This window comes from Amycolatopsis sp. MtRt-6 (assembly GCF_017308975.1).
Taxonomy (GTDB): domain Bacteria; phylum Actinomycetota; class Actinomycetes; order Mycobacteriales; family Pseudonocardiaceae; genus Amycolatopsis.
On the sequence record NZ_JADWPD010000031.1, the window covers coordinates 82,316 to 137,496 of the forward strand.

At 71.6% G+C, this 55,181-nt stretch carries 53 protein-coding genes and 2 tRNA genes (2 of these 55 running past the window's edge); 33 read left to right on the forward strand and 22 right to left on the reverse strand.

Annotated elements, in window-relative coordinates; all coding sequences use genetic code 11:
• A protein-coding gene (gene pepN / locus I4Q55_RS38140) for an aminopeptidase N (protein WP_206795338.1) crosses the window boundary here: on the reverse strand, positions 1 to 372 show its beginning. The gene continues 2,196 nt to the left of window position 1, outside the view; only the first 372 of its 2,568 coding nucleotides appear in the window; its start codon is at positions 370 to 372; the stop codon falls past the left edge of the window.
• A 153-nt stretch (positions 373 to 525) separates the two neighbouring features.
• Here pepN and I4Q55_RS38145 point away from each other — a divergent pair, with 153 nt between their 5' ends.
• Complete coding sequence (locus I4Q55_RS38145; protein ID WP_206795220.1) at positions 526 to 1,146, forward strand: DsbA family protein; 621 nt, start codon at positions 526 to 528, stop codon at positions 1,144 to 1,146.
• Here the strand turns inward: I4Q55_RS38145 and I4Q55_RS38150 are convergent.
• Positions 1,143 to 1,952, reverse strand: a complete 810-nt coding sequence (locus I4Q55_RS38150; RefSeq protein WP_206795222.1) for an MBL fold metallo-hydrolase — start codon at positions 1,950 to 1,952, stop codon at positions 1,143 to 1,145. The genes I4Q55_RS38145 and I4Q55_RS38150 overlap by 4 nt on opposite strands.
• A complete protein-coding gene (locus I4Q55_RS38155; RefSeq protein WP_374194516.1) occupies positions 1,949 to 2,671 on the reverse strand; it encodes a 2-phosphosulfolactate phosphatase in 723 nt (240 codons plus the stop codon). Before I4Q55_RS38155 ends, I4Q55_RS38150 begins: the two co-directional genes overlap by 4 nt.
• 45 nt (positions 2,672 to 2,716) lie before the next feature.
• Between I4Q55_RS38155 and I4Q55_RS38160 the strand changes: the two genes are divergently transcribed.
• On the forward strand, positions 2,717 to 3,190 hold the full coding sequence (locus I4Q55_RS38160) for a ribose-5-phosphate isomerase (protein WP_206795225.1): 474 nt from the start codon (positions 2,717 to 2,719) through the stop codon (positions 3,188 to 3,190).
• Positions 3,190 to 3,996, forward strand: a complete 807-nt coding sequence (locus tag I4Q55_RS38165) for an Fpg/Nei family DNA glycosylase (RefSeq protein WP_206795227.1) — start codon at positions 3,190 to 3,192, stop codon at positions 3,994 to 3,996. The genes I4Q55_RS38160 and I4Q55_RS38165 overlap by 1 nt, the downstream gene beginning before the upstream one ends.
• 108 nt (positions 3,997 to 4,104) lie before the next feature.
• Here I4Q55_RS38165 and I4Q55_RS38170 read toward each other — a convergent pair whose 3' ends face one another.
• Positions 4,105 to 4,893, reverse strand: a complete 789-nt coding sequence (locus I4Q55_RS38170) for a hypothetical protein (RefSeq protein WP_206795230.1) — start codon at positions 4,891 to 4,893, stop codon at positions 4,105 to 4,107.
• A gap of 145 nt (positions 4,894 to 5,038) precedes the next feature.
• On the opposite strand from I4Q55_RS38170, the gene I4Q55_RS38175 reads away from it, so the two are divergent.
• The 3 genes from I4Q55_RS38175 to I4Q55_RS38185 all read left to right on the forward strand — a co-directional run bounded on the left by I4Q55_RS38175 (position 5,039) and on the right by I4Q55_RS38185 (position 8,052).
• On the forward strand, positions 5,039 to 5,914 hold the full coding sequence (locus I4Q55_RS38175) for a TIGR03619 family F420-dependent LLM class oxidoreductase (RefSeq protein ID WP_206795231.1): 876 nt from the start codon (positions 5,039 to 5,041) through the stop codon (positions 5,912 to 5,914).
• Positions 5,915 to 5,919: 5 nt separating this feature from the next.
• Entirely contained in the window at positions 5,920 to 6,366 is a 447-nt protein-coding gene (locus I4Q55_RS38180) for a nuclear transport factor 2 family protein (protein ID WP_206795233.1), read from the forward strand.
• A 117-nt stretch (positions 6,367 to 6,483) separates the two neighbouring features.
• On the forward strand, positions 6,484 to 8,052 hold the full coding sequence (locus I4Q55_RS38185; protein ID WP_206795235.1) for a carbohydrate-binding protein: 1,569 nt from the start codon (positions 6,484 to 6,486) through the stop codon (positions 8,050 to 8,052).
• A 2-nt stretch (positions 8,053 to 8,054) separates the two neighbouring features.
• Here the strand turns inward: I4Q55_RS38185 and I4Q55_RS38190 are convergent, their stop codons facing one another.
• Positions 8,055 to 8,420, reverse strand: coding sequence for a helix-turn-helix domain-containing protein (locus I4Q55_RS38190; protein ID WP_206795236.1), 366 nt, complete (start codon positions 8,418 to 8,420; stop codon positions 8,055 to 8,057).
• 66 nt (positions 8,421 to 8,486) lie between these two features.
• Here I4Q55_RS38190 and I4Q55_RS38195 point away from each other — a divergent pair, with 66 nt between their 5' ends.
• Positions 8,487 to 9,281 (forward strand): NAD(P)H-binding protein, encoded by a 795-nt coding sequence (locus I4Q55_RS38195; RefSeq protein ID WP_206795238.1) that lies wholly within the window; start codon positions 8,487 to 8,489, stop codon positions 9,279 to 9,281.
• Positions 9,278 to 10,045, forward strand: a complete 768-nt coding sequence (locus tag I4Q55_RS38200; protein ID WP_206795241.1) for an alpha/beta fold hydrolase — start codon at positions 9,278 to 9,280, stop codon at positions 10,043 to 10,045. The genes I4Q55_RS38195 and I4Q55_RS38200 overlap by 4 nt, the downstream gene beginning before the upstream one ends.
• Before the next feature lie 189 nt (positions 10,046 to 10,234).
• Here the strand turns inward: I4Q55_RS38200 and I4Q55_RS38205 are convergent.
• A tRNA-Pro gene (locus I4Q55_RS38205) sits at positions 10,235 to 10,308 on the reverse strand.
• Between the two features lie 80 nt (positions 10,309 to 10,388).
• Between I4Q55_RS38205 and I4Q55_RS38210 the strand changes: the two genes are divergently transcribed.
• Positions 10,389 to 10,462, forward strand: a tRNA-Gly gene (locus I4Q55_RS38210).
• Between the two features lie 4 nt (positions 10,463 to 10,466).
• Here the strand turns inward: I4Q55_RS38210 and I4Q55_RS38215 are convergent.
• Positions 10,467 to 15,107, reverse strand: coding sequence for a HAMP domain-containing protein (locus tag I4Q55_RS38215; protein WP_206795243.1), 4,641 nt, complete (start codon positions 15,105 to 15,107; stop codon positions 10,467 to 10,469).
• A 139-nt stretch (positions 15,108 to 15,246) separates the two neighbouring features.
• On the opposite strand from I4Q55_RS38215, the gene I4Q55_RS38220 reads away from it, so the two are divergent.
• From I4Q55_RS38220 to I4Q55_RS38230, 3 genes are all read left to right on the forward strand, one after another.
• Positions 15,247 to 16,800, forward strand: coding sequence for a SpoIIE family protein phosphatase (locus tag I4Q55_RS38220; protein WP_206795245.1), 1,554 nt, complete (start codon positions 15,247 to 15,249; stop codon positions 16,798 to 16,800).
• An 87-nt stretch (positions 16,801 to 16,887) separates the two neighbouring features.
• A complete protein-coding gene (locus tag I4Q55_RS38225; RefSeq protein WP_206795247.1) occupies positions 16,888 to 17,433 on the forward strand; it encodes a type 1 glutamine amidotransferase domain-containing protein in 546 nt (181 codons plus the stop codon).
• A gap of 124 nt (positions 17,434 to 17,557) precedes the next feature.
• On the forward strand, positions 17,558 to 17,722 hold the full coding sequence (locus tag I4Q55_RS38230) for a hypothetical protein (RefSeq protein WP_206795248.1): 165 nt from the start codon (positions 17,558 to 17,560) through the stop codon (positions 17,720 to 17,722).
• A gap of 60 nt (positions 17,723 to 17,782) precedes the next feature.
• Here I4Q55_RS38230 and I4Q55_RS38235 read toward each other — a convergent pair whose 3' ends face one another.
• Positions 17,783 to 18,193 carry a hypothetical protein gene (locus I4Q55_RS38235; protein ID WP_206795250.1) on the reverse strand — a complete coding sequence of 137 codons (411 nt, stop codon included), beginning with the start codon at positions 18,191 to 18,193 and terminating at the stop codon, positions 17,783 to 17,785.
• Positions 18,194 to 18,345: 152 nt separating this feature from the next.
• On the opposite strand from I4Q55_RS38235, the gene I4Q55_RS38240 reads away from it, so the two are divergent.
• The 3 genes from I4Q55_RS38240 (at position 18,346) to I4Q55_RS38250 (ending at position 21,311) form a co-directional block, all read left to right on the forward strand.
• A complete protein-coding gene (locus tag I4Q55_RS38240; RefSeq protein WP_206795252.1) occupies positions 18,346 to 18,765 on the forward strand; it encodes a helix-turn-helix domain-containing protein in 420 nt (139 codons plus the stop codon).
• A 464-nt stretch (positions 18,766 to 19,229) separates the two neighbouring features.
• Positions 19,230 to 20,330 (forward strand): hypothetical protein, encoded by a 1,101-nt coding sequence (locus I4Q55_RS38245; RefSeq protein WP_242547473.1) that lies wholly within the window; start codon positions 19,230 to 19,232, stop codon positions 20,328 to 20,330.
• Between the two features lie 141 nt (positions 20,331 to 20,471).
• Entirely contained in the window at positions 20,472 to 21,311 is an 840-nt protein-coding gene (locus I4Q55_RS38250; protein ID WP_206795254.1) for an SAM-dependent methyltransferase, read from the forward strand.
• Between the two features lie 87 nt (positions 21,312 to 21,398).
• Here the strand turns inward: I4Q55_RS38250 and I4Q55_RS38255 are convergent, their stop codons facing one another.
• Positions 21,399 to 22,232, reverse strand: coding sequence for an aldo/keto reductase (locus tag I4Q55_RS38255; RefSeq protein ID WP_206795256.1), 834 nt, complete (start codon positions 22,230 to 22,232; stop codon positions 21,399 to 21,401).
• 23 nt (positions 22,233 to 22,255) lie between these two features.
• The gene (locus I4Q55_RS38260) at positions 22,256 to 23,440 is read right to left on the reverse strand and encodes an MFS transporter (RefSeq protein WP_206795258.1); all 1,185 of its coding nucleotides are present in this window, start codon (positions 23,438 to 23,440) and stop codon (positions 22,256 to 22,258) included.
• A gap of 140 nt (positions 23,441 to 23,580) precedes the next feature.
• On the opposite strand from I4Q55_RS38260, the gene I4Q55_RS38265 reads away from it, so the two are divergent.
• The 9 genes from I4Q55_RS38265 (at position 23,581) to I4Q55_RS38305 (ending at position 31,541) form a co-directional block, all read left to right on the forward strand.
• Positions 23,581 to 24,033, forward strand: a complete 453-nt coding sequence (locus I4Q55_RS38265) for a MarR family transcriptional regulator (protein WP_206795260.1) — start codon at positions 23,581 to 23,583, stop codon at positions 24,031 to 24,033.
• A gap of 219 nt (positions 24,034 to 24,252) precedes the next feature.
• Positions 24,253 to 25,362, forward strand: a complete 1,110-nt coding sequence (locus I4Q55_RS38270) for an inositol-3-phosphate synthase (protein ID WP_206795263.1) — start codon at positions 24,253 to 24,255, stop codon at positions 25,360 to 25,362.
• The gene (locus tag I4Q55_RS38275; RefSeq protein ID WP_307793422.1) at positions 25,347 to 26,186 is read left to right on the forward strand and encodes an SCO3242 family prenyltransferase; all 840 of its coding nucleotides are present in this window, start codon (positions 25,347 to 25,349) and stop codon (positions 26,184 to 26,186) included. Before I4Q55_RS38270 ends, I4Q55_RS38275 begins: the two co-directional genes overlap by 16 nt.
• On the forward strand, positions 26,183 to 27,004 hold the full coding sequence (locus tag I4Q55_RS50770; RefSeq protein WP_206795264.1) for a sugar phosphate isomerase/epimerase: 822 nt from the start codon (positions 26,183 to 26,185) through the stop codon (positions 27,002 to 27,004). Before I4Q55_RS38275 ends, I4Q55_RS50770 begins: the two co-directional genes overlap by 4 nt.
• Positions 27,001 to 27,546, forward strand: a complete 546-nt coding sequence (locus I4Q55_RS50775; RefSeq protein ID WP_206795265.1) for an EboA domain-containing protein — start codon at positions 27,001 to 27,003, stop codon at positions 27,544 to 27,546. Before I4Q55_RS50770 ends, I4Q55_RS50775 begins: the two co-directional genes overlap by 4 nt.
• Positions 27,546 to 28,397 carry a TatD family hydrolase gene (locus I4Q55_RS38290; RefSeq protein WP_206795266.1) on the forward strand — a complete coding sequence of 284 codons (852 nt, stop codon included), beginning with the start codon at positions 27,546 to 27,548 and terminating at the stop codon, positions 28,395 to 28,397. The genes I4Q55_RS50775 and I4Q55_RS38290 overlap by 1 nt, the downstream gene beginning before the upstream one ends.
• The gene (eboE, locus tag I4Q55_RS38295; RefSeq protein WP_206795267.1) at positions 28,394 to 29,521 is read left to right on the forward strand and encodes a metabolite traffic protein EboE; all 1,128 of its coding nucleotides are present in this window, start codon (positions 28,394 to 28,396) and stop codon (positions 29,519 to 29,521) included. The genes I4Q55_RS38290 and eboE overlap by 4 nt, the downstream gene beginning before the upstream one ends.
• The gene (locus I4Q55_RS38300) at positions 29,518 to 30,888 is read left to right on the forward strand and encodes an alkaline phosphatase family protein (RefSeq protein WP_206795268.1); all 1,371 of its coding nucleotides are present in this window, start codon (positions 29,518 to 29,520) and stop codon (positions 30,886 to 30,888) included. The genes eboE and I4Q55_RS38300 overlap by 4 nt, the downstream gene beginning before the upstream one ends.
• On the forward strand, positions 30,885 to 31,541 hold the full coding sequence (locus I4Q55_RS38305; RefSeq protein ID WP_307793423.1) for a ThuA domain-containing protein: 657 nt from the start codon (positions 30,885 to 30,887) through the stop codon (positions 31,539 to 31,541). The genes I4Q55_RS38300 and I4Q55_RS38305 overlap by 4 nt, the downstream gene beginning before the upstream one ends.
• An 8-nt stretch (positions 31,542 to 31,549) precedes the next feature.
• Here I4Q55_RS38305 and xylA read toward each other — a convergent pair whose 3' ends face one another.
• Positions 31,550 to 32,698: a xylose isomerase gene (xylA, locus tag I4Q55_RS38310; RefSeq protein WP_206795269.1), complete on the reverse strand. Its 1,149-nt coding sequence runs from the start codon at positions 32,696 to 32,698 to the stop codon at positions 31,550 to 31,552.
• A gap of 96 nt (positions 32,699 to 32,794) precedes the next feature.
• On the opposite strand from xylA, the gene I4Q55_RS38315 reads away from it, so the two are divergent.
• The gene (locus I4Q55_RS38315) at positions 32,795 to 33,958 is read left to right on the forward strand and encodes an ROK family transcriptional regulator (RefSeq protein ID WP_206795270.1); all 1,164 of its coding nucleotides are present in this window, start codon (positions 32,795 to 32,797) and stop codon (positions 33,956 to 33,958) included.
• Positions 33,959 to 34,004: 46 nt separating this feature from the next.
• On the opposite strand, the gene I4Q55_RS38320 is transcribed toward I4Q55_RS38315, so the two are convergent.
• Positions 34,005 to 37,238 carry a S8 family serine peptidase gene (locus I4Q55_RS38320; protein WP_206795272.1) on the reverse strand — a complete coding sequence of 1,078 codons (3,234 nt, stop codon included), beginning with the start codon at positions 37,236 to 37,238 and terminating at the stop codon, positions 34,005 to 34,007.
• A 351-nt stretch (positions 37,239 to 37,589) separates the two neighbouring features.
• Here I4Q55_RS38320 and I4Q55_RS38325 point away from each other — a divergent pair, with 351 nt between their 5' ends.
• From I4Q55_RS38325 to I4Q55_RS38345, 5 genes are all read left to right on the forward strand, one after another.
• A complete protein-coding gene (locus I4Q55_RS38325; RefSeq protein WP_206795273.1) occupies positions 37,590 to 39,038 on the forward strand; it encodes an amidohydrolase in 1,449 nt (482 codons plus the stop codon).
• 75 nt (positions 39,039 to 39,113) lie between these two features.
• A complete protein-coding gene (locus I4Q55_RS38330) occupies positions 39,114 to 41,447 on the forward strand; it encodes a GH92 family glycosyl hydrolase (RefSeq protein ID WP_242547475.1) in 2,334 nt (777 codons plus the stop codon).
• 48 nt (positions 41,448 to 41,495) lie between these two features.
• Positions 41,496 to 41,690, forward strand: a complete 195-nt coding sequence (locus tag I4Q55_RS38335) for a zinc finger protein (RefSeq protein WP_206795275.1) — start codon at positions 41,496 to 41,498, stop codon at positions 41,688 to 41,690.
• The gene (locus tag I4Q55_RS38340) at positions 41,672 to 42,100 is read left to right on the forward strand and encodes a hypothetical protein (protein ID WP_307793424.1); all 429 of its coding nucleotides are present in this window, start codon (positions 41,672 to 41,674) and stop codon (positions 42,098 to 42,100) included. The genes I4Q55_RS38335 and I4Q55_RS38340 overlap by 19 nt, the downstream gene beginning before the upstream one ends.
• A gap of 26 nt (positions 42,101 to 42,126) precedes the next feature.
• The gene (locus I4Q55_RS38345; RefSeq protein ID WP_206795277.1) at positions 42,127 to 42,609 is read left to right on the forward strand and encodes a DUF2127 domain-containing protein; all 483 of its coding nucleotides are present in this window, start codon (positions 42,127 to 42,129) and stop codon (positions 42,607 to 42,609) included.
• Between the two features lie 55 nt (positions 42,610 to 42,664).
• On the opposite strand, the gene I4Q55_RS38350 is transcribed toward I4Q55_RS38345, so the two are convergent.
• On the reverse strand, positions 42,665 to 43,378 hold the full coding sequence (locus I4Q55_RS38350) for a PP2C family serine/threonine-protein phosphatase (RefSeq protein ID WP_206795279.1): 714 nt from the start codon (positions 43,376 to 43,378) through the stop codon (positions 42,665 to 42,667).
• Between the two features lie 90 nt (positions 43,379 to 43,468).
• Between I4Q55_RS38350 and I4Q55_RS38355 the strand changes: the two genes are divergently transcribed.
• Positions 43,469 to 44,203, forward strand: coding sequence for an AfsR/SARP family transcriptional regulator (locus I4Q55_RS38355; protein ID WP_206795281.1), 735 nt, complete (start codon positions 43,469 to 43,471; stop codon positions 44,201 to 44,203).
• Here I4Q55_RS38355 and I4Q55_RS38360 read toward each other — a convergent pair.
• The 7 genes from I4Q55_RS38360 to I4Q55_RS38390 all read right to left on the reverse strand — a co-directional run bounded on the left by I4Q55_RS38360 (position 44,191) and on the right by I4Q55_RS38390 (position 50,482).
• A complete protein-coding gene (locus I4Q55_RS38360) occupies positions 44,191 to 44,928 on the reverse strand; it encodes a twin-arginine translocation signal domain-containing protein (RefSeq protein ID WP_206795283.1) in 738 nt (245 codons plus the stop codon). The genes I4Q55_RS38355 and I4Q55_RS38360 overlap by 13 nt on opposite strands.
• 118 nt (positions 44,929 to 45,046) lie before the next feature.
• A complete protein-coding gene (locus I4Q55_RS38365; RefSeq protein WP_206795285.1) occupies positions 45,047 to 46,885 on the reverse strand; it encodes a glycosyltransferase family 39 protein in 1,839 nt (612 codons plus the stop codon).
• Positions 46,885 to 48,141, reverse strand: a complete 1,257-nt coding sequence (locus I4Q55_RS38370; RefSeq protein ID WP_206795287.1) for a bifunctional glycosyltransferase family 2/GtrA family protein — start codon at positions 48,139 to 48,141, stop codon at positions 46,885 to 46,887. The genes I4Q55_RS38365 and I4Q55_RS38370 overlap by 1 nt, the downstream gene beginning before the upstream one ends.
• A 69-nt stretch (positions 48,142 to 48,210) precedes the next feature.
• Positions 48,211 to 48,825 (reverse strand): hypothetical protein, encoded by a 615-nt coding sequence (locus I4Q55_RS38375; protein WP_206795289.1) that lies wholly within the window; start codon positions 48,823 to 48,825, stop codon positions 48,211 to 48,213.
• Entirely contained in the window at positions 48,822 to 49,094 is a 273-nt protein-coding gene (locus tag I4Q55_RS38380) for a hypothetical protein (RefSeq protein WP_206795291.1), read from the reverse strand. The genes I4Q55_RS38375 and I4Q55_RS38380 overlap by 4 nt, the downstream gene beginning before the upstream one ends.
• 84 nt (positions 49,095 to 49,178) lie before the next feature.
• The gene (locus I4Q55_RS38385; RefSeq protein ID WP_307793426.1) at positions 49,179 to 49,841 is read right to left on the reverse strand and encodes a Crp/Fnr family transcriptional regulator; all 663 of its coding nucleotides are present in this window, start codon (positions 49,839 to 49,841) and stop codon (positions 49,179 to 49,181) included.
• A 20-nt stretch (positions 49,842 to 49,861) separates the two neighbouring features.
• Positions 49,862 to 50,482: a hypothetical protein gene (locus I4Q55_RS38390; RefSeq protein WP_206795296.1), complete on the reverse strand. Its 621-nt coding sequence runs from the start codon at positions 50,480 to 50,482 to the stop codon at positions 49,862 to 49,864.
• A gap of 235 nt (positions 50,483 to 50,717) precedes the next feature.
• Between I4Q55_RS38390 and I4Q55_RS38395 the strand changes: the two genes are divergently transcribed.
• A complete protein-coding gene (locus tag I4Q55_RS38395; protein ID WP_206795298.1) occupies positions 50,718 to 51,785 on the forward strand; it encodes a helix-turn-helix domain-containing protein in 1,068 nt (355 codons plus the stop codon).
• Positions 51,782 to 52,960, forward strand: a complete 1,179-nt coding sequence (locus tag I4Q55_RS38400) for a hypothetical protein (RefSeq protein WP_206795300.1) — start codon at positions 51,782 to 51,784, stop codon at positions 52,958 to 52,960. Before I4Q55_RS38395 ends, I4Q55_RS38400 begins: the two co-directional genes overlap by 4 nt.
• On the opposite strand, the gene I4Q55_RS38405 is transcribed toward I4Q55_RS38400, so the two are convergent.
• Together I4Q55_RS38405 and I4Q55_RS38410 are read right to left on the reverse strand one after the other, a co-directional pair.
• Positions 52,905 to 53,462 carry a GNAT family N-acetyltransferase gene (locus I4Q55_RS38405; RefSeq protein ID WP_206795302.1) on the reverse strand — a complete coding sequence of 186 codons (558 nt, stop codon included), beginning with the start codon at positions 53,460 to 53,462 and terminating at the stop codon, positions 52,905 to 52,907. The genes I4Q55_RS38400 and I4Q55_RS38405 overlap by 56 nt on opposite strands.
• 108 nt (positions 53,463 to 53,570) lie before the next feature.
• Positions 53,571 to 55,181, reverse strand: the 3' portion of a protein-coding gene (locus I4Q55_RS38410; protein ID WP_206795304.1) for a glycosyltransferase family 39 protein. Its footprint extends 228 nt past the window's final position; the window shows 1,611 of its 1,839 coding nt (coding positions 229-1,839); its start codon lies off the right edge, out of view; it ends in the stop codon at positions 53,571 to 53,573.

Consider the following 55,181-nt stretch of genomic DNA (forward strand, 5'->3'; position numbering starts at 1 on the left):
GCCGTCGTCGACCGGGTCGACGAACCGGTGCAGGCCCTCGCCGGTGTTCATGTACCGGCAGTCGGCGGTCACCGTGAGCTCGTTGGACTCGGCCAGCCCGGCCAGCGCGATGCCCTTGTCCTCGACGTACGCGCTGACGTCGACGTCCGCGCCGTTCAGGGTGGCCGAGTGCACGCGGTCGGCGACGATGTCGACCCACGTCGATTCGCCGGCCCGGGCGCTGGTGAACCGCACGGTCGTCGTCGACGCGAAGGTCTTCTCCCCGGGACCGCCGTGGCCGTCGGTCAGATCGAGCTCGATGTCGTAACCAGTGACGTCGAGCAGATCCGCGCGCAGCTTGGCTTGGTCGCGGGTCAGGTTGGGGGCGGGCACAGGCACCTCTGGTCGTTGGTATCGGTTTTCAACTCCCCGCATCCAATCATGGGGACGGGGTGGCGGGCGATAAGGGAACAACCCCGCGTTTCCCGGTGTTGGCCCGTCGTGTGGGGGTCCGCCCACACCGAAACGTGACTCAGGAGTGCCCCGATGACCGCTGCCGAGCAGCCCACGAAGGTCGATTTCTACTTCGACCCGATCTGCCCGTTCGCGTGGATCACCTCCCGCTGGATCCTGGAGGTGGAGAAGCACCGCAACCTGGACCTGAACTTCCGGATCATGAGCCTGTCGGTGCTCAACGACGGCCGGGACGAGCTGCCCGAGCAGTACAAGGAGCTGCTGGCGAAGGGCTGGGGCCCGGTGCGCGTGGCCGTGGCGCTGTCGCAGCTCAAGGGCGAAGAGGTGCTGCGCCAGTACTACACCGAGTTCGGCACCCGCTACCACAACCAGGGCGTCAAGGACTACGACACGGTCATCAAGGAGGCCCTCGCCGCGATCGGCGCGCCCGCCGAGCTGGCCGAGGCCGCGCACTCGACCGAGTACGACGAGGCGCTGAAGAAGAGCCACCACGAGGGCATGGACCCGGTCGGCCAGGACGTCGGCACCCCGACCATCCACATCGACGGCGTGGCGTTCTTCGGCCCGGTGCTGACCTCGATCCCGCGTGGCGAGGACGCGCTGAAGGTGTTCGACGGCGCGGTGGCGCTGGCGAGCTACCCGGACTTCTTCGAGCTCAAGCGCACCCGCACGGGCGACCTCAACTTCGACTAAGGCGTCGCCAGCGCGGCCAGGGTGACGTCGCTGGGGTAGCGGGACGCGGCGACGGCGGCCACTTCGGTCGTTTCGCCGCGGCCCACGCCTGCCTTGAGCGTGATCAGCTCGTGGAGGCCGTCGCGGTGGTAGCGGACGAACTCCGCGTCGACCGGCTCGCCGTGGCCGGGGACCACGACGCGGGGTTCCAGCGCCAGGATCGCGTCGAACGCGTCCGGCCAGGCGGTCAGGTCGGTTTCGTCGCTGAACGAATACTCGCTGAACCCGGCTTCGGCGTGCTCGACGACGTCGCCGCCGAAGACGACCGCCGCGTCCGGGACGTGCACCACGACGTCGTGGTCGGTGTGCGCGCGGCCGGGGTGCAGCAGGACCGCCGTGCGGCCCCCGAGGTCGAGCTCGACGCGGCCGGTGAACGTGTGGTCCGGCGCGACGATGTTCGTGCGCGAAATCGCCTCGGCGATCTCCGGGTTGCCCTCCTTGCGGTATTTGGCCACCCACTTGGCGCGGACGGCGTCGACGTCCGTGTTCAGCTCGGCCGCGCAGCGCTCGTGCGCCCAGACCTCGCACGGCAAGAACGCCTCGGTGCCCCAGGCGTGGTCGAAGTGCGCGTGCGTGTAGACGACGGCCCAGGGCAGGGGCGTGAGCTCCCGGACGGCGGCGGCCAGCTCGGCGCCCTGTTCGAGGTCGCCGCGGGTGTCGACGACCAGGCAGCGCTCGGCGCCCACGACCAGCCCGACGGTCAGGTCCAGCTCCGCGTAGCGGCGCGCGTGCACGCCGTCGGCGACCTCCATCCAGCGGCCGGTCATGCCAGTACTCCTTCGCGCAGGACGGGAGCGGCGTCGCTCACGTCGAGTTGTGCGGCCAACGCGACGTCGCCGCCGTGGCCGGCTTCGGTCAGTTCGCGCCCGGACACGCAGCTCGCCAGGGCCGCGACGTCGACGGCCCGGGCGGCGAGCGCGGCTTCGGCGGACACCGAAAGACCGTATCCGGCCAGCGCGGCGGCGATCGCCCCGGCGCCCACCTGGTCCTCGACGCACGGCCGCAGCGGCCCGGACGTTTCGCCGTCACCGAAAACGTTCACCCCCCAGCGTTCCCCGGCCGAGATCAGCCCAACCGGGCCACCCAGCGAGACGGCCTTCGCGGCGACGGCCGAGGCGTTGCGCAGGCAGCCCACGAGCACGTGCGCGCCGGTTGCTGCGGCGGTGTCGCACAGGGTCGCGCCGTTGGGCGAGGGGAGTGCCAGCAGGGTCCCCGGCGGGATTTCCGTCACAGAAGACGGCCTGAGGGTGAACTCGCCCTCGCCCGCGATGACCGCCCCGGCGGCCCTCGCCCGGGCCACCCCGCGCTCGTCGCGCCACCGGACCGGCAGCACGCGCCCGCCGCGGCCGACCACGAGATCCGTGGTGGTGCTGAAGGAGAGCACGTCGACGACGATCAGGACCGCGCATTCGCGGCCGAGCGCGGCGACCCCTTCGGCGCCCCAGTCGAGCCGCACGTCGTACCCCGTTTGCTCCCAGATGCCCACCCCCGGAGCATGCCCGAAACCGGCCGTGGTGGCAGACTCCTGGCCGTGCGTGTCTACTTGGGATCCGACCATGCCGGTTTCGAGCTGAAGAACCACCTGGTGGCTCACCTGGAGAAGCAGGGCCACGAGGTCACCGACGTCGGTCCGCACGTCTACGACGCGGCCGACGACTACCCGGCGTTCTGCGTCGAGGCGGCGCTGCGCGTGGTGGCCGACGAGGGCAGCCGCGGCATCGTCGTCGGCGGCTCCGGCAACGGGGAGCAGATCGCCGCGAACAAGGTCCCCGGCGCCCGCGCCGGCCTGGCCTGGAGCGTCGAGACGGCGAAGCTGTGCCGGGAGCACAACCACGCCCAGCTGATCGGCGTCGGCGCCCGGATGCACACCGCCGAAGAGGCCACCGAGATCGTCGAGGCGTTCCTGGCGACCGAGGTCTCGCCGGAGGAGCGGCACGCCCGCCGTGTCCAGCAGCTGCTCGACTACGAGCGCACCGGGACCCCGCCGGCGTTGCCGGACGCCTGATGCCCGAGGGGCACACGCTCCACCGGCTCGCGCGGCTGCACAAGCGCCGGTACGCGGGCGCGCCGGTCGAGGTGAGCAGCCCGCAGGGCCGGTTCGCCGCCGAAGCGTCCCGTTTGGACGGTCAGGTGTTCGTCGGCGCCGAGGCGCACGGCAAGCACCTCTTCCACGACTACGGCCCGCACGGCGTCGTGCACATCCACCTGGGGCTCTACGGCACCTTCGGCGAGTCCCCGCTGCCCGCGCCCGAGCCGGTCGGGCAGGTCCGGCTGCGGCTGGCCGGCCGGACACATTGGACGGACCTGCGCGGGCCGACGAAGTGCGAGCTGCTTTCCCCGGACCAGGCCGACGCGATCAAGGCCCGGCTCGGCCCGGACCCGCTGCGCCGCGACGCGAAACCGGAGCTGGCCTGGGCGCGCATCTCGCGGTCCAAGACGTCGATCGCGGCGCTGCTGATGGACCAGGCGGTGCTCGCGGGCGTCGGCAACGTCTACCGCGCCGAGGTGCTCTTCCGGCACGGCGTCGCGCCGCTGACGCCGGGACGCGCGCTGGACCGCGCGTTGTGGGACGACATGTGGGCCGACCTGGTGACGCTGATGCGCGACGGCGTCCGCGTCGGCCGCATCGACACGGTCCGCCCGGAGCACCTGCCGGAGGCGATGGGGCGGGCGGCCCGCGTCGATCGCCACGGCGGCGAGGTCTACGTCTACCGCCGCGCCGGCGAGCCGTGCCTGATCTGCGGGACGCCGGTGGCGAACTCGGAGCTGGTCGGGCGGAACCTCTACTGGTGCCCCACCTGCCAGAAATGACCTGACCCGAGCGCCCCAATGTGGCCTTCGGTGCGTTCAACGCACCCAATGTGGCCTTCGGTGCGTTGAACGCAACCAAGGCCACATTGGGGCGCTTGAAGCCGGGGGTCAGAAGTCGAAGCCGCCCCCGTCGAAGCCTCCGCCGTCGAACCCGCCTCCGTCGAAGCCGCCGCCGTCGCCGCCCCAGTCGCCCCCGGCGTCTCCGCCCGCGTCACCACCGGCGTCGCCGGATTCGAGCGCGTCCTGCTGGCCCGCGTCGTAGCCGGACTCCCAGGCCGCGGCGCTCGCGATGCCGCTCATGCCGGAGAACATCGCGCTGAACAGGAACATCGACCCGAGGCCCCAGGCACCCGCGACGAGCGCGGGCTTCCACCACGGCTCGCTGTACCAGCCCTGCGGCACCGGACGACCCGCGACGCGGCCGCCGGGGTAGTAGTACGGCGTGTCCTGGCCGGCTTCGGGCGACGCCGCGTAGTGCTGGCCCTCGACGTCGACGTCGCGGCGCTCGGTGACCTTGCCGGCGCGCTCGCGCTCGGCCTCCTCCGGCAGTTGCGGGCCGGGGTCCATGCCCATGGCGACGCGCGCGGCGCGGACGTAGTAGAGGCCCTCGACGGCGGTGTCCTTCACCAGCCGGGCCTGCTCGATGGTGCGCGCCTGCTCCAGCTGCGAGCCGGCGGCGTTGTAGCGCTCGCTCGCGTCGGCCATCGCCTGCATCGACGCGGTGTCGTTGCCGTTGAGGTTCAGGACCTGGCCGCCGAGCCGCTCGACCAGGCGCCGGGCGTCGGCCTTGGCGTCGTCCAGCTCCCGCTGCCGGGCCGCGGCGCGTTGCCGCGAGAAATACAGGCCGCCACCGACGATCACGGCGACGAGCACGATCAGGAAGATCGCGGTGCCCATGGACCACTCCCAGAAGTTCGGGGCTCGGTGGCCGGTGGCCACCTTTGATTCGGACAACGCGGACGCTACGCGGTGGGTTCCCGGCAGGTGATGCGGCCCACCGCGAGACCTGGCCGAAAAAACTAGAACACGTTATAGTTCGGCCATGAAGTTCACCCTGTCGATCGCGATGAACCCCCTCGATCAGCTGGGCGAGCTCGCCCGGGCCGCCGAAGAGGCCGGCTTCGCCTCCATAGCCCTGCCCGACTCGCTCTTCTACGCCGAAACGGTGAACACGGACTACCCGTACACCCCCGACGGCAGCCGGTTCTGGACCGCGGAGACACCCTGGGTGGACCCGCTCGTCGCGGCCGCGTCGATGGGGGCGGTGACCAGCCGGATCCGGTTCTACACGTCGGTGCTCAAGCTCGGCTCGCGCAACCCGGTGCTGCTGGCCCGCCAGGTCGGCTCGGCGGCGGTGCTCACCGGCGGCCGGTTCGGCCTCGGGCTCGGCGTCGGCTGGCTGCCCCAGGAGTTCGAGTACTGCGGCGTGCCGTTCGAGCGGCGCGGCAAGCGCGTCGACGAGGGCATCGACGTGCTGCGGCTGATCCTCGGCGGCGGCATGGTCGAGTACCACGGCGAGTTCTACGACTTCGACAAGATCCAGATGAGCCCGGCGCCGCCGTCGCGGGTGCCGTTCTACATCGGCGGCCACACCGAGGTCGCGCTGAAGCGCGCCGCGCGGGTGGCCGACGGCTGGTCGTCGGCGATGATGAAGCTCGACGACCTGCGCTCCACCATCGCCCGGCTGAAGGAGCTGCTGGCGGAGCAGGGCCGCGCCGGTGACCCGTTCGAGTACCAGGCGGTCTGCATCGACGCCTTCGGCCTGGACGGCTACCGCGCGCAGGCCGAAGCGGGCGTCACCGACGTCATCACCATGCCGTGGGTGTTCGACGGCGTCGGCTTCGACGCGCCGGTCGGCCCGAAGCTCGAGGCGATCCGCAGGTTCGGTGCCGAGATCATCGCGAAGTTCGAGGAGTGACTCCCATGGGCGTGCAGGTCAGCTGGGACACGGCGGCGGAGCAGCCGCCCGCGCGGCGCGCGGCGTTCGCGTCGATGACCGCGGTGGCGGCGGGGGACAAGGAGGGCTGGCTGGCGCTCTTCGCCGCGGACGCCGTCGTCGAGGACCCGGTGGGCCCCTCGATGTTCGACGCCGAGGGCAAGGGCCACCACGGCCGCGAAGGCATCAGCGCGTTCTGGGACATGACGATCGCGAACGTCGAGCGCTTCGAGTTCACCATCCGCGACTCCCACGCGGGCGGCGACGAGGTGGCCAACGTCGGGACGATCACGACGTTCCTCCCGGGCGGCTACCGCGTCGACACCGACGGGGTGTTCGTCTACCGCGTCGGCGAGGACGGGCTGATCCGGTCGGTGCGGGCGTTCTGGGAGACCGAGCGCGCGATGGCGACCGCGCGGCAGGTGGCGGAATAGCGTCCCGGCCACCGGCACCACACTTCATATCTCATACATGATCTCTTGACTCCCGGTTAGGTAGGTCTCTTTACTAACGGGTGCAGACCTCCGATGTCTCCACCTCCGGGAGTACCCATGTCCTCACTCCGGCGCACCACGAGCGCGGCCGCCGCGCTCGTGATCGCGGCCAGCTGTCTCGTCCTGGGCTCCACCCCCGCACCGGCCCTCGAAAACGGCCTGCTCCGCACACCGCCGATGGGCTTCAACAACTGGAACTCGACGCAGTGCCGGGCCGAGTTCAACGAAACGATGATCAAGGGAATCGCGGACATCTTCGTCAGCAAGGGCCTCAAGGACGTCGGCTACACCTACGTCAACATCGACGACTGCTGGGCGCTGCCGTCGCGCAACTCGGCGGGCAACCTGGTGCCCGATCCGGCGCGCTTTCCCAGTGGCATCAAGGCACTCGCCGACTACGTCCACGCCAAGGGCCTCAAGTTCGGCATCTACACCAGCGCCGGCACGAAGACCTGCAACACCGCCGGCTTCCCGGGCGCGCTCGGCCACGAGCAGCAGGACGCGAACCTGTTCGCCTCCTGGGGCGTCGACTACCTGAAGTACGACAACTGCAACAACCAGGGTGTCGACGCGCAGCAGCGCTACAAGGCGATGCGGGACGCCCTCGCGAAAACCGGCCGCCCCATCGCGTATTCGATCTGCGAATGGGGCCAGACCAAGCCGTGGACCTGGGCCGAGCCGGTCGGGAACCTGTGGCGCACCACCGGTGACATCTCCGACAGGTGGTCGAGCATGATCGGCAAGGCGCAGGCCAACCGCGGCCTCGCGCAGTACGCCGGCCCCGGGCACTGGAACGACCCGGACATGCTAGAGGTCGGCAACGGCGGGATGACCACGACGGAGTACCGCACGCACTTCAGCCTGTGGGCGATGATGGCGGCGCCGCTGCTGATCGGCAGTGACCTGCGCAAGGTGTCGGCCGACGACTTCGCGATCCTGAAGAACACCGACGTCATCGCGCTCGACCAGGACCCGCTGGGCAAGCAGGCGACGGTGCTGAGCGCGAACGCGGGCCTGGTCGTCTACAGCAAGGTCCTCGCCAACGGCGACCGCGCGGTGGCCCTGTCCAACGAGACGGCCGCGACGGCGACGATCAGCACGACGGCGTCGGCCACGGGGATCGGCAGCGCGTCTTCGTACACGCTGAAAGACCTGTGGAGCAAGGCCGTCCGCACGACCACCGGCACGATCAGCGCCTCGGTGCCCTCGCACGCGACGGTGCTGTACCGCGTGTCCCGGGCCGGCGGCGCGGCCCGCTTCGAAGCGGAGTCCGCGTCCCTTTCGGCGGGCGGCACGATCGACGCGAACCACGCTGGCTACTCCGGAACCGGCTTCGCGAACGGCGCCAACGCCGTCGGCAGCTACGTCGAATGGCAGGTGACGGGCCCGGCGTCGACGCTGACGTTCGGCTTCGCGAACGGCACGACGGCCGCGCGTCCGGTGGACATCTCGGTGGACGGCACGGTGGTCGCCGCGGCGGTGCCCTTCCCGCCGACCGGCGCCTGGACGACGTGGAGCACGGTCGCCCGCCCGATCAGCCTGGCGAACGGCCCGCACACGATCCGCCTGACCGCGACGACGGACGGCGGCCCGGCGAACCTCGACTACCTGGACGTCTCGCCGTAGACCTACCTGGCGGAGCCGCGTTCGTCGTAGCTCCGCCGGGCGGCTTCGACCTGGCCGAGGTTGCCCGACCACTCGGCGAGCGAAGCGAACAGCGGGCCGAGGCTGCGGCCGAGCTCGCTGATCTCGTACTCGACGCGCGGCGGGACCTCGGCGTGGTAGGTGCGCACGACGAGGCCGTCGCGCTCCAGCTGCCGCAGCCGCTGGGTGAGCACCTTCGGCGTGATCGTGGCGATGCGGCGCTCGAGCTCGACGAACCGCTGGCGGCCGAACTCGTTGAGCGCCCACAGGATCGGCGTGGTCCACCGGCTGAAGACGATGTCGACCACCGGGGCGATCGGGCAGGCCAGCTCGGGTGTGGTCTCGGTCACTTTCGCGCCTCCAGCCAATACTTTCCTCTAGGTACCTACTATAAACCGGAATGTAGCGTCGTGCCCATGATCATGGTTGTGGGAGCGACGGGAAATGTCGGAGCACCGCTGGTGCGGATGCTGGCCGAGGCGGGCGAAGAGGTGACGGCGGTGTCCCGCCGGATCACCGAGGCGCCCCCGGGAGTCGTGGTGCGGCAAGGAGATCTGGCGACACTGGACTTCGAAGGCGTGTCGGCGGTCTTCCTGATGGTGTCGGGCGCGTTCGTGCCACTGGACGAGGTCCTCGGCCGTGCGAAGGCGGCGGGCGTCCGCAAGGTGGTGGCGCTGTCGTCCCAGGGCGTGGTGACCGGCCGCCACCCGGCGGTCCTGGAGGACTCGGTGCGCCGTTCGGGTCTGGAGTGGACACTGCTCCGGCCGGGCGCGTTCGCGTCGAACACGCTGCAGTGGGCGGAAAGCATCCGATCGGCCCGCCGGGTCGTGGCGCCGTTCGCCGACGTGGCCCTGCCGGTGGTGGACCCGGAGGACATCGCGGCGGTCGCGGCGGCGGCGTTGCGCGAAGACGGCCACGCGGGCCAGGCGTACACCCTGACGGGCCCGGCCCCGATCACCCCGCGCGAGCAGGCGGCGGCGATCGCCACGGCGGTGGGCGAGCCGGTGCGGTTCGTCCCGCAGGCACGCGAAGAGGCGCGCGCGATGATGCTGGGCTTCATGCCCGCCGAGGTGGCGGACGTGACGCTGGACATCCTCGGCGCACCGACGCCGGCGGAGCAGGAGGTGAGCCCGGACATCGCGCGGGTCCTGGGCCGGCCGCCGCACCCGTTCGCCGAGTGGGCGTCGCGGTGCGCGGGGGTGTTCAAGTGACGGAGCTGGCCTACCGCGAACTGGGCACCGGTGCGCCGCTGGTGTTCCTGCACGGCAACCCGACATCGTCCTTCCTGTGGCGCAACGTGATGCCGTCCCTGCCGGGCCGGCGCCTGGCCCCGGACCTGATCGGCATGGGCGATTCCCCCAGGCCGGACATCGCCTACACCTTCGAAGACCACGCGCACTACCTCGACGAATGGTTCGACGAGCTGTCGTTGGACGACGTCACCCTGATCGGCCACGACTGGGGCGGCGCACTGGCGGCGGACTGGGCGGCCCGGCACCCGTCGCGGGTCCGCCGCCTGGCGTTCACCGAAGCGGTGTTGAAGCCGATGACGTGGGAGGAGTTCCCACCGGCGGGAGCGGAGGTGTTCCGCGCGATCAAGACACCGGGCCTCGGGGAGTCGCTGATCGAAGACTTCCTGTCCGGCCTTCCGCCGGAGTACGCAACAACGCACCACCGCCCGTTCCTGCAGTGGGCCCGCTCCCTACCCCTGGGCGGCGAGCCGCCCGAGGTGGTATCCCGAATCGAGGCATTCGGCCGCTATCTGGGGGCAACCCCGCGGATCCCCAAGCTGCTGGTGACGTTCGAGCCGGGCCCGGACACGATGCTGACGCCCGCAATGGTGGAGTGGTGCGCCACAAACTTCGCCTCCCTGAAGGTGGTGGCCCGCCCGGAGAAGGCGGGTCACCACACCCCCGAAGACCAGCCGGAAGCCCTCACAGAGACGCTGGCGAACTGGCTGGCAGCATCAGCATGAGCCACTCCCTGCCGACGGCGGCAGAGCAAAGGGGCCAGAACAAAGGGGCGGCAGAGCAAAGGGGCGGCAGACCACCCAACCGGAGGCAAAGGCACCGTGGGGGTCCGGGGGGCTCGGCCCCCCGGGTACAACAACGAAGATGAAGGGGGAGGGGCGAGCGCGCCAGCGCGAGCCCACCCCCGAATCGGGTCGGGATGACAGGATTTGAACCTGCGACCCTCCGCTCCCAAAGCGGATGCGCTACCAAGCTGCGCCACATCCCGGGTCCACCCCCAGGGGGGTGTGTGATCAGCCTAGCGGGTCACGCTAAGCTAGCTGCGCACCCGGGTACCTCCGGGGGCGCGCGGGTGTAGCTCAATGGTAGAGCCCTAGTCTTCCAAACTAGCTACGCGGGTTCGATTCCCGTCACCCGCTCCAAAGCTCAGCCGGCCGGTGAGGCGGCGTCGCGGGTCGATGCGGCGTCCGCCTCCAGGGAGGCCGCGATCACATCCAGTAGCTTGTCCGTGTCCACCGGCTTGGTGATGTAGTCGTCGGCTCCGCTCGCCAGTGTGCGGGCGCGGTCCTCCGGGGTGGCCTTGGCCGTGACGGCGATCACCGGGAGGTCCGCGTTGGCCGCTTCGGCCCGGATGGCCGCGATTGTGGCGTTGCCGTCGAGTTCGGGCATCATCACGTCCATCAGGACCAGGGCCGTGTCCTCGTTGCGCTCCAGGGCGCGGATGCCGGCGACGCCCGTCTCCGCGTAGATCACCTCCAGGCCCGCCTGTTCCAGGACCGCTGCCAGGGCGAACACGTTCCGCAGGTCGTCGTCGACGATCAGGACCTTCTCGCCGTGGAAGCGCTTGGGTGTCACGTCGGGGGCCGCCACCAGGACCGTGCTGGGGACGGGGGGCAGGCGGGGCGAGGAGAGGGCCGTCAGGGCCGGGTCGACCAGGTTGGCCGCCGCCACCGGGAGGTACAGCGTGAACGTCGAGCCCACGCCCGGTTCGCTCACTACGCGCAGCTCGCCGCCCAGGAGCTCCGTCAGCTGCTGGCTGATGTTCAGCCCGAGGCCCGTGCCGCCGTACTTGCGGCTCGTCGTGCCGTCCGCCTGGCGGAACGCCTCGAAGATGACCGCCAGCTTCTCCTCCGGGATCCCTATCCCGGTGTCCTCGACCGCGAAGGCGATGATTCCCGGCGCGTTCTTCAGCGCCTCCTGCTCGACCTCGGCCGGGTCCGCCGCCCGGATGCGCAGCCGGACGCCGCCCTCGTCGGTGAACTTCGCCGCGTTCGACAGCAGGTTCCGGAGGATCTGCTGGAGGCGGTGCTCGTCGGTGTGGACGCTGCCGGGCACCGGTGGGTCGATGTGGACGGCGAACTCGAGGCCCTTGTCCGCGGTCAGCGGCCGGCACAGCGACTCGACGTAGTCCACCAGCTCCGGCAGCGTGATGTCGGACATCTGCATGTCCAGCCGGCCGGCTTCGACCTTCGCCAGGTCCAGTATGTCGTTGATCAGCTGTTGCAGGTCCGACCCGGCGGCGTAGATCGTCTTCGCGAACTGGATCTGCTTCTCCGTCAGGTTCCCTTCCGGGTTCTCCGACAGCAGCTTCGCCAGGATCAACGCGCTGTTCAGCGGTGTCCGCAGCTCGTGGGACATGTTCGCCATGAACTCGGTCTTGTACTGCGACGCCACCGTCAGCTGCCCGGCGCGCTCCTCCAGCTCCTGCCGCGCCTGCTCGATCTCGCTGTTCTTGACCTCGATGTCGCGGTTCTGCTGGGCCAGCAGCGCGGCCTTCTCGGCCAGCTCCGTGTTGGACCGCCGCAGCTCGCCCTGCTGGGCCTGCAGCTGCTCCGACCGCGCCCGCAGCTCCTGCGCGAGCCGCTGGGACTCGGTGAGCAGCGCCTCGGTCCGCGAGTTGGACAGGATCGTGTTCACGTTGACGCCGATGGTGTGCCGCAGCTGCTCCAGGAGGTCCTGGTGGACCGTGCTGAACTCGTTGACCGAGGCCAGCTCCAGCACGCCGAGCACCTCGCCCTGGAACAGCACCGGCAGCACGATGAGGTTCACCGGCGCGGCCGAGCCGAGCCCGGACGAGATCAGCGCGTACTCCGGCGGCGCGTTGCTGACCAGGACCGTGCGCTGGTCGACGGCGGCCTGGCCGATCAGCGACTCGCCCATCGCGAACCGCAGCCCGGCGCGGGACTGCGCGAGCCCGTAGGCGGCGATGCATTCCAGCACCGTGCCGTCGCGGTCGTCGTCGCGGGCCAGGAAGAACGCGCCCTGCTGGGCCCGGACCAGCGGGGCCAGCTCGGACAGGATCAGCGCGGCGACCGACACGAGGTCGCGGTGCCCCTGCATCCGGCCCGACAGCTGCGCGAGGTTCGTCTTCAGCCAGTCCTGCTCGCGGTTGGTCCTCGTCGTCTCCTTGAGGTTCGCGATCATCTGGTTGATGTTGTCCTTGAGGTCGGCGACCTCGCCGGACGCGTCGACCGTGATGTGCCGGGTCAGGTCGCCGGCGGTCACCGCCGTCGCGACCTGCGCGATCGCGCGGACCTGCGTGGTCAGGTTCCCGGCCAGCTGGTTCACGCTCTCGGTGAGCCGCTGCCAGGTGCCGGACACGCCGTCGACCTCGGCCTGGCCGCCCAGCTTGCCCTCGGTGCCGACCTCGCGGGCGACCCGCGTGACCTCGGAGGCGAACGCGGAGAGCTGGTCGACCATCGTGTTCATCGTGGTCTTGAGCTCGAGGATCTCGCCCCGGGCGTCGACGTCGATCTTCTTGGTCAGGTCGCCCTTCGCGACGGCGGTGGTGACCTGCGAGATGTTCCGCACCTGGCTGGTCAGGTTGTGCGCCATGAAGTTGACGTTCTCGGTCAGGTCCTTCCAGGTCCCGGCGACGCCGGGCACCCGCGCCTGGCCGCCGAGGATGCCTTCGGTACCGACCTCGCGGGCGACGCGGGTGACCTCGTCGGCGAACGCGCGCAGCGTTTCGACCATCCCGTTCAGCGTCTCGGCCAGCGCCGCGACCTCGCCCTGGGCCTCGATCCGGATCTTCTTCGACAGGTCGCCGTTGGCCACCGCGCTCGCCACCGTGGCGATGTTCCGGACCTGGTCGGTCAGGTTGTCGGCCATGACGTTGACGTTGTCGGTGAGGTCCTTCCAGGTGCCGGCGACGCCGCGGACGCGTGCCTGGCCGCCGAGGATGCCTTCGGTGCCGACCTCGCGCGCCACCCGGGTGACCTCGTCCGCGAACGCGGACAGCTGGTCGACCATCGTGTTCAGCGTCGTCTTGAGCTCGAGGATCTCGCCGCGCGCGTCGACGGTGATCTTCTGGGTCAGGTCGCCCTTCGCGACCGCCGCCGTCACCTGGGCGATGTTCCGGACCTGGTCGGTCAGGTTGTTCGCCATCGAGTTGACGTTGTCGGTCAGGTCCTTCCAGGTGCCGGCGACGCCCGGCACGGCGGCCTGGCCGCCCAGTTTGCCCTCGGTGCCCACCTCGCGCGCCACCCGGGTGACCTCGTCCGCGAACGCGGACAGCTGGTCGACCATCGTGTTCAGCGTGTTCTTGAGCTCCAGGATCTCGCCGCGGGCGTCCACCGCGATCTTCTGGGTCAGGTCGCCGCGCGCGACGGCCGTCGCGACCTGGGCGATGTTGCGGACCTGGGTGGTCAGGTTGTTCGCCATGAAGTTCACGGACCCGGTCAGGTCGCGCCAGGTGCCGGCGACGCCGGGGACCTGCGCCTGCCCGCCCAGCTGACCCTCCGTGCCCACCTCGCGGGCCACCCGGGTGACTTCGTCGGCGAACGCCGAGAGCTGGTCCACCATGGTGTTCATGGTCGTCTTGAGCTCGAAGAACTCGCCGCGCGCGTCGACGGTGATCTTCTGCGTCAGGTCGCCCTTCGCCACCGCCGTGGTGACGTGCGAGATGTTGCGGACCTGGTCGGTGAGGTTGTCGGCCATCTGGTTGACCGAGTCGGTGAGGCTGCGCCACGTCCCGGCCGCGCCCGCCACCTCGGCCTGCCCGCCCAGCTTGCCCTCGCTGCCGACCTCGCGCGCCACCCGGGTGACTTCGCCGGCGAACGCCGAAAGCTGGTCGACCATCGTGTTCAGGGTGTTCTTCAGCTGCAGGATCTCGCCGCGGGCGTCGACCTCGATCTTCTTCGTCAGGTCGCCGTTGGCCACCGCGGTCGCCACCTGCGAGATCCCGCGGACCTGGTCGGTCAGGTTGTCGGCCATCAGGTTGACCGAGTCGGTGAGGTCGCGCCACGTCCCGGCGACGCCCGGCACCTGGGCCTGGCCGCCGAGCTTGCCGTCCGAGCCGACCTCGCGGGAGACGCGGGTGACCTCGTCGGCGAACGCGGAGAGCTGGTCGACCATCGTGTTGATGGTGTTCTTGAGCTCGAGGATCTCGCCGCGGGCGTCGACGTTGATCTTCTGGGTCAGGTCGCCGCGGGCGACGGCGGTGGTGACCTGGGCGATGTTGCGGACCTGCTCGGTGAGGTTGTCGGCCATGAAGTTGACCGAGTCGGTCAGGTCGCGCCAGGTGCCCGACACGCCCGGGACGACGGCCTGGCCGCCGAGACGTCCCTCACCCGCGATTTCCCGGGAGAGCCTCGTCACTTCGGCGGCGAAGCGCGACAGCTGCGCGATGAGGCCGTTGACCGTCTTCGCCAGCGTCGCGTACGCGCCCTGCAGCGGGCGCCCGTCGAGGGTCAGGGTCATGGGCTGGGACAGGTCGCCGTCGGCGACGCCGCCGAGCACGCGCTCCAGCTCGATCGCCGGCCGGGTGAGGTCCTCGACCAGGCCGTTGACGGCGTCGACGGCCGTGGTCCAGCCCCCGGGGCCGACCTGGCCCTCCAGCCGCTCGCTCAGCCGGCCTTCCTGCCCGACGGCCGCGCGGACCCGCAGCAGCTCGCTGACCAGCCGCTGGTTGCGCTCGGCGATGTCGTTGAACGCGACGGCGAGCTGCGCCGAGATGCCGTCGCCGTGCGGGACGAGCCGCCGGCGGAAGTTGCCGTCCCCCAGATCCCGCACCGCGACGAGCACCCGCTCCAGCGCGGCCGCTTCGCTCTGGGATTCCGTTGTCATGTGTGCCGACCCTCTCCACCACGCATGCGCCAGCCATGGTCGTCGACCCAGCGTGCCATGCTTCGCCCTACACTTCGAGCCAGCCCGCCCGCTCACGCGGTAGCCGTGCGACAGCAGTCCGGAGGCAGGAGGTCCGTGCATGGTGTCACGTCCGGCCCCGGCTTCGGCGGCCCCGCCGCCGATGACCGGTGACGGCGGGCCGCCGGGCTTCGACGCCTTCGCACGCGCGGCCCTCGAAGACGTCCGTGACGCGGTGTTCCTGCAGGACGCCGCGGGCGCGGTGCGCTGGGCGAACCCCGCGGGGCGAGCGCTGGCGGGCGACGCCGAGCCGCAGCTGCACCCCGTCACCGAGACCTCCGGCCACGTCGACGTCGCCGGTCACCGCCGTCCGGCCCGCATCCGGACGCTGCCCGGCGGCTGGCACGCCTGGACCGTCCCCGCGGACGGCCTCGCCCAGCAGCAGGTGGGTGACTTCCTGGCCGAGGCCGGTCCCCGGCTGGCCGCCGCGCGCGGGCGGCACGGCACCGCCAGGGTGATCGCCGAGCTGGCCGCGTCCGCGCTGGCCGAAACCGTCTTCGTGCTGCTGCCGACCACCCGCGGCCGGTGGGAGTGGTGGAGCTGCGAGCGCCCGGCCGCGCAGGGCCACGGCCGGATCCGGCGGGTGCCTGCCCAGGTCGCGCCGGTGCTGGCGGCGACCTTCGCCGCCACCGGCCGCCCCCAGCCCGCGTCCGTCCCCGGACCCGAGGTCGCCACGCTGCCGTCGGTCGTCGCCGACCGGTTCGCCGGGCACACCGACGTCTCGGTCGTCTCGCTCGGCCCGAGCGCGAGCGCCGGGGTCACCGGCGCGCTGCTGCTGGGCCGCCGCGGCGACGCCGGGTTCGGCGCCGAGCAGTCCCGCGCGGTGGTCGAGTTCGCCGTGGCGGCCGGGACGGCGCTGGCCAACGCCCAGCGCTACGCCCGGCAGGAGGAGGCGACCCGCGGCCTGGAGACGACGCTGCGCCCGGTCGACCCGCCGGAGCTCGACGGCGCCCGGTTCGAGACCTGGTACGAGCCGGCGGCCGGCGTCCTCACGGTCGGCGGGGACTTCTTCGACGTCCAGGCGCACGACGACGGCAGCGCGTTCCTGGTGCTCGGCGACGTCTGCGGCAAGGGCCCCGAGGCCGCGGCCCTGACCGGCCGGGTCCGGCACGCCCTGACCGCGCTCGCCATGGTCGAACGCGACGGCCGCACGCTGCTGCGGCTGCTCAACGAGCTGCTCATCGCCGGCGGCAGCAGCCGCTTCGCCACCCTCGTGCTCGGCACGGCCCGGCCGGCGGACGGCGGTGTCGGCCTGACGCTCGCCTCGGGTGGCCACCCGGCGCCGCTGATCGTCCGCCGCTCGGGCGTGGTGGAGGAGGTCACCGTGCCGGGCACGCTGGTCGGCATCTCGCCGCAGGCCCGGTTCGCCGAGGCCGAGGTGCGGCTGGAGCGCGGCGACGTCTGCCTGCTCTACACCGACGGCATCACCGAGGCCCGCAACCGCCACGAACAGACGGAACTCTTCGGAGACGACCGGTTGCGCGCGGTGCTCGCGGCGGCGGCGGGCGAGCCGGCCCGCGAGGTCGTGCGGCAGCTGCGGCAGGCCGTGCGCGACTGGCTCGGCAGTTCCGCACACGACGATATCGCCGTGCTCGCCATCGAATGTGGAGACTGATTGCAACGTCCTTTGTGGACTGGGGTTTGAGGCCGTGGCGAGGGGGTAACTACCCCGGTGCAACCGGTTTTCCGACGGAGGAGCCCCATGGCGAACGCACTGCAAGGACGCCGGGTCGCGATCCTGGCCGCGGACGGCGTCGAACAGGTCGAGCTGGAGAAGCCGCGCCAGGCCGTCCTCGACGAGGGCGCGACGGTGGAGCTGGTGTCGCTGGACACCGGCGAAATCCAGGCGATGAACGGCGACATCGACAAGGGTGAGAAGTTCGCGGTGGACCGGAAGGTCGCCGACGTCCGGATCGGCGACTTCGACGCGCTGCTGCTGCCCGGCGGCACGATGAACCCCGACAACCTGCGCACGGACCCCGCCGCGGTCAAGTTCGTCGGCGACTTCGTGCGCGCCGGCAAGCCGGTCGGGGTGATCTGCCACGGTCCGTGGACGCTCGTCGAAGCGGATGTCGTGCGTGGCCGCACGCTGACGTCGTACCCGAGCATCCGGACGGACATCCGTAACGCCGGCGGCACGGTCGTCGACGAAGAGGTCGTAGTGGACAACGGACTGGTCTCCAGCCGCAACCCGGACGACCTGCCGGCGTTCTGCCGGACGGTCGTGCGCGAGTTCGCGGGCCACTAGCCGTCCTTTGTGGACCGTCACCCGATTGTGTGTTAAGTCCCGCTTAAATCTGTTGGCTTTCGGCACCGAGGCGTAGCACGCTGAAGGTGTGACAAGGATCGCCCGTGGAGAGGAGGTGGACGCGATGACTGTGCACGCAAGGCGCTACGGCCGCTGGTGCCGTGAACACTTCGACGCGATCGCCGCCGAGGGCGTTCCCGCACCGCGCGGCGGCGAGCCCGCCGAGCAGGCCCTGCCGAAGCCCGAGCCGGAGCCCGTTCAACCGGCTGCCGAGCAGCCTCGGCGCTGACAGACCACGAAGAAGGCCTCCCCGGCGCGGTTGTCGTGCCGGGGAGGCCTTCTTCGTGCGTCAGCGGTAGCTGCGGCGGTACCAGACCCGCTTGGGCCCGGGCACGCCGATCCGCGTGATGACGTCGGTCAGGATCGCGCCGATGACGAGCCACAGGATGGCGGCGAGGCCGTCGTTGAGGAACGTCCGCAGGCCCTCCGAGTCCGGCGTGAAGAGGTTGCGCAGGCCGAGCGACACGCCCGCCGACCAGTCCGAAATCAGGTGCGCGAAGCCGTTCGCCGAGTTCGCCCCGCCCAGCACCAGCACGATGTGCACGGCCAGGACCAGCGCGAACACCGCGCAGACGAGGTGGATGAGGGCGTTGATCGTGCGCACGACCCGGATGCGTGGGTGGGTGCGCTCCACGATCTCTTCGGTGGGCGCGGGCTCGTGCGGCGGTCCGTACGGCTCCGGGGGCGGGGGATACGGCATCGTCGGCGTCCTTTCGACTGTCCGATGTGGACGTATCGGGCGGGCGGGAACAACACTGGGAAATACCCGTCACCCGGGTGAGCGAACCATTGACTCTCCAAACTTCCCTGTTTCGAGCGCGACAGGGTAGTTTGAGGAACGCAAGGAGGGTCATGGCGCAGGACGTCTTCTCCGTCGAGCAGGTCGCCGCGAAGCTCGGCCTCCACGTCCGGACGGTCCGGAACTACGTGCGGGACGGGCGGCTGAAGGCGGTCCGGATCGGCAAGCAGTACCGGATCACGGCCACGGACCTGGCGGCCTTCACCGGGCTGCCGATCGCCGAGCGCGCGCCGGCCGCGGAGCTTTCGGCGGTCGTCGAGCTCGGCGGCGTCGACCGCGCGGCGGCCGACCGGATCTCGACCATGGTCCTGGCCTCGGTCAACGGGCCCCGGGACGCCGGCGAGCGGCCCCTGCGCGTCGAAACCATCCACGACGGCGAGCGGTCGACGATGAAGATCATCGTGCTCGGCGACCTCGCCGCGGGTGCCGACCTGCTGCGCTGGGTCGCCTCGATCACCGAGAATCCGGCGTGACCACGGTCCGCGACCGCCGCGACGCGCTCCGGGCAGCGCACGCCGGCCACCCGGCTTGGCGGCACGTTCGCCGTGTGTCCGGGCCGAGGCCGCACCGCCGGTCGGCGCGCTGATGCTGGTCAACCCCGTCGGGGTCGGCCGCCGCCGGATCGCGCCGCTGTTCGGGTTCGCCGCCTCCTCGGCGACCGGGGACGGCGCCGGTCTTCGGCAACGGTCGTCCAGGGCAGCCCCGCCGACCCGGAGCGGCGCGCGAGCACTTCAAACCGTTCGGGGTCGAGCGGGTGATGCCGGGCGGCGGCGACGCTGCGGAAGGCCCGGCTCCACGACGGAGTTCCCGGCCGGAACCCCGGCAACGGCGTCCGGCGGCCGTGCCCGGCGCCCGGGCGGCCGCGGCGCGCTGAGCCGCGCGGCGCAACTCCCGGCGGGTGGGCAACCCCCGCCCCGCGCGGGGCGTCCAGGTGATCATGAGAACTCCCCGGCGCTGTGCGCTGCTGGTGTCCGTCCTCGCCCTCCTGGCCGCGTTCGCCTCGCCCGCGACGGCGGAAACACCCGTGGTCCCGCCGGGCTTCCAACCGGCCTCGACGAGCTGGACCGGCCCGGACACCGGATACGTCCTGGGCTACTCGCCGTGCGCCGGCACCTGGTGCCCGGCGCTGCTGGGTACCACCGACGGCGGGCGGCACTGGCGGCGGCTGGGCGCGCCGCCGATGCCGCTGCCGGACAACCACAACCACGTCGCGCTGCGGGTCTTCGGCGACCGCGTCGCCTACGTCAGCGACGGCGTCCACGTGCGCACGACCCGCGACGGCGGCGCCACCTGGCAGCCGGTCGCGCTCGCCGGGGCGCGGGAGCCGTACTACCTCTCGAAGATCGCCGAGACCGGCGGCCGCGTCTTCGCCATCTTGACCACCTACGGCGAGGGCCGCGGCTCGACCCGGCTCTACTCGGCGATCGCCGGCTCGCCGGTGCTGGCCCCGGTGCCCGGGTTCGCCGTCACCGGCGGTCTCACCTACGGCGACCTGGCCGTCGGCGGCGGCCTGCAGGTCGCGCTCGGCGCGGACTACGGCGGCGAGCGGTACTGGACCTCCCGCGACGGCACCCGGTTCACCCCGGCCGCGCCGCCGTGCCCGGACGGGACGGTCGCCTCGCTCGACGGGGTCCGCGAACGGCAGGTCGTGGCGTTGTGCAGCGGCAGTCCCGGCTCGCCGCAGCCGGGGTCGACCGAACGGCAGCTGCGGCACGCGCCGCGGCTCGGCGCGAAGTTCGGCGACGACGGCGTCGCGCCGTTCGCCGGCATCCACCAGGGCTTCGCCGCGGCCTCGCCGACGGCCGCGACGGTCGCGGCCGTGGGCGGTGGCGTCGGCTTCCTGCACAGCACGGCCGACGGCGGCCGCACCTGGGAGACGTTCGCGCTGACCGATCGCGGCTTCGCGCTGACCGATCTCGACTTCCCCGGCCGCGGCACCGGCGTCGTCGTCGACGGCCAGCCGGACGCCGAGGGTGGTTCCGCCGTGTACCGGACCACGGATGGGGGACACACCTGGCGGGAACTGCGTTTCGGGTAGTTCTCCCTGGCAGGCAAGGCCCTTGTGCCTGGTTCACTTGGTGAACTCCATGTCGTAATCTGAGCACTGTCCGTCGCCGGACACGGTGAACGAAGCCCGGGCAGGGGTGTCGTCGCCACGCGCAGAGTGGGAGAGCAGCCGATGACGCCTGGCGACCTGCGGTCCGGAACCGAGGGTGGTGCGGCCGCCCTCGATTTCAGCAAGGCGAGCCTGGCGCGGCTGTCCGACGCACTCCTCGGCGGGCACGACCACTACGAGGTCGACCGGGAAGCGATGCGGCGGCTGCTGGCGATCGCGCCCGGGGCCCGGGCGATGGCGAAGGAGCACCGCGACTGGCTGGTGCGCGCGGTGCGGTTCCTCGCCGGCAAACGCGGTGTCGACCAGTTCCTCGACCTCGGTTCGGGCATGCCGACCGCGGAAAACACCCACGAGGTGGCGCAGCGGTACAACCCGGACGCGCAGGTCGTGTACGTCGACAACGACCCGGTGGTGCAGGTGCACGGCCGGGCGCTGCTCGAAGAGAACTACCTGACCCACGTCACCGGCGCCGACCTGACGCGGCCCGCCGACACCCTCGCCGACGAGGTCGTCAAGGAGTACCTGGACTTCTCCCGGCCGGTGGCGCTGATCCTCACGTCGATCATCCACCACATCGACGACTACGACCGCGCGAAGTCGATCGTCGCGGAGTACGTGGAGGCGCTCGCGCCCGGGTCGTTCCTGCTGCTCACGCACCACTTCGACCCGGAGGAGGACTCCCCGCGCCAGGAGCTGGCCCGGCTGCTGGAGACCAGCTTCCAGGGCACCGGGCTGGGCAGCGTCCACCGCACGCGCGAGCAGATCGCAGGGTTCTTCGAAGGCACCGAGCTGCTCCGGCCCGGGCTGGTCTACCTGCACGAATGGTGGCCGGACGGCCCGCGGCTGCACCCGCTGGGCGAGCTGAACTTCCTGACGCTGGGCGGAGTCGCCCGCAAGCAGTGAGGCCGGCCCCAACCACCCCAATGTGGCGTTCGGTGCGTTGGACGCAACCAACGCCACATTGGGGTGCTCCCGGGCGGGTGTCCGGGGTCAGGCGGCGTTGAAGCTGTCGGGGTCCGGGCCGGTGCGCTCACCGCGGTCCAGCGGGGTCAGCGACTCCATCTCCTCCTCCGTGAGGGTGAACCCGAACAGGTCGAAATTCTCCTCGATCCGGGACGGCGTGACCGACTTCGGGATCACGACGTTGCCCAGCTGCAGGTGCCAGCGCAGCACGATCTGCGCGGGCGTGCGGCTGTGCTTCACCGCCAGCTCGGCCACGGCCGGGTCACCGAGCAGGCTGCCGCCCTTGGCGAGCGGGCTCCACGCCTCGGTCGCGATGCCGTGCTTGGCGTCGAACTCGCGCAGCTCGCGCTGCTGCAGGTACGGGTGCAGCTCGACCTGGTTGACCGCCGGGGCGACGTCGGCGGCGTCGAGCAGGCGCTCGAGGTGCGCGGGCTGGAAGTTGGAGACGCCGATCGCGCGGACGCGGCCGTCGGAGTACAGCTTCTCGAACGCCTTCCAGGTGTCGAGGTACCTGTCGCGCGCCGGGGTCGGCCAGTGGATCAGGTACAGGTCGAGCTGCTCCAGGCCGAGCTTGGCCATGCTCGCGTCGAACGCCTTGAGCGTCGAGTCGTAGCCCTGGGCCGAGTTCCACAGCTTGGTGGTGACGAACAGGTCGTCGCGGGCGATGCCGGACTCGGCGATCGCCTGGCCGACGCCCTTCTCGTTGCCGTAGACGGCGGCGGTGTCGATGCTGCGGTAGCCCGCGTCGAGGGCGGCCTTGACGGCGGTGGCGGTCTCGTCGTCCGGGACCTGGAACACGCCGTAGCCGAGTTGCGGCATACGGACGCCGTTGCTGAGTTCGATGTCGGGCACGCTGGTCACGAGGGGTCCTTTCGGTGGGTGGTTCATCGGGCGAGTACCCGTTCCCCGGCTTCGAAACTAGCCGGGGATCCGCGGTCGAGCAGGCCGGAGACGAGGGCCACGGCCAGGCCCGCCGCGGCGAGCGCGGCGCCGATCCAGTTGGGCGCGGTGTAGCCGAGGCCGGCGTCGATGGCCTGGCCGCCGAGCCACGCGCCGCCGGCGTTGCCGAGGTTGAACGCGGCGATGTTCGCCGCCGACGCGAGCGCCGGGGCGCCCTCGGCCTTGGCCAGCACGCGCGCCTGCAGTGGCGGCACGGTCGCGAAGCCCGCCGCGCCGAACAGCGCGATGGTGATCGCCGCGGGCACCTTCGCGTGCGCGGTGAAGACGAACGCCACCAGCACGAGCGCCAACGCGGCGAGGATGACGTAGAGGCTGGGCATCAGCCTGCGGTCCGCGGCCTTGCCGCCGAGCAGGTTGCCGGCGAACAGGCCGGCGCCGAAGAGCACGAGCAGCCAGGTGACGGCGCCGCTCGAGAAGCCGGCGACCTCGGTCATCATCGGGGCGATGTAGGTGAAGGACGCGAACACCCCGGCGAAGCCGAGCGCGGTCATCACCAGCGCGAGCCACACCTGCGGGCGGCGGAACACGGCGAGCTCCCGCCGCAGGCCCGCGCCGGGCGCAGGTTCCTGGTGCGGCACCAGCGCGAGGATGCCGATCGCGCCGGCCACGCCGAGCGCGCTGACCACCCAGAACGTCGAGCGCCAGCCGAAGGCCTGGCCGAGCGCGGTGCCGGCGGGCACGCCGAGCACGTTCGCCACGGTCAGCCCGGTGAACATCAGTGCGATGGCGCCGGCCTGCCTGGCCGGGGCGACCAGCGAGGCGGCGACGACCGAGCCGACGCCGAAGAACGCGCCGTGGCTCAGCGCGGCGACGATCCGGCCGGTCATCAGCAGGCCGTAGCTGGGGGCCAGCGCCGAGAGCACGTTGCCCGCGATGAACAAGCCCATCAGGGCGACCAGCACGGTCTTGCGCGGTACCCGCGAGGCCAGCGCGGTGAGCAGGGGAGCACCGACGACGACGCCGAGCGCGTAGCCGGAGATGAGCAGGCCTGCGGCCGGGATCGAGACGCCGAAGCCGGCCGCGACCTCGGGCAGCAGGCCCATGATCACGAACTCGGTGGTGCCGATCCCGAAAGCGCTGATCGCCAGTGCGAGCAGAGCGGCGGGCATGGACTTCCTTCTTCCCGGAGTAGACTGGTTACGGGCGTGGGCAACTACAAGCGCCCGAGATAGTTGCAGACGCCGTATATTGCACACGCTTGATGGTGCCGCGACGCGTGCCGCGCGCGCAAGCCGGGGAGAGGTGAACCGTGTCACTGGACGACGACGCCGTCGAAGCCCGTGCGCAGGGCTGGCGCACGCTGGCCGCGCTCCACGCGCGCATCGAGGACAGGCTGCAGCGCGCGCTCGAGCGCGAACACGAGCTGTCGGTGAGCGAGTACACGGTCCTCGACGTCCTGGCCCGCCAGGACGGTTTCCACCTCCGGATGAACCAGCTCGCGAACGCGGTGGTGCTGAGCCAGTCCGCGACGACCCGGCTGGTCACCCGGCTGGAGGGCCGCGGGCTGCTGGCCCGCTACCTCTGCGCGGACGACCGCCGCGGCATCTACACCGAGGTGACGCCCGCGGGCCAGGCGCTGCTGACGGCGGCGCGCCCGACGCACGACGCGGCTTTGGCGGAGGCACTGGCGGAGGCCGAGGCGGTGCCGGAGCTGGCGCCGCTGGTGGGAGCGCTGGGGGCGCTGAGTTTTCCGGGAGCTTGACCTCGGCGCGTGCCGGACCGGTGAAAGTTTCGGCACAGCACAGTTCCGCCGCAGAGTGGCGCATGATGGCCCTTAAGGGCGAAGAGAAACACCCGATCGGTTAAGGCGATGTAGATCGGGTGGGCATCTGTGCGCTCGGGATTCACACGGGCGAGTGGAGTCCGGACTTGCGTGACGCCGGGGGCGGCGGCGCGGGCTGACCTGCGAACTGGAGGAATGATGGGGAAGATCGGTGTCTGGCTGGTCGGCGCGCGCGGCTCGGTGGCCACCACCGCCATCGCCGGGGCCGCCGCCCTGCGGGCCGGGCTGGCGGAAAACACCGGCTGCGTGACCGAACTGCCGGACTTCGCCGGGGCGGACTTGCCCGGGTTGGGGGATCTCGTCTTCGGCGGCCACGACGTCGTGGACACGCCGCTGGTCAAGCGGGCCGAGCACCTGGTGGCGGCCGGCGTGCTGCCGCCCGCGCTGCCCGGCGCGGTCGCGGCCGAACTGGACGCGGCCGAGGCCCGGTTGCGGCCGGCGCCGTCCGGCGGGGGCCGCGCGGCGATCGACCAGGTGATCGCCGACCTGGCCGAATTCGGCAAGGGACTGGACCACGTCGTCGTCCTCAACGTCGCCTCCACCGAACCGCCGTGTCCACCGCACCCCGCGCACGCGTCCCTGGCTGCCCTCGAAGCCCATGAGGACGTCCTGCCCGCCAGTTCGCTGTACGCCTACGCCGCCTTCCGCGCGGGGTGTGGCTTTGTCGACTTCACCCCGTCCACCGGGGCGCGCCTGCCCGCACTCGACGAACTCGCCCGCACCGCCGGGGTGCCGTACGCGGGCCGCGACGGCAAGACCGGCGAGACGCTGCTGCGATCCGTGCTCGCGCCGATGTTCGCCCAGCGCGGGCTCGACGTCCTGGCCTGGTCGGGCACGAACCTGCTCGGCGGCGGCGACGGCGCCACCTTGGCCGACCCCGGCGCCGCGGCCAGCAAGAACGCGTCCAAGCAGCAGGTACTGGAACAGAACCTGGGCCGCCCGGTCGACGGCGAGGTGCACATCGACTACGTCCCGGCGCTCGGGGACTGGAAGACCGCCTGGGACCACGTGCTGTTCGAAGGCTTCCTCGGCGCGCGCATGACGCTGCAGCTCACCTGGCAGGGCTGCGATTCCGCGCTCGCCGCGCCACTGGTGCTCGACCTCGCCCGGCTGACCGGCAAGGCGTGCCGCGACGGCGTGGCCGGTCCGGTCGCCGAATTCGGCTTCTTCTTCAAGGATCCCGTCGGCGCCGGTCCGCATGACCTGGCCACGCAGTACGCGGCGCTGCGCGAGTGGGCGCACCGGTGAAGGCGCTCGCCGAACTCGTCCGCGCGCCCGCCGCGCTGACCGTGCCCGGTGACGCCGTTGCCGGGGCCGCCGCCGCGGGCTGGCCCTTCGGCCGCCGCACCCTCGCCCTGACCGGCGCTTCGGTCTGCCTCTACTGGGCGGGCATGGCCCTCAACGACTACGCCGACCGCGCCCTCGACGCGGTCGAGCGGCCGGAGCGGCCGATCCCGTCGGGCCGGGTCACGCCGGCGACGGCGCTCGGCGTCGCGGCCGGGCTGACCGCGGGCGGGCTGGGCATCGCCGCAGCCGCCGGGGGACGCCGTGCCCTGCGCGTCGCGCTGCCGTTGGGCGCGACCGTGTGGGCGTACGACTTCGCGCTCAAGAGCACCGTGCTCGGCCCGGCCGCGATGGCCGCGGCCCGCACCCTCGACGTCCTGCTCGGGGCGGGCGGGGCGAAAGCCGCATTGCCCGCGGCGCTGACCGTCGGGGCGCACACTTATGCCGTGACAACGCTGTCACGCTCCGAAGTGACCGGGGCGAGCCCGGCACTGCCGGCGGCCGCACTGGCGGCAACGGCCGGCGTGGGTGTCGCCGCCGGCCGCGGGGGCAAGCTGGCCTCGGCGTTGCTCGGGACGTACGCGGTGACCACCGGCGGAGCGCAGTACGACGCCGTCCGCGACCCGGCCGCGCCGAAGATCCGGCGCGCGGTCGGGGCCGGCATCCACGGCATGATCCCGCTGCAGGCCGGGTTGATCGCGCGGACCGGCGCGTGGCGCTCGGCGCTGGCGGTGGCCGCCGCGTTCCCGCTCGCGCGGGCGCTGAGCCGGAAGGTGTCGCCGACATGAGGTTCGGGTACGGCACCAACGGCTTCGCCAACCACCGCCTCGGCGACGCCCTGCGCGTCCTGGCCGACCTCGGCTACGACGGCGTCGCGCTCACCCTCGACCACCAGCACCTCGACCCGTTCGGCCCGGACCTCGCCCGCCGCGTCGCCGGTGTCGCCGCGGACCTGGACTCGCTCGGCCTCGCCGTCGTGATCGAGACGGGGGCCCGGTTCCTGCTGGACCCGTGGCGCAAGCACTCGCCGACGTTCCTCGACCCCGACCGCGCGCGCCGCGTCGAGTTCCTGATCCGCGCGGTGGCGATCGCGGCCGATCTCGGGGCGGAGGCCGTGTCGTTCTGGAGCGGCAACAGACCCGCGGAGCTGGCCACCGAAGAGGCCTGGGCGTACCTGGTCGACGGCTGCGCGGAGGTGCTCAAGGCCGCCGACGAGCACGACGTCAAGCTCGGCTTCGAGCCGGAGCCCGGGATGCTGGTCGAGGACCTCGACGGGTACTTCGCGCTTTCGAAAAGACTCGGCGACCCGGAGCGGTTCGGGTTGACGCTGGACATCGGGCACTGCCGGTGCAACGAGTCCGCGTCCGTGCCCGGCTGCGTCCGCCGGGCCCTGCCGCGGCTGGTGAACGTCCAGATCGACGACATGCGGCGCGGCACGCACGAGCACCTGGAATTCGGCCGCGGCGAGATCGACTTCCCGCCGGTGCTGGCCGCGCTGGCGCCGTACTCCGGGCTCGTGGCCGTGGAGCTGCCGCGCGACAGCCACGCCGCCCCACGGATCGCCCGCGAGTCCCTGGAGTTCCTGCGGAAGGCGGTGCCGGCGTGAACGCCTGGCTGGACGAAGCCTTGGCCAGGGTCGCCGCCGACGCGACGGCGTTGCGCGCGGTGTTCCCCGCGGTCGGCCGCCGGGTCGGCCGCGGGCCGTCGGACGTCCCCGGCCGGACGGTCGACGACGTCGCCCGCCTCCGGCTGCTGGAAGCCGCGCCGGGTGCCGCGGCGGAGCTGCCCGGCCTCTACCGCTACGGCGACGCGGCCGAGAAACGGGCCGTCCTGTACGGACTGTCCGTTGTGGACATCGGCGATGCCGGGGTCGACCTGGTCGCGGACGCCTTGCGCACCAACGACACCCGCCTGGTCGCCGCGGCGATGGGCGAGTACACCGCCCGGCACCTCGACGACGCCGCATACCGCCACGGCGTCCTCAAGTGCGTCTTCATGGGGATCCCCCTGGAAGACGTGGCCGGCCTGGATCGCCGGACCGACGAAGAGCTGCTCCGCATGCTGCGGTCCTTCGCCGCCGAACGCACCGCGGCGGGCCGCGAAGTCCCCGCCGACCTCCGCACGCTGCTGAACGAACAGGACGGCTGATGCGCATCTTCGATCCCCACATCCACATGAGCTCCCGGACCACCGACGACTACGCGGCCATGCACGCCGCCGGGGTCCGCGCGCTCGTCGAGCCGGCGTTCTGGCTGGGCCAGCCGCGCACCAACGTCGGCAGCTTCACCGACTACTTCGACGCCCTCGTCGGCTGGGAACCGTTCCGCGCGAGCCAATTCGGCATCGCCCACCACTGCACGATCGCGCTCAACCCCAAGGAAGCCAACGACCCGCGCTGCGCCCCGGTGCTCGACCTGCTGCCGCGGTACCTGGAGAAGGACGGCGTCGTCGCCGTCGGCGAGATCGGCTACGACTCGATGACCGAGGCGGAGGACAAGGCGTTCGCCGCGCAGCTCGCCCTGGCGATCACCCACGACCTGCCGGCGCTGGTCCACACCCCGCACCGGGACAAGGCGGCCGGGACCGAGCGGAGCATCGCCGTCGTCCGCGAGTCGGGGATCGAGCCCGGGCGCGTGGTGCTCGACCACCTCAACGAGGTGACCGTGCGGATGGTCAAGGACTCCGGCTGCTGGCTGGGCTTCTCGATCTACCCGGACACGAAGATGGACGAGGACCGGATGGTCGCCATCCTGCGGGAGTACGGCACCGAGCGGGTGCTGGTCAACTCCGCCGCCGACTGGGGGAAGAGCGATCCGCTCAAGACCCGGCGCACCGGCGACGCGATGCTGGCCGCCGGCTTCACCGAAGACGACGTCGACCGGGTGCTGTGGCGCAACCCCGTCGAGTTCTACGGCCAGAGCGGGCGGCTTGCGCTGGACAGCGAGGCCGCGGAAGCCGAGTTCGCGGGCAACTCGATCCTGCGGGGGGCCCGCAAGTGAGGTTCCGGCACCGCGACGGCACGCTGGTCCACCTCGCCTACTGCACGAACGTCCACCAGGCCGAAGACCTCGACGGCGTGCTCGCCCAGCTGGCCCGCTTCGGCGAGCCGGTGCGGGACCGCCTCGGCGTGCCCCGGCTCGGGCTCGGGCTGTGGCTGGCCCGGCCGGTGGCGGCCGAACTGGTCCGCGACCCGGCCGCGGTGGCCCGGCTGCGCCGCGAGCTGACGGCCCGCGGCCTGGAGGTCGTCACCCTCAACGGGTTCCCGTACCAGGGCTTCCACGACCCGGTCGTCAAGCACAAGGTGTACCGGCCGGACTGGTCGACGCCGGAACGGACGCGGTACACCCTGGACCTCGCGCGGCTGCTGGCCGAGCTGATGCCGGACGACGCCGTGCGCGGCAGCGTGTCGACGCTCCCGCTCGGCTGGCGCACGGAATGGCGTGGCGACGACGGGCAGCTCGACGTGCTCGCCAAGGGCCTGGCCGGGCAGGAGCGTCCGGTCCGGGTGGCGTTCGAGCCGGAGCCCGGCTGCGTCGTCGAGACGACGGCGCAGGCCGCGACGCTGCTGTCCGAAGTGGACAAGGAATGGCTGGGCATCTGCCTGGACGCGTGCCACCTCGCGGTGGGGTTCGAGGACCCGGCCGCCGCGCTGGGCCGGCTGGAGGCCGCCGGGCTGGCCGTCGTCAAGCTCCAGGCGTCGGCCGCCCTGGAGGCCCCGGATCCGGCGGACCCCGCGACGCGGACGGCGCTGGAGTCCTTTGTGGAGCCTCGGTTCCTGCACCAGAGCAACGAAGGCGCGCCACCGGGTGCCGACGACCTCGACCTCGCACTGGCCGGCGGCCTGCCCGGGCGGGCGCCGTGGCGCGTGCACTTCCACGTCCCGCTGCACGCCGACCCGGCGCCGCCGCTGACGTCGACCCGGCCGGTGCTGGCGGCCACCCTGGCGGAGCTGTTCGGCGGCGCCACCGCGCGCACCGACCACGTCGAAGCCGAGACCTACACCTGGCAGGTGCTCCCGGACGCACCCGCCGACGACACCGGGCTGGTCGCGGGCATCGCGGCCGAGCTGGACTGGACCCGGCGGCAGCTGACCGCCCTGGGCTTGGAAGAGGTCACTGCATGAGTTTGCTCGTCCTCGACGTCGTCGGGCTCACCCCGCGGCTGCTCCCGCACATGCCGAACCTGCGCCGGATGGCCGAACCCGGCTTCACCGCGCAGCTGGACACCGTGTTCCCCGCCGTCACCTGCTCGGTGCAGTCGACGTTCCTCACCGGGCTCACCCCGGCGCGGCACGGGATCGTGGGCAACGGGTGGTACTTCCGCGAACTCGGCGAGGTGTTCTTCTGGCGCCAGCACAACCGGCTGGTGGGGGGCGACAAGTTCTGGGACGCGGCCCGCCGCGCGCAGGCGGGCCACCGGGTCGCGAACGTCTGCTGGTGGTACGCGATGGGCGCGGACACCGACCTCACGGTGACCCCGCGGCCGATCTACCACGCCGACGGCAAGAAGTCCCCGGACTGCTACACCACCCCGCCCCAGCTGCACGATCGCCTGGTGGGTGCCCTCGGCGAGTTCCCGCTGTTCACGTACTGGGGGCCGACGGCCGCGATCGCGTCGTCGGAGTGGATCATCGCCGCCGCGCGGAAGATCATGGCCGAGGACAAGCCGGACACGACGCTCGTCTACATCCCGCACCTGGACTACGACCTGCAGCGCTTCGGTCCCGACGCGCCCCAGGCGGCGGCGGCCGCGCGGGAGCTCGACACCGCGCTGAAACCGCTGCTCGACTTCGCGGCGGCGGGCGGCCACACCGTCGTCGCGCTGTCGGAGTACGGCATCACGAACGCGAGCCGGCCGGTCGACGTCAACCGGGTGTTGCGCCGCGAAGGCCTGCTGAACGTGTACGTCCAGGCGGGCATGGAGTACCTGGACCCGTGGACGTCCCGGGCGTTCGCGGTGGCCGACCACCAGGTCGCGCACGTGTACGTCGCCGACCCGGCGGACATCCCGCGGGTGCGGGACATCGTGGCCGGGCTGTCCGGAGTGGACGTCGTGCTCGACCGGGCGGGCCAGGCGGGGGTGGGCATCGACCACGAGCGGGCGGGCGAGCTGGTCGCGATCGCCGAGCCGGACGCGTGGTTCACCTACTACTACTGGCTGAGCGACGACCGCGCGCCGGACTTCGCGAAGACGGTGGAGATCCACCGCAAGCCCGGCTACGACCCGGCCGAGCTGTTCTTCGACCCGAGGGACCCGAGGGTGAAGCTGAAGGCGGCGGCCGCGCTGGCCCGCAAGAAGCTCGGCCTGCGCTATTCGATGCAGGTGGTCCCGCTGGACCCGGCCCCGGTCCGCGGCAGCCACGGCCGGCTGCCGGACTCGCCCGAGGACGGCCCGGTGCTGCTGTGCTCGGACCCGGCGTTGGCGCGCGAGAAGATCCACGCGACGGAGGTGAAGGACCTCCTGCTGGCGGCGGCGGTCCGGACCGGGTGAGCGAGCCGATGCGGGTACTGGTGTTCTCGAAGACGGCCGGGTACCGGCACGACTCGATCCCGGCGGGGATCCGGGCGATCCGGGAACTGGGTGCCGCGCACGGGTTCGACGTCACCGCGACCGAGGACGCGTTCACGCCCGCCCACGACGTGGTGGTGTTCCTGTCGACCAGCGGCGAGGTCCTGGACGCGGCGCGGCAGGCGGCGTTCGAGTCCTATGTGGAGGAAGGCGGCGGCTACGTCGGAATCCACGCGGCGGCCGACACGGGGTACGCCTGGCCGTGGTACGGCGAGCTGGTGGGCGCCCGGTTCAAGACCCACCCGGAGATCCAGCAGGCCCGGTTCGTGACCGAAGACGGCACCCACCCGGCGACGGCCCACCTGCCGCCGGTGTGGACCCGGACCGACGAGCTGTACGACTTCCGCGCCAACCCGCGTGGCCGCGTGCGCGTGCTGCAGACGCTGGACGAGTCCAGCTACACCGGCGGCGGGATGGGGGCGGACCACCCCATCACGTGGTGCCACCCGCAGGGCCGCGGCCGGGCGTTCTACACCGGGCTCGGCCACACGAGCGAGTCGTACGCCGACCCGGCGTTCCGCGCGCTGCTCCTCGGCGCGATCCGCTACGCCGCGGGAGTGCTTCCCGCGGCGTAGCGGGCCGGTCAGCGCACGCCGAGCAGGTGCTCCAGCGCCAGCTGGTTCAGCCGCGTGAAGTGGTACCCGCGCGCAGCCGCCGCGTCCAGGTCGAACTCGTCGTTCAGGACGTCGTCGAACGTCTCGCCCGGGGCCAGCGTCGGCGTCGACAGGTCGCCGACCCGCGACGCCGCCAGCGCCTCCGCCACCTCCGGGTCGGCCCGGAACGCCGCCGACTTCTCCTTGAGGATCAGGTACGTCCGCATGTTCGCCGCCGCCGAGACCCAGACGTCCGCGGCGTCCTCGGTGCGCATCGGCTTGTAGTCGAAGTGGCGGGGGCCCTCGTAGCCGCCGTTCTCCAGCAGGTCGACCAGGAAGAACGCGCTCTTCAAGTCGCCGTGGCCGAAGATCAGGTCCTGGTCGTACTTCGGGCCGTGCTGGCCGTTGAGGTCGATGTGGAACAGCTTGCCCTGCCACAGCGCCTGCGAGATGCCGTGCACGAAGTTCAGCCCGGCCATCTGCTCGTGCCCGACCTCGGGGTTCAGCCCGAACATCTCCGGCCGCGCGAGCTGCGAGATGAAGCCCAGCGCGTGCCCGATCGTCGGGAGCAGGATGTCGCCGCGCGGCTCGTTGGGCTTGGGCTCCAACGCGAACCGCAGGTTGTAGCCCTTCTCGACGACGTAGTCGGCGAGCAGGTCGAGGCCCTCCTTGTAGCGGTCCAGCGCCGCGCGGACGTCCTTGGCGGCGTCGGACTCGGCGCCTTCGCGGCCGCCCCACACGACGTAGGTCTCTGCGCCCAGCTCGGCCGCCAGGTCGATGTTGCGGCGCACCTTCCGCAGCGCGTAGCGCCGGACGTCGCGGTCGTTGCTGGTCAGGCCGCCGTCCTTGAACACCGGGTGGGTGAACAGGTTCGTCGTCGCCATCGGGACCTTCAGACCCGTCTCGGCCAGCGCCTTGCGGAACCGCTCGATCGCCTTGTCGCGGTCCGGCTCGGTGGCCAGCAGGTCGTCGTCGTGGAAGGTCACGCCGTAGGCGCCCAGCTCCGCGAGCCGGTGCACGCTCTCGACCGGGTCGAGCGCCGCCCGCGTCGCCACCCCGAACGGGTCGTTCGCGGGCCAGCCCACGGTCCAGAGGCCGAAGGTGAACTTGTCGGCCGGCTGGGGAGCGTAGTCGCTCATGACTGTCCCTTCATTTAGTTCACGTTGTAGACTAAATATGCGCCGCGGGGGTCCCGGGCGTCAAGGGGCCCGGCTACAGTCTTCGCGGGAGGACAGATGACGCAGGCCGTGCGGCACGAGGAGATGCGCGCCCGCAACCTCGAGGTCGTGCTCGGCGCCGTCGGCCGCGGCGGCCCGCTCACCCGGGCCGCGCTCGCCGAGGTCACCGGCCTGACCAAGTCCACCGTGAGCAAGCTGGTCGGCGACCTGGTGGACGCCGGCCTGCTCGCCGAGACCGGCCCCGCGCGGGCGGGCGAACGCGGCCGGCCGGGGGTGGAGCTCGTGCTCAGCGGGGCGCGGGTGGCGTCGCTGGGCCTGGAGGTCAACGTCGACTACCTCGCGGTGCGCGTGCTCGACCTCACCGGCGAGGTCCGGGTCGCCGCCCGCCGCGAACGCGACAACCGCGGCTCACGGCCGAAGAAGGTGCTGGGCGAGCTGCAGGAGCTGGCTTCGGAGGCACTGGCCGAGGCCCACCGGCAGGGACTGGAGGCGGCGGGCGCGGTGCTGGCGGTGTCCGGCCCGGTCGGCGACGGCGTCCTGTTCAGCGCCCCCAACCTCGGCTGGCAGGACGTCCGCCCGGCCGACCTGCTGCGGCTGCCGGTCCCGGTGGAGCTGGACAACGAAGCGAACCTCGCCGCGCTCGGCGAGCTCTGGTACGGCGACGGCGAGCGGGATTTCCTGTACGTCTCCGGCGAAGTCGGCATCGGCGCCGGCCTGGTGGTCGGCGGCGTGCTGTACTCCGGCGCGACGGGCCTGGCCGGCGAGCTGGGCCACGTGGTGGTGGCCCCGGAGGGCGCGCCCTGCCGGTGCGGCGGCAGCGGCTGCCTGGAGACCTACGCCGGCCAGGAAGCGTTGCTGGCGGCGGGAAACACGATATCGGTGCCGGCCCTGCTGGCCGCCCTCGAACGCGGCGACGAGCCGGCGCTGGCGGCGTGCGCGGCGGCCGGCCGGGCCCTCGGCATCGCCCTGACGTCGGCGGTGAACCTCCTGGACCTCGACCGCATCGTGCTGGGCGGGATCTTCACGCAGCTGTACCCGTGGCTGGCCGAGCCGGTGTCGGAGGTCCTGGCCCGGCGGCTCGGCGGTCTCCGCGGCACACCGCCGGTGTTGACGGCGTCCCGCTTGGGCGGCGACGCGGCGACGCTCGGCGCGGCCGGCCGGGTGATCCACCGCGTCCTGGCCGACCCGGCGCCCTTCGTCACCCGGGCCCAGGAAGCGTGAAGGCCGCCCCGGGGAATCCCCGAGGCGGCCTCCGCGAACTGACGAACTAGCTCACCGCGGTGATCTGCACCAGCGAGGAGCCGACCGCGACACCGGCGTCGGTCCGCACGGTCAGCTGACCGCGCAGGGTCCGGCCCGCGGCCGGGACGGCGGTGGCCGTCACCGTCGCCGGCACGGTCCACGAGCTGCCCGACGCGCGCAGGGCGTCGGCGTCGGTCACCGCGACCGAACCGAACGCCGGGTTGACGAACACGTCGAGGTAGTCGTACTCCGTGGTGCCGGCCGGCACCGCGTAGCCGTCGATCAGCGCGACCCACGTGCCCGCCGCCGGGTTGGCCACGGTCACCGACTCTTCCGAGTCACCGTCCGCGCTCACCGCCGCCTGCACGCAGGACCCGGTGGTGCAGTTGTAGAGCACCAGGTCCAGGTCGGCGCCGACGTCGGACGTCTTGCCGATCGTGACGGCCAGCGACTGCGAGCCCGCCGTCACCGGGATCTGGTACTGCTGCTGCGCACCTTCGGCGATGGCCGGCCGCTGCGTCTTCGCGCTGCCCAGCGTGGCCCCGGTCAGCTTGCCGGTGAACGCGCCGAGCGTGTTCTGCACGGCGTAGGACCGCGAGATCGGCGTGTTCAGCGTGGCCGAGGCGATGGTGTCCGGGTTCGGCGAGATCGCCGTGCCCAGCACCGCGGCCGACAGCTTGTACGGCGCTTCGTCCACATCGGACGTCCGCCGCGCCTCGACGACGATCTCCCACACGCCCGGGAGCGGGTTGGCGATCGTCCGGCTGGTCGGCGTGCCGCCGGCGCAGCCCGCGCCCGCGTCGGGCAGGTAGCACGCGGTCGTCGCCGTGCTGGCCTCGGCCGCGACACCGGTCGGGTCGTACCGCAGGAACCGCACCTGGCCCTTGCCCGGAGCGCCGGCGCCGGCGTCCAGGTCCACCTTCAGCGCGCTGGCGCCCTGCGGCACCCGCACGAAGTAGCTGGTCGCCTGGTTGCGCGCGGCCTTGCCCGCGACGTCGACCCGGAAACCCTTGCCGGCGGCGAACTCCTGCGGCGCGAAGACCGTGTTGAGGGTCTGCACGTCGATGCCGATGGTCAGCGGGTTGTCCAGGTAGAGCAGCGCCGAGTGCACGCCGGCCGTCTTCGGGTTCACGTTCACGGTGAACGAAACCGGCTTGTTCAGCGGCAACGACACCGTCGAGCCGGAGGAGAACGTGCCGTCGTTGCCGACCCACCGCACGAAGTACGGCACCGGGTGCGCCGAACCCGTGGTGCGGGTGATCGTGTACGTCCGGGTGTAGGTCTTGCCGACCGTCACGCCCTCGCGGTCGTGGATGCCCACGCCCGTGTTCGGCTTGGCCAGCAGGCCCGACAGCGCGGTGCGCACCTCGACCGACGTCGAAACCGTGTCCGGCTTCGGGTTGAGCGACAGCGCGACGAACGCGGCCGGGACGTTGAACAGGCCCGCGCCCTGGGCGTACGCGCCCACACCCGGCACGAACCGCGCGGTCGACTTGATCGCCGCCCGCAGCTGCGCCACCGGCGGCCGCTGGCCGTTGTGGGTCGCCTTGTACGCGCTCACCAGCAGTGCCGCCGCGCCGGCCGCCTGCGGCGCCGCCATCGACGTGCCCTGCAGCATCGCGTAGCCGGCGGGCAGGGGGTACGTGCCGGGCACCGGGCCCGGCTGCTCCCACCGCGGGACGGTGGCGATGGCCGCGCCGGGCGCGATGATGTCCGGCTTGAAGCCGCCGTCCTCACGCGGGCCGCGCGAGGAGAACGGGTGCATCGACTCGGGGTTCCTGGTGACCGAGCCGTAGTTCGACAGCCAGGTCTCCTTGGTGATGTACGAGCCGACCGAGATCGCGTCCGTGGCCACCGACGGGTCGCCGACGGTGTTCGCCCCGGCGCCGCTGTTGCCCGCCGAGATGAAGATCTGGACGTTGTACTCGGCGATCGTGCGGTTGTAGAGCTCCGCGCGGGCGTTGTTGCCGTCGTTGAGGGCCGGCAGGCCGCCGATCGAGATGTTGATGACGTCGGCGCCGTGGCTGGCCGCGTAGACGACACCGTCGATCAGGCCGGACGACGTGCAGCCGGCGCTGGTGAGGCAGACCTTGACGGAAAGGACCTTCGCGCCCGGAGCCGCACCGTCCATCTTGCCGCCGAACAGGTCGTTGGCGGTGGCGATGCCCGCGACGTGCGAACCGTGCTCCCCACCGGCGATGCCGATGCCGACGAAGCCCGGCTTGTCGGTCTGGACCACGAAGGCCATCCGCTCGGCGATGTCGGTCGCCGGGTTGTCGGTGCCGAAGAAGCCGAAGTCGTACTTCTTGGCGTAGTCGGTCATCGGCTTCTCGTCGGTGAAGTCGCCGTTGCCGTTGAGGTCGACCCGCACCTCCTTGGTGGCGGGGTCGAGCAGCACGCCCCAGGAGTCGGCGCGGTCGCCGTCGCGATTGAGGTCGCCGCCGGTCTCGCTGTCCGCGGCGCCCAGGTCGCCCGCGGTCTCGCCGAAGAGGCCGAACGTGTACGGGCCACCGGTGGCCGGGGCCGTCCAGGTGCGGCCGTTCGAGGTGAAGGTGCCGGTGTAGGTCTGGGTGGACTGCTTGACCCAGGTGCCGTCGCCGGAGTTGGTGGCGTTGGCGTTGTACCAGTCGACGATCTTGCGTTCGCCGTGGCTGGTGGTGGCCAGCGCGGGGGAGTCGAGGTCGACGCCGGAGTCGAGCACCGCGACCGTGGTGTTCTTGCCGTCCCAGTTCGGCAGGACCTGGCCGAACTGCGCGGCGTAGGTGTCGCCGGTCGGCAGGTACGGGTTGACGCGCGGGGTGTCCTTGCCCGGGGCCGGCTGCGGCAGCGGGGTCATCGCGCCGTCGGGCTTCGGGTCGTCGCGCATGATGAGGCCGTCGACGTCGACGGCGTTGACCGACTTCAGCTTCGCGGCCTTCTCGGCCTTGCCGGTCGGGACGCTGACCTTGACGTAGTCGAGCTTGGCGTCCGTGGACTGGACGACGCCGCCGAGGGCCTTGAGCTCGTTCACGGCGGTGCCGGTCTGGCCCTTTTCCGCGGCGATCAGGAGCGTGACGTCGGGCTTCCCGGCCTTCTCGGCTTCGGCGACGAGCGCGCGGTCGTGCTCGTCGAGGGTCTTGCCGTCGGCCGCGCCGCTGGTCGGCGGGGCCTGCTGGGCGGAGGCCACCGGGCCGGCCACCCCGAGGACGGAGGCGCCGAGTGCGGTGGCGAGGACGGTGATCCCGGCCCGCCGTCTCCAGCGCGATCTGTGCTGTGTCACTGAAACGACCCTTCGTGAAGAAATGCGTACCGAGCAGTACACAGGGTCGGATCATCGGCAGCAATCAGACAGTTAGCCCATAGACCGCAATTGGTTGCGAGCCGAATGGCCTAATCGGTTGGTCCGTCACGCGAAGCGGCACTTTCACGTTAAAGCTCCGCCTTGCGCCGGGTTCGGCGGCAACCGAGGGAGTCGAACCCTGCGCGGCTTGTGAAGGCGGCGCTCCTGAACCGGCCCTGACCCTTCGGCGGGCGACGGCTGCCATCTGTGTCAACAGTAGGGGAATACCCCGCTGTTCTTCATCTCAAGCCGTGCTTCACCCGGACGGGCCGGGCTGGCAAGGTGGTCCGCATGGATGATCTCCTGCTGCGCCGCGTCCGGCCGGGCCTCGGCGGCGACCTCGCCGACGTCCGGGTGAACGACGGCCGGGTCACGTCGATCACCGCGCCGGGGTCCGCGGGATTCGCCGCGCGCGTGGTCGACGGCCACGGCGGGACGCTGCTGCCCGGGCTGGTCGACGCGCACGTCCACCTGGTGCAGTGGGCGACGTTCCGGCGGCGCATTCCCCTGGACGCGGCCCGCTCGGCGGGGGAGGCGATCGAGCTGCTGCTCGCCCACCTGCTGGCGACGCCGTCGCCGCGGACGGAGCTCGTCGTGGGTGCCGGGTTCCGCGACGGGCTGTGGCCGGACAAGCCGCACAAGGACCTGCTGCAGCGGGCGCTGCCCGGCCGCGCGGTCGCGTTGTTCAGCGCGGACCTGCACACGTTGTGGCTCAGCCCGGCGGCCCTGAAGCTGATCGGCCGCGACCACCCGACGGGCGTACTGCTGGAGGGTGACTGCATGAGCGCGACCGCCCAGCTCCCGACCGCGGCGATCGACGTTCAGGACAAGTGGGTGGCGGAAGCGGTTTCCGCGGCGGCCGCGCGGGGCGTGACGCAGATCGTCGACTACGAGTACGCGGACACGGTGGCGGACTGGACCCGCCGGGGCGCCCCGGCGGCGCGGATCTCGTGCGTCATCGCGAAGCACCTCTTGGACCAGACCATCGAGCGCGGCCACCGCACGGGCGACGTCCTGCCGGAGTCCGGCGGGCTGCTGACGGTGGGGCCGTTCAAGCTCTTCGTGGACGGCTCCCTCAACACCCGCACGGCCTACTGCCACGACCGGTACCCCGGCGTGGATTCGCCTGGCCTGCTGGAACTGCCGCCCGGCGAACTGGTTCCGTTGCTGCGGCGGGCCTTCGACCACGGGCTGATCCCGGCGGTCCACGCGATCGGCGACCGGGCGAACACGATCGCCCTGGACGCGTTCGAGGAGGTCGGCTGCCCCGGCCGCATCGAGCACGCGCAGCTGCTGTCGCCGGCGGATATCCCCCGGTTCGCTTCTCTCGGGGTGATCGCGGCGGTCCAGCCGGCGCACCAGCCGGACGACCGCGACGTCGCGGACCGCCACTGGCACGGCCGGACCGAGCGGGCGTTCCCGTACCGGTCGCTGCTGGAGTCGGGAGCCCGCCTGGAGTTCGGTTCGGACGCCCCGGTGGCGCCCCTCGACCCGTGGGACGGAATCGCGTCGGCGATTTCCCGCACGGACGACGACCGCCCGCCGTGGCACCCCGAGCAGGCGATCCCGTTCGCCGAGGCACTGGCGGCGTCGTCCGGGGGCCGCCGCGGAGTGACGGTGGGGGACGTCGCGGACCTGATGGTGACGGCGACGGACCCGTCGGCGCTGTCACCGGCCGACCTGCGCAACCTCCCCGTGACGGCGACGATCGTCGACGGGCACGTCACCCATCAGGTGTAGCCGGGGCTTGATTTGTCCACCGGACAACGGAAAAGATCCCACCGTGCATGTGACAACGTTGTCAGGAGGACACGGATGAGAACGCGCTCGCGCGTCCTGGCCACCCTGCTCGCCGGAGCCACGACGCTGGCCCTCGCCACCCCGGCCGAAGCCGGCGGCCCCCGGTTCGCCGGCGACCCCACCACCCTCGTCGACACCTCGATCGGCAACAACGGCGACGGCACCACCTTCCCCGGTGCCACCACCCCCTTCGGGATGGTCCAGCTCAGCCCGGACACCCAGCTCAAGAAGTACGCGTCCTACGACTACGCGCAGGACACCACCCTCGGCTTCAGCCACACCCACCTCTCCGGCGTCGGCTGCCAGACGATGGGCAACTTCCGGTTCATGCCCACCACCGGCGCCGTCACCACGAGCGACCCCGCGCAGTACGGCGCCAAGTTCAGCCACGCCGACGAGACCCGCCGGCCCGGCTACTACGGCGTCAAGCTCGCCAACGGCATCGACGCCGAGCTCACCGCCACCCAGCGCACCGGCCAGCACCGGTACACGTTCCCCGGCGGCGCGGCCGGCGAGAACGTCCTCATCGAGGTCGGCGAAAGCAACGGCTACACCTACGCGGGCGAGGTCCACGTCGTCGGCGAGGACACCGTCGAGGGCTGGCTGCAGGGCGGCAACTTCTGCTGGGAGACCCAGAAGGAGCGGTACAAGGTCTTCTTCAGCGCCAAGTTCGACCGCAAGTTCACGAGTTTCGGCACCTGGACCGACAACAGGCTCACGGCGAACCAGCGCGATGCCAAGCTCGGCAGCCAGCGGACCGGCGCCTGGCTCACCTTCGGCACCGACCGGAACCAGGTCGGCGCCTCCGTCGGGCTGTCCTACACCTCGATCGACGGCGCCCGCCTGAACCGCGCCGCCGAGCAGCCCACGTCGTTCGACCAGGCGCGGAAAGCCGCCCACGACACGTGGGCGGACGAGCTGAACCGGATGCGTGTCGCCGGCGGGACGACTGCCGACCAGCGGACGTACTACAGCGCGCTGTACCGGTCGCTGCTGCACCCGTCCGTCGGGTCCGACGTGGACGGTTCCTACCGCGGTTTCGACGACGAGGTGCACCGCAGCCGCGACACCTACTACCAGATGTTCTCGCTGTGGGACACCTACCGCTCGCAGAACCAGCTGGTCGCGCTCCTGCACCCGGACAAGGCCGCGGACATGACCAAGTCCGTCCTCAAGATCTACCAGGACGGCGGCTGGGTCCCGCGCTGGGCGCTGGCGAGCGGCGAGACGAACGTGATGAGCGGCGACCCCGTCACGCCGTGGCTGGTCGACAACTACCGCCGCGGCATCCTCGACGACCGCACCGCGCGCGAGCTGTTCGACGCGCTGTGGCGCAACGCCAACGAGGTGCCGGAGGACCAGTCGGTCTTCCGCGGCCGCGACGGCAACCCGACCTACGTCGAGAACGGCTGGATCGGCTACCAGGACCTGCCGGGCTACACCTACGGGGACACGCGCCAGGCCGGTTCGGCGACCCTCGAGTACGCCCTCGCCGACTGCGCCCTGTCCACCATGGCGGCCGGTTTGGGCTACGGCGACAAGGCAGCGACGCTGCGGGCGCGTTGCGGCAACTTCGCCAAGCTGTGGGACACCAGCGTCGAGTCCCGCGGCTTCACCGGCTTCCCGCGCACGAAGGCCGCGGACGGAACCGGCGTCGGCGACCCCGACCCGGCGAAGTCCACCGGCTTCCACGAGGGCACGCCGTGGCAGTACCAGTGGCTCGCCCAGCAGGACACCGCGAAGCTGTTCGGCCTGATGGGCGGCCCGGCACAGGCGGAAAAGCGGCTCGACACGTTCTTCGACATGCCGCTGTTGCTCACCGACCCGGCGAAGGCCGCCAAGGACTCCTGGGTCCACGGCGCGTACGACTACCACAACAACTTCGCGTTCAACCCGAACAACGAGCCCGACCTGCACGCACCCTGGATGTACAGCTGGACGGGAGCACCGTGGAAGACATCGGCCGTGCTGCGCGCGGCGCGGACGCTGTTCACGGACACGCCGTACGGCATGCCCGGCAACGACGACCTCGGCACCATCTCGTCGTGGCTGGTCTTCGGCATGGCCGGCGTCTTCGAGGCCCAGCCGGGCTCCGGGACGTACCTGCTCAGCACACCGATGTTCGAGAAGGTCGAGATCCAGCCGGCGGGCGGCCGCAAGATCGAGATCGAGGCACCGGGCGCGAGCGCGGGGAAGCTCCAGTACACCAGGGACGTCCGGATCGGACACCGGAGCTACGACCGCAGCTGGATCTCGCACGCGGACCTGCTGCGGGCAGGCAAGCTCCGGTTCGACCTGAGTGACACGCCCACGGCGTGGGGCACGCGGGCGGCACCACCCGCCATGTGACCCGTCGCGTGCTGGTGTCAACGTACGGGGACGGTTTCAATCGTCCTCATGTTGAGGTGGCAGCAGGCGGAGGGGAAGCGCCACGCGCTCGACGGGCCGTTCCCTCCGCGTCCGCAGGAACAGTTCGTGGCTCTGTGCGGGGAAGAGGTGACCGTCGCGGTGCGGGACGTGCCGCAGCTCGGCGGGCACTGGTTCGACCCGACCTGCACCGAGTGCGAGTCGGCGTGGCTGGCTCGGTGCTGAGCGGAGCCGAACGGGATCGCCGGCTCCTGGAGCGCATCCGGGACCTCCACGGCTCGCTCGCGCCCGATCTGGCGTGGCTGGCCCGGACCGTCGGCGAGGAGGTGCCGCGGCCCGACATCCTCCGCGACCTGGGGGAACGGCTCGCCGATCTGGGCGCGGACCTGATCACCCGCGCCGACGAGCTCGACGCCGAGGTCCGGGCCGGCCTGCCGGAGCACGGCTGGCTCCCCGAAGCGGGCGCACGGCGGCGAGCGCTGGCCGTCGCCCACCAGGTCGGCCCGCACCCCCTCCGGTGCGGGCCGATCTTCCTGGCCGTCTGCGGCGCGGCGTGCTTCCCCTTCTACGGGACGGACCCGACCGGCCGGACAGCCCGGCACGAACAGTGCGAAAAGTGCCTCCACGTGCACTGATCCGCGGTTTCTGCTGAGCTGGAGGCATGTCCGAGCAGAAAACGACGGCGACCGAGCGCTTCTTCCGGATCGCGATCGCCCTCAAGGGCCTCGACGGCGCACTGCAGGTCGTCGGGGCGCTGATCCTCGCGTTCATCCCGGCGGCGGCCGTCAGCGGCTTCACCCACGCGGTGATCACCCGCGACCTCCTCGGCGACCCGTCGGGCACCCTGGCACGCCACCTCGAGTCGGCGACGGAGAACTTCCTCCACGGCGACACCAAGACGTTCGCGGTCGCGTACCTGCTCGCACACGGCCTGATCAAGCTCGGCCTGGTGTGGGCACTGGCCCGCAAGATCGTCCGAGCCTACCCGGTGGCGGCGGTCATCCTCGCCGCGTTCGTGGTTTATGAGGTTTTTCGGGCGGTGCACACCCACTCGATAGCGCTGCCGTTCTTCGCAGCCCTGGATGTCGTGATCATCGTCCTGGTGCTGCGGGAGTACAAGCAGCTCAAGCACAACGAAGATTGAGCCGGGCACCGAACAAACCGCACCTGGCGGCAGAACTCATCCCGACGGGCCGGCTTCACGCGGCGACGGGAAATCGCACCGTCGTGCTGTCGACGACCTCCAAAGGCTCGACGTAAAGCGCGGTGGCGTTGTCCGTCCCACCCCGGGCCAGCGCCGCTTCCACGAGTTCCGCCGCCCCCGTGCCCGGCTGGGCCAGCACCGCGCGGATCCCGCTTCCGGTGAGCGGCTTGTGGACGCCGTCGCTGGTCAGCAGCAGGCCCGCGCTCGTCGTCTCCGCCGTGCCTATCTCGTGCGGCTCCGCGGTGCGGACGCTGGTCGTGACCACGTGCTCCATCCGGGGTGTCACCGGCTGGTGGCGGGCGCGGAAGAACTCGGCCAGCGTGTGGTCGGTCGTCAGGCGGCTCAACGCCGTGCCGTTCCAGGCGTACGCGCGGGCGTCGCCGACCCAGGCGATGCGGTAGCCGCCGTGTTCGGCCGGCATGGCGACGACGAGCACGGCGTCCCCGAGCGTCTGCTCGCGCACCGCGCGCTGGGCGGCGAGCACCGCCTCGACCGGTCCTTTGTGGACAGGCGTGCGGGCCGCGGCCGCGGCCGCGGTACGGGCGGCGCGCGCGGCGGCGGGATCGTCGCCGACGCCGTCGGCGAGAGCGAACGCGATGCCGGGTCCGCCGGCCGCGGCGTACGCCCCGACGGCGTCGGCGTTGAGTGAGCGCGGCCCCTGCGCGCTCGCGGTGTGCCAGCGCGGGTAACCCGGACGTGTGGTGATCATCGCGGCCTCCTCGTCCCCTCTGACCTCCATGATCCGCGCCGAACCTAAGGGGCGGCTGAGATTTTCCGGGTACCTTGGGAAGGGGGTGGGATGGAGTTCCGGATTCTCGGGCCGCTGACGGTGTCGCGCGCCGACGGGCGGCCGGCCGCGCTCGGCGGCCGCAAGCCGCGGACGCTGCTGGCCGCGTTGCTGCTGGCCCGCGGGCGGGTGGTGCCCGATGAGAGGCTGATTTCACTGTTGTGGGACGGCGAACGCCCGGCGACGGTCGACGCGCAGGTCTGCACCTACGCGTCCCGGCTGCGCAAGGCGCTCGGGCGGCCGACGCGGCTCGTCCGCGCCGGCGGCGGCTACCTGCTGACGCCGGGTGGCACCGTCGACGCCGAGGAGTTCGAGCGGCTGGCCGCCGCGGGCCACGACGAGCTGCGCGCGGAGCGGCCGGCTCGCGCGGCGGGACTGTTCCGCGCCGCGTTGGAGCTGTGGCGCGGTCCGGTCCTTGCCGACGTCGCCGAACCGCTTCGCGCGGGCGAGGCGGCGCGGTTCGACGAGCTGCGGCTGGCGGTGCTGGAGGGCCGGCTCGAAGCCGAGATCGCGACGGGCGACCACCTGCGCGCGGTGCCCGACGCGACCGCGTTCGTCCACGAGCACCCGATGCGGGAACGCGCGCGGGCCCTGCTCATGGCCGCGCTCTGCGCGAGCGGACGGCCGGCGGACGCGGTCGCGGTGTACCACCGGGGCCGCCGCCTCCTCGACGAGCGGCTCGGGATCGCGCCGGGCCCCGCGCTGCGGGCGGCCTACCAGCGGGTGCTGGACACTCAGGCGGGGTAGGGCGCCGACTGGAAGTCGCGGTCGAGCCGGGCGGGGGAGCGCGGCAGCCAGTAGCGGGCCAGCGCGCGGACCTGGTCACGCGGCAGGCCGGGATTGACGTGCCGGTGGTCGGGTTTCGCGATGGACTGCAGTGCCCAGGCGAAGCCGATCATCGGGTCGATCCGCGCCCACCGGTGCCGGTCGATGCCGAGGAACATCTGCGCACGCACGATGGCGTGCCAGAAGTGGTAGCCGGGAGGAGGGCTGCCGTTCATGGTGTGCACCTCCGACTCGACCGGCGCCCGCCGCGGATCGAAGAGGACGCCCTGCCCGAAGGCGGCGAAGGCGCTGGCCAGGCCGGCTTCGTCACCGCGGTAGAAGTGGTCGAAGTTGTCGAGCTGCAGCTTCGAGAGCGTCTTCAGCGGCCCTTCGACGGGCTTGGCGAACTCGGCGTAGTTGTGCGGGTAGCCCGGTTCCCGGCTGAGCTCCCGCCACTTTTCGTACAGGCCTTCCGGAGCGTTCTGCTGGATGAAGGGGAAGAGCACGGCGTAGGCGTCCCGCACTTCCTGGGACGGGTTGTACAGCGAGATTTCGTCGAGCTGGTACCAGAGTTCGTTGGCGCGGCGGTCGCCGAGCATCCCGGGCACGGGCGACAAACCGGTGTCCGCCAGCGCGGTTCCGGTTCCGGTCAGCGCGACCCCGGCCACGGTGGCGGCCCCGATTTTGAGCAGGCTACGGCGATCCACGATGTACCCCCTCGTGCGGCGACGCCCTGCCGCCGTTCGCCCGCCAAGGTACGGATGATTTCTATACTTTCTCTGTAAGCGTGCGAAGGGGCCGTGAGCCGGCCCCTTCGCACGATCTTCAGCTCTGCAGGTCATACACCGTCTGGCCGTCGACCGTGGTCGCGGTGAAGTTCGCCGTCACCCACTCCGTGATCTCCGACGACCCGCCGCCCGGCCCGCCGCCGCGGCCGCCCTCGATGTAGTACTCGACCTCACCCGCGGCCACGTACGCCTTGAACTCCGCCAGCGTCGGCGCCGGGTCCGAACCGCTCCAGCCCCCGATGCCGATCACCGCCTTGCCGCTGGCCAGTTCCAGCGAAGCCGCGCTCTGCGAACCCGTGGTCGCCGCCGCCCATTTCGTGGTCGTCTGCGCCAGCAAGGTCCCGATCTCGTTCGACGAGGAGCCGAACCCGCCGCCGAAGCCGCCCATCGCACTCGACGTCGGGCCCGACGCCGGGATCGAGCCGCTGTGGGCCACCGACGCCGTCTCGACGCCGTACGCCGCCGACGACACGCCGATCGTCAGGACCACCGACGCCGCCACGACCGCGACCACGCGGCGTGCCGCGGGCACGCCCATCACCAGCACCGTGCCGATCAGCACGCCGAGCACCGCGACGATCCAGCGCAGCGCCGGGAACCACTCCGGCGTCCGGTCCAGCAGGATGAACGACCACACCGCCGTCGCCACCACCATGCCGGCCAGCACGGCCCGCGGTGCCAGGTGCGCCCGGCCCCGCCACAGCGCGCGGCCCGAAATCGCGACCAGCGCGGCGATCGCCGGGGCCAGCGCCACCGAGTAGTACGGGTGCACGGTGCCGCTCATGAAGCTGAACACCAGCGCGGTCACGACCAGCCAGCCGCCCCACAGCACCAGCGCCGCCCGGGTCGCGTCCGTGCGCGGCGCGCGGCGGGTGAACCACAGCCCGGCGACCAGCCCGATCAGCGCGGCGGGCAGCAGCCACGAAACCTCCGTGCCGAAACTGGCGCCGAACATCCGGAACAGCCCCGTGGAACCGCCGAAGGCGGTGTTGCCGCCCAGACCGCCGCCACCCATGCCCCCGCCGTTGCCCTCGCCGCCGAAGATGCGGCTCAACCCGTTGTAGCCCAACGCGAGTTCGAGCAGGCTGTCCCCTTCGGAACCGCCGATGTAGGGCCGCGACGACGTCGGCCACAGGTCGACCAGCGCGATGTACCAGCCCGCCGAGACGACCAGCGCCACGACCGCGCCGCCGAGGTGCAGCAGCCGCTTGGGCAGCGACGCCGGCGCCGCGAGCAGGTACGCCAGGCCGAACGCCGGCAGCACCAGGAACGCCTGCAGCATCTTCGTCAGGAACCCGAACCCGATTGCCACGCCGGCCAGCGCCAGCCATCGCGGATTCGCCTTTTCCGTCGCGCGCACGACGAAGTAAGCACCCGCGACCATCAGCAGGACGAGCAGCGCGTCGGGGTTGTTGAAGCGGAACATCAGCGCGGCGACCGGCGTCACCGCCAGCATCGCCCCCGCCAGCAGCCCCGCGACCGGGCCCGAAGTCCGCTTCACCGTCAGGTACAGGATGCCGACGGACGCGACGCCCATCAGCGCCTGCGGTGCCAGCACGGTGAAGCTCGAGAACCCGAAGACCCGGGCGAACGCCGTGCCGGCCCAGAGCGACGCCGGCGGCTTGTCGACGGTGAGCACGTTGCCCGAGTCCAGCGACCCGAACAGCCAGGCCTTCCAGCTCTGCGTCCCGGACTGGACGGCGGCGGCGTAGAACGAGTTGCCGTAGCCGGACGCGGTGAGGTTCCAGAAGTACAGCACCGCGGTCGCGGCCAGCAGCCCGAACACCGCCGGGCGGACCCAGCGCGGTGGTGCGTGGGCGCCGGACTCCTTGCGGTGCCGGGGTTCGGAAACCGGGGCGGGCAGGACGGCGGTCATCAGTACTCCTCCGGGGCGGTGGCCTGGCGGCGCGGGTTGAACACCCAGCCGCGCAGGAGCAGGAACCGGAGCACCGTGGCGGTGAGGTTCGCCAGCACCAGCACGGTGAGCTCCAGGACGAGGCCGGGGGTGGTGGACACGTGCAGCAGGGCCAGCGCGCCGCTGGTGAGCGCGAGCCCGAGGCCGAACACGAGCAGCCCTTCGAACTGGTGCCGCCCGGCGCCGGCGCGGCCGCGGATGCCGAAGGTGAGCCGCCGGTTCAGCGCGGTGTTCCCGATCGCCGTCACCAGCAGCGCGGCGAAGTTCGCCGGCTGCGCGCCGACGACCGTGCGCAGCAGCAGGAACAGCACGAGGTAGGCGAGCGTGCTGCTGACGCCGATCGCGGCGAACCGCACCAGCTGCGTCACCAGCCGCGGCGGCACGCCCGGCGCGTCGACGCCGATCGGCTGCCTGCCGAGCTGCTCACGCAGCCTGCTGATCGGGATTTCCCCGGTGAAGGTGGCCTTGGTGACGCGGGCGATGCCCTTGAGGTCCTCAGTGGCGGTGCGCACGATGTTCACCGACGAGTCCGGGTCGTCGACCCAGTCGACGGGCACCTCGTGGATCCGCAGGCCGGCCCGCTGGGCCAGCACGAGCAGCTCGGTGTCGAAGAACCAGCCGGTGTCTTCGACGTGCGGCAGCAGCTCGCGGGCGACGTCGGCCCGGATGGCCTTGAAGCCGCACTGCGCGTCACTGAACTTCGCGGCGAGCGTCGAGCGGAGGATCAGGTTGTAGCAGCGGGAGATGAACTCGCGCTTCGGGCCCCGCACCACTCGCGCCCCCCGGGCGAGCCTGCTGCCGATGGCGAGATCGGAGTGCCCGGACAGCAGCGGCGCGACGAGCGGCCCGAGCGCGGCGAGATCGGTGGAGAGATCGACGTCCATGTAGGCGAGCACGGCGGCGTCGGAGGCCTGCCAGACGGCGTTGAGCGCGCGGCCGCGGCCCTTTTCGTCGAGGTGGCGGACGGTGACTTCGGGGAATTCCCGGGCGAGCCGTTCGGCCACCTGCAGCGTCGCGTCGGTGCTCGCGTTGTCGGCGACGGTGATCCGGTAGGGGTAGGAGACGTGTTCGGCCAGGTGCGCGTGCAGCCGGCGGATGCACGGTTCGAGGTCGGTCTCTTCGTTGTAGACCGGGATGACGACGTCGAGAACGGGCTCAGGACCGGCCAGGTCGACCGGCACGGTCCCGGGCCGCGATGCGGGGGCGGTGGCTGTCATGCCCCCACGGTCGCGGCCGCCGCTTTGGTGATCGTGTGTTCTTTCTGTGCGGTTCCTGTGCGGTGCCGCTCAGCTGTGCGCCCGCAGCGGCACCACGTTGCTCGGCAGGGCGGCCCGGCCGGGTTCGCGCTTCGGCGGCGTCGGGCTGATCGTCAGCGTCACCAGGCTCGCGTACTTCGGGTGGCGGTCGACGTACACCTCCGGGACCCCGCAGGCGGTCGCCAGCACCGAGCGGTGGCGGTGCAGGTGCTCGAACGCCTCGCGGCCGAACAGCGACACCACGATGTCGCCGCCGCGGGGACGGCTCCACAGGATCGCCGGGAGACGGCCGCCGGGGAGGCGCAGGTGGGGGAACACCGCGCGCAGGCGGTGCTGCAGCCGGATCGCGTGGATGCGGGCCCGGACCTGGCGGCGCCGCAGCACGGCCGTGGCCGCGACGCCGGCGAAGACCACCGCCGTCCACAGAGGACCGGCCCACAGCGCGAACGTCACCACGCCGTAGGGGAGCAGTGTCACGGCCAGGATTTCCCACCGCCAGTGGTAGATCCGCAGCGGGAAGGTCGGTGGCGGGGTGGTCATTTCCGTGCTCCTTTCGGTCGGACGGCGGCGGAGGAGGCCGCCGATGAGGCGTCCGGCACCGGCGGCCGCCACGAGGGCGGCGACGATGACCGGCCCGGACGTCATGTCGGGATCCGGGTCTTCGGGGCGGGCTCGGGCTTGACGTCGCGGTCGCGGCCGAGCTGCCAGGTCCAGCGCCAGCCGGCCCAGATCGCGATGGCGGAGCCGAGCAGGACGAGGACGAAAGCCTGACCGACCAGCCCGTCGAGCGGGGCGAGCCGCAACAGCACCAGCAGCGCCCACAGCTGCGACGCGGTGAAGGGGATGACGAGACCGGCCGCGTAGACGCCCCGGCGCCAGCGGCTCCGGCGTGGTGGGGTGGTGTAGGGGTCCATGAAAAGCCCTCCTCCTCTGCCCGTGGATCCAGGAAACCTCCGGCGCGCCGAATCCTCTGTGTCAGCTGACACACAGCGCGGGATTCAGCTCGCCAGTCGTCGAAGTTCGGCCAGGCGGTGGATCGTCACCTGTCTTCGGCCGGTGCTGATCACCCCTCGGCGCCGCAGTTCGCGCGTCGCGCGCGCCCAGGACTCCCGTGAGATCGCCGCGGTCATCGCCAGTTCGGCCTGCGTGGCCGGGACCGCGATCCGGATGTCGTCGCCGCGCGGCACGCCGTGCTGGACGGCCAGTTGCATCAGCTGCGCGGCCACTCGCCGCGCCGCGGCCCCGCCGCCGACGTCCAGCCACTGCCTGCCGACGGACCGCAGGCGGGCCGAGAGCACGAGCAGCAGGGCCCAGGAGATCCGCGACCGCGTCCGGCACAGCGCGGCGAACCGGTCACCGGGAATCTCCAGGACGTCGAGGTCGTCCAGCGCCTCGACGGTCGCCGAGCGCGGCAGGTCGTCGATCGCGGCGAGCTCTCCGATGACGTCTCCGGCGCCCCGCACCCCGACGACGACCTCGCGCCCGTCCGGCGTGCTGTGGACGATCCGCACGTGCCCGGCCAGCAGCACCAGCACGACGGTGGAGAGGTCGCCTTCCCGGCACACGGCCTGCCCGCGCCGGTAGGCGCGCCGCGTGGCGGACTCCGCCACCTTGCGGCGATCGGCCGGGGCCAGCTCGGCCCAGAAGCCCGTCGGTTCCACTGTCCCCACCTCTTTTCCTGCTACGCGGGCATGTCCTCCTGGCGCCGGGCGGCTTCCGGGGTGTGGATCCACCCGCGGAGCCGCTGGGTGCCGACTTTGATCGGCACCGTCTGGAAGTACGCGGTGTCGTCGATCCCGGGGTAGCCGTGCCGGACGACCGAGCGGTGCATCTCCGGTGAGATGACGAGCACGAGCGGCGCGGCGGTGATACTCAGGTGCCGCTTGAGCTCCCGCGCGTCGACGAAGCGGCAGACGATGTCGACGTCCTCGCCGTACGGGCCGCGGTTGTCGTAGTGCACCTCGCCGGCGTGCACCGCGACCCGCAGCCGGAAGGCGAGCTCGGGATGACTCTCGGCGTGCTTTTCCAGCAGCTCCGCCAGGGTCGGCACGACGGTGGTGAGCAGCACCGGCTTCGGCGCCTGGTCGACCGGCCGGACCAGGCACAGCGCGCCGTCACCCCGGTCGACGAAGCCGTCGCGGTGCTTCTTGGTGATCCCGCCGGCCAGGAAGGCCTCGTCCAGCAGCTCGAACAGGACGGTGCGGAGCCGGGCCCTGGCCGGGTTGGTCCGCGTCGTCGAGCCTTCGATGTCGACCGCCACCATGGCCCGGTGGAGGGGGACGTGTTGCGCTGGAGTACTCATGGCCTGCTCCTGCCTTCAGGTCGAAACTGAAGTTCAGTCAAGGAGACTGTAAGGCGTGAAGTACCCCGGATCAACTGAGATGAATCGGTGTTATCTGTTCGGTGCAGGGGTGTTTTGGCAAGCGTAACGTTTCAGCCCCTGCTTCGTAGGGGGGTCGACCGGATCGCTAGTGACGGGGAGTAGTATCGGTGCCCTCGTCGGGAGCACTGAAATTTCCTGAAGGGTGGCCCGAGTCGTGTCCCCAGTCCAGCAACCGCGGCCTGCGCTCGCCCGCCGCCTGCGCGCGCTGCGCGAGACGCTGTGGCCCGATGCCGGCGTCACCCAGGGCCAGCTCGCCCAGGCGTTCGGCGGGAACAAGCCGCTCAGCATCTCGCTGATCTCGTCGTGGGAGAACGCCGACAAGCCGGTCGCGCCGCCGACCAAGCGGCTGGAGGCCTACGCGACGCTGTTCGCGACCCGGCGGTCCCTCGACGGCGGGACTCTCCGCGTCCTCCCTGTCCACGAACTGACGGACGGGGAGCGGACGCGGCGCAAGGAGCTCCTGGAAGAGCTGCTGGGGCTGCGTGAAGGCCGGAATCTCGGCGCGCCGGGGTCGGCGAGGGACATCTGGACGTTCGACGAGGACCAGAACATCACGATCGTCTGTGCCCGGCTGCCGGAGAAGTACCGGAAGCACCTGTCCTATGCGGATTCGGAGAGCGCCGACTTCGTCTCGCTGTACACCTACGCCGACCCGGACGCGCTGATCGAGCTGTTCGGCCACATCCGCTCGCGCAACCCGGACAACAACGTCAAGTTCTGCACCAGCGAGGAGCTGACGGCGGACGACTACACGAGTCACCTCGTGCTGCTCGGCGGCGTCGACTGGAACTCGGTGACCCGGGACGTGATCGAGCGGGTCGACCTCCCGGTGGAGCAGGTCGGCCGGGCGGACGACGCCGAACACGGCGGGTTCCGGGTGCAGCAGGACGGGCGTCCGAAGCTGTTCGAACCCAAGCTCGACCGGCGGGAACACCTGCTGGAAGACGTCGCCCACTTCTACCGCGGCGAAAGTCCGTTCAACCGAAAGCGCACCGTGACCGTGTGCAATGGCATGTACGGTCGTGGCACCCTCGGAGCGGTTCGCGCGCTGACGGACGCGCGTTTCCGCGACCGTAACACCGCGTACGTGCACGAGCGCTTCGGCGATGTGGAATCCTTCAGCATCATCAGCCGCGTGCCTGTCGTCGGGGGACAGGGGCTGACTCCCGACTGGACCCTCGAGGAGAACCGGTTGCACGAGTGGCCCGAGGCTGCCGAGTGAACGCCCGGCAGCACGAGTCGCACCAGGATCTCCTGGCGCATTTCGATACCGAAGACGTCTCCCTCGCGGCGATGGACGCCATCATCGTGCCCACCGCGCGCCCGGCCCCCTACCTGCGGCAGGCCATCGCCGCGGCCAAGGCGCGCGACGTCTTCCTGCTCTTCCTGTGCAGCAAGCTGTCGACGACCTCGGGCGCGATCCTGGAGGCGAAGAACGCCGGAGTCCGCGCGCTCGCCATCGACACCGATCTGCTGAACCCCGGGCTCGTGCCGACGTTCGCCACGGACGAGATCCTGCGCTTCACCCGGTTCCGGCGGCAGACCGACACCAGCTTCAAGCGCAACCTGGGGCTGCTCATCGCGGTGCTCGCCGGCTGGAAGCGGATCCTCTTCCTCGACGACGACATCGTGCTGCCGAACCCCGCGGACCTCGGCGTCGCGGCCGGCCTGCTCGGCGAATACGCCGTGGTCGGCTTGGCCAACACCGGCATGCCGGACAACTCCGTCGTGTGTCACGCGATCCGGGACGCCGGGCAGAAGCAGGACACCTTCATCGGCGGCGGCGCACTCGCGGTGGGTGAAGCGGCCTTCAGCTCGTTCTTCCCCAACATCTACAACGAAGACTGGTTCTTCCTGCTTGACGGCATGAAACTGCGGCCGTCCGCGACCACGGGGGAAGCGCGGCAGAAGGACTACGATCCCTACCGGGACCCCCGCCGCGCCCGCGGCGAGGAACTGGGCGACACCCTCGCCGAAGGCGTGTTCGGCCTGTTCGACAGCCACCTCGGCCTGGCGCAGGCCACCAAGGCGTACTGGCGGGATTTCCTCGCCGACCGCCGCCGGATCATCCGCAACACCATCAAGCTGGTGGAGGCGTCGCCGATCGAGGCGGCTCAGCGGACGCGGATGGTCGACTCGCTCAAGGCCGCGATCGGCCGGAGCGAACTGATCACGCCGGACCTGTGCGTGCGGTACCTGCGGGCCTGGCAGCAGGACTGCGTGCGCTGGCGGCAGCGGATCGCCGACCTCCGGCGTGACCACCGCGGCGCTTCGGGTGTCGAGCACGCCGTCGCGGCACTGGGCATCCCGCTACTGGCTCAGACGGGGATCGACGTGCCGGTCAGCACGGGTGCGGAGCAGCAACCGGAGCTGCCTCGGCCCGCGGCTCGGGTGTGATCGGCGTCAGGTCCCTGACCAGCACGTAACACACTTCCTCCTCGACCAGGACCGTGCCGTCCGGCGAAGTCGTCCGCGCCAGGCAGATGACCTCGCCGTGGCCCCAGTCGCGATAGCCGAGATGCTTGTACAGGCGGGCGGCGTCGTGGTTGTCCGTCCGCACCGCGAGCGCGACCCGGTAGGAGCCCTTCTCGAAGAGGCGACGCTCGGCCTCTCGGACCAGCGCCGTGCCGACGCCGTTCCGCCGCAGGTCGCGATGGACTTCCAGGTGCGTGATCAGGGGGATGCCCGGGAGGTGCTCGCGGATGACCTCCTCCTCGGCGTCCTCGAGCCACAGGTAGACGGCTCCGGCGGGCCGGGGACCCAGCCAGCCCAGGAACAGCACGCCGTTCTCATTCCGCTGTCGTTCGAAGCGATCGACGAAGAATGCGTGGTCACCGAGGAGTTCGGCGAACGATTCCAGGTCTGCCGAGTCGGCCGGCCGTACGTGAGGCTCGGTCATCAGCAGGAACTCCTGTTCGCCTGGGCACCACCAGTGTGCCGGAGTGAGCCGGTTCTTGACCAGGTTGCCCGGGCCCGGACCGGCGTCACACCCTGCTTTCGTCGTGTCTCACACGGTCGCAGTCAGGTCGTACACCGTTACGCCGTCCACTGTGGATGCCTGGTAGTGGCCGGCCACCCACTCGGCGATCTGCTGGGCCGCGTCCGAGCCGCTGTTGCCCGGCATCGACATGCCCTCGCCCAGGAAGTAGTGGATCTGCCCGTTCGCCACGTACTGCTGGAACTGCGCCAGCGTCGGGTACGGGTCCGTCCCGTTGAAGCCGCCCACGGCCATCACCGGCGCCCCCGAAGCCAGCTGGTAGCCCGCCGCCGCGTTCGAGAGGACCGTTGCCGCCGTCCAGGTGTAGTGGGAGGCGTCCTTCTGCAGCAACGCCGTGAGCGACGCGCCGGGCAGCATTGTCGACAGCAGCGAACCCGGGCCGCCGCCGCGACCGCCGAAGCCGCCAGTGCCACCGAAGCGGCCGCCGAAGCCGGAGGACGGGCCCGCCGACGGGATTGCTCCGCTGTGGGTCGTCGCTGCCGTTACCAGCGTGTACGCGCTCGTTCCGGCCAGCACCACTACCAGCGAAAACACGGCCACCACCGAAGCCGCCCAGCGCGTCAGGTGCGTTGCGAAGAACAGTGCCACTGCCGCCAGCAGACCGCCCACCAGGACCGTCGGGGCCAGCCATGGCTGCCACGACGAGTCCGCGAGCAGCAGATACGTCGTCAGCGCCGTCAACGCCACGCCGCCGCTGAGGAAGCCGGATGCCGCGGGGTTCGCGCGCAGGCGCCACAGCTGGACCGCCGCCGTGCCCACCAGCGCCGCCACCGCCGGGGCCAGCGCCACCGTGTAGTACGGGTGGATGATTCCGCTCATGTAGCTGAACACCAGCGCCGTCACCAACAGCCAGCCGCCCCACAGGAGGAGAGCCGCTCGGGACGCGTCGGTGCGCGGGGCGCGGCGGGTGAACCACAGCCCCGCGCCCAGCGCCAGCACTGCCGCCGGCAGGAGCCAGGCGATGCCGCCCGCCATCTCGCTGCCGAACAACCTCGTCAGGCCCGTCGCACCCCAGCCGCGGCCGCCACCGCCGCCCACGCTGCCGACCTCGTCGCCGGTGATGCGGCCGAAGCCGTTGTAACCGAAGATCAGTTCCCACAGCGAGTTCGCCTGCGAGCCGCCGATGTAGGGGCGGGACGCCGCCGGCCAGAGGGCCACCACCACCAGGTACCAGCCCGCCGCCACCAGCACCGAGGCCAGCGCGCCGAGCAGGTGCAGCAGCCGCTTGCCGAGCGGCACCGGCGCGGCGACGAGGTAGGCGAGCGCGAACGCCGGCAGCACCAGGAACGCCTGCAGCATCTTCGCCAGGAAGCCGAAGCCGACCGCGACGCCGGCCAGCGCGAGCCAGCGCGGGCTCGCCTTCTCGCACGCGCGCACCACGCAGTACGCGGCCGCCACCAGCAGCAGCACGAGCAGGGCGTCCGGGTTGTTGAACCGGAACATCAGCGCCGCGGCGGGCGTCAGGGCCAGCACCAGCCCGGCGACGAGCCCGGCCGCCGGGCCGGACGTGCGGCGGACGGTCGCGTACAGCAACCACACCGAGCCCACGCCCATCAGCGCCTGCGGCACCAGGATGCTCCACGCGTTGACGCCGAACAGACGCGCCGACAGGCCCATCAC

Bases quoted from the DNA above. Each gene is read 5' to 3' on its own strand.
- I4Q55_RS38380 (WP_206795291.1), bottom strand. From the start codon at position 49,094: ATGGACCCCTACACCACCCCACCACGCCGGAGCCGCTGGCGCCGGGGC.
- I4Q55_RS38270 (WP_206795263.1), top strand. From the start codon at position 24,253: ATGGGGAAGATCGGTGTCTGGCTGGTCGGCGCGCGCGGCTCGGTGGCC.
- I4Q55_RS38390 (WP_206795296.1), bottom strand. From the start codon at position 50,482: ATGAGTACTCCAGCGCAACACGTCCCCCTCCACCGGGCCATGGTGGCG.
- I4Q55_RS38350 (WP_206795279.1), bottom strand. From the start codon at position 43,378: ATGATCACCACACGTCCGGGTTACCCGCGCTGGCACACCGCGAGCGCG.
- I4Q55_RS38370 (WP_206795287.1), bottom strand. From the start codon at position 48,141: ATGACAGCCACCGCCCCCGCATCGCGGCCCGGGACCGTGCCGGTCGAC.
- I4Q55_RS38165 (WP_206795227.1), top strand. From the start codon at position 3,190: ATGCCCGAGGGGCACACGCTCCACCGGCTCGCGCGGCTGCACAAGCGC.
- xylA (WP_206795269.1), bottom strand. From the start codon at position 32,698: ATGAGCGACTACGCTCCCCAGCCGGCCGACAAGTTCACCTTCGGCCTC.
- I4Q55_RS38245 (WP_242547473.1), top strand. From the start codon at position 19,230: ATGAGAACTCCCCGGCGCTGTGCGCTGCTGGTGTCCGTCCTCGCCCTC.
- I4Q55_RS38375 (WP_206795289.1), bottom strand. From the start codon at position 48,825: ATGACGTCCGGGCCGGTCATCGTCGCCGCCCTCGTGGCGGCCGCCGGT.
- I4Q55_RS38215 (WP_206795243.1), bottom strand. From the start codon at position 15,107: ATGACAACGGAATCCCAGAGCGAAGCGGCCGCGCTGGAGCGGGTGCTC.
- I4Q55_RS38315 (WP_206795270.1), top strand. From the start codon at position 32,795: ATGACGCAGGCCGTGCGGCACGAGGAGATGCGCGCCCGCAACCTCGAG.
- I4Q55_RS38195 (WP_206795238.1), top strand. From the start codon at position 8,487: ATGATCATGGTTGTGGGAGCGACGGGAAATGTCGGAGCACCGCTGGTG.
- I4Q55_RS38355 (WP_206795281.1), top strand. From the start codon at position 43,469: ATGGAGTTCCGGATTCTCGGGCCGCTGACGGTGTCGCGCGCCGACGGG.
- I4Q55_RS38225 (WP_206795247.1), top strand. From the start codon at position 16,888: ATGGCGAACGCACTGCAAGGACGCCGGGTCGCGATCCTGGCCGCGGAC.
- I4Q55_RS38325 (WP_206795273.1), top strand. From the start codon at position 37,590: ATGGATGATCTCCTGCTGCGCCGCGTCCGGCCGGGCCTCGGCGGCGAC.
- I4Q55_RS38335 (WP_206795275.1), top strand. From the start codon at position 41,496: ATGTTGAGGTGGCAGCAGGCGGAGGGGAAGCGCCACGCGCTCGACGGG.
- I4Q55_RS38175 (WP_206795231.1), top strand. From the start codon at position 5,039: ATGAAGTTCACCCTGTCGATCGCGATGAACCCCCTCGATCAGCTGGGC.
- I4Q55_RS38345 (WP_206795277.1), top strand. From the start codon at position 42,127: ATGTCCGAGCAGAAAACGACGGCGACCGAGCGCTTCTTCCGGATCGCG.
- I4Q55_RS38220 (WP_206795245.1), top strand. From the start codon at position 15,247: ATGGTGTCACGTCCGGCCCCGGCTTCGGCGGCCCCGCCGCCGATGACC.
- I4Q55_RS38300 (WP_206795268.1), top strand. From the start codon at position 29,518: ATGAGTTTGCTCGTCCTCGACGTCGTCGGGCTCACCCCGCGGCTGCTC.
- I4Q55_RS38235 (WP_206795250.1), bottom strand. From the start codon at position 18,193: ATGCCGTATCCCCCGCCCCCGGAGCCGTACGGACCGCCGCACGAGCCC.
- I4Q55_RS38290 (WP_206795266.1), top strand. From the start codon at position 27,546: ATGCGCATCTTCGATCCCCACATCCACATGAGCTCCCGGACCACCGAC.
- I4Q55_RS38405 (WP_206795302.1), bottom strand. From the start codon at position 53,462: ATGACCGAGCCTCACGTACGGCCGGCCGACTCGGCAGACCTGGAATCG.
- I4Q55_RS50770 (WP_206795264.1), top strand. From the start codon at position 26,183: ATGAGGTTCGGGTACGGCACCAACGGCTTCGCCAACCACCGCCTCGGC.
- I4Q55_RS38180 (WP_206795233.1), top strand. From the start codon at position 5,920: ATGGGCGTGCAGGTCAGCTGGGACACGGCGGCGGAGCAGCCGCCCGCG.
- I4Q55_RS38145 (WP_206795220.1), top strand. From the start codon at position 526: ATGACCGCTGCCGAGCAGCCCACGAAGGTCGATTTCTACTTCGACCCG.
- I4Q55_RS38240 (WP_206795252.1), top strand. From the start codon at position 18,346: ATGGCGCAGGACGTCTTCTCCGTCGAGCAGGTCGCCGCGAAGCTCGGC.
- I4Q55_RS38365 (WP_206795285.1), bottom strand. From the start codon at position 46,885: ATGACCGCCGTCCTGCCCGCCCCGGTTTCCGAACCCCGGCACCGCAAG.
- I4Q55_RS38260 (WP_206795258.1), bottom strand. From the start codon at position 23,440: ATGCCCGCCGCTCTGCTCGCACTGGCGATCAGCGCTTTCGGGATCGGC.
- I4Q55_RS38250 (WP_206795254.1), top strand. From the start codon at position 20,472: ATGACGCCTGGCGACCTGCGGTCCGGAACCGAGGGTGGTGCGGCCGCC.
- I4Q55_RS38170 (WP_206795230.1), bottom strand. From the start codon at position 4,893: ATGGGCACCGCGATCTTCCTGATCGTGCTCGTCGCCGTGATCGTCGGT.
- I4Q55_RS38230 (WP_206795248.1), top strand. From the start codon at position 17,558: ATGACTGTGCACGCAAGGCGCTACGGCCGCTGGTGCCGTGAACACTTC.
- I4Q55_RS38330 (WP_242547475.1), top strand. From the start codon at position 39,114: ATGAGAACGCGCTCGCGCGTCCTGGCCACCCTGCTCGCCGGAGCCACG.
- I4Q55_RS38185 (WP_206795235.1), top strand. From the start codon at position 6,484: ATGTCCTCACTCCGGCGCACCACGAGCGCGGCCGCCGCGCTCGTGATC.
- I4Q55_RS38150 (WP_206795222.1), bottom strand. From the start codon at position 1,952: ATGACCGGCCGCTGGATGGAGGTCGCCGACGGCGTGCACGCGCGCCGC.